The 57,671-nt window shown below is 46.3% G+C and carries 49 protein-coding genes, 1 tRNA gene and 1 riboswitch (1 of these 51 cut by a window edge); of the genes, 17 read left to right on the forward strand and 33 right to left on the reverse strand.

The features are described 5' to 3' along the window. Window positions 1–71: 71 nt before the first annotated feature. Window positions 72–725, reverse strand: coding sequence for a glycerol-3-phosphate 1-O-acyltransferase PlsY (gene plsY, locus F3I09_RS00520; protein ID WP_149693089.1), 654 nt, complete (start codon window positions 723–725; stop codon window positions 72–74). Window positions 726–855: 130 nt separating this feature from the next. Beyond that, complete coding sequence (gene prmA, locus F3I09_RS00525) at window positions 856–1,677, reverse strand: 50S ribosomal protein L11 methyltransferase (protein WP_149693090.1); 822 nt, start codon at window positions 1,675–1,677, stop codon at window positions 856–858. A 161-nt stretch (window positions 1,678–1,838) separates the two neighbouring features. Here prmA and F3I09_RS00530 point away from each other — a divergent pair, with 161 nt between their 5' ends. Then, a complete protein-coding gene (locus F3I09_RS00530; protein WP_149693091.1) occupies window positions 1,839–2,426 on the forward strand; it encodes a hypothetical protein in 588 nt (195 codons plus the stop codon). Between the two features lie 100 nt (window positions 2,427–2,526). Here the strand turns inward: F3I09_RS00530 and F3I09_RS00535 are convergent, their stop codons facing one another. The 4 genes from F3I09_RS00535 to F3I09_RS00550 all read right to left on the reverse strand — a co-directional run bounded on the left by F3I09_RS00535 (window position 2,527) and on the right by F3I09_RS00550 (window position 7,036). After that, a complete protein-coding gene (locus tag F3I09_RS00535) occupies window positions 2,527–3,339 on the reverse strand; it encodes an NIPSNAP family protein (protein WP_149693092.1) in 813 nt (270 codons plus the stop codon). Window positions 3,340–3,517: 178 nt separating this feature from the next. Then, window positions 3,518–5,887, reverse strand: coding sequence for a polyribonucleotide nucleotidyltransferase (locus F3I09_RS00540; protein ID WP_149693093.1), 2,370 nt, complete (start codon window positions 5,885–5,887; stop codon window positions 3,518–3,520). An 86-nt stretch (window positions 5,888–5,973) separates the two neighbouring features. Continuing rightward, entirely contained in the window at window positions 5,974–6,246 is a 273-nt protein-coding gene (gene rpsO, locus F3I09_RS00545) for a 30S ribosomal protein S15 (RefSeq protein WP_012794085.1), read from the reverse strand. A gap of 97 nt (window positions 6,247–6,343) precedes the next feature. Continuing rightward, window positions 6,344–7,036 (reverse strand): cell division ATP-binding protein FtsE, encoded by a 693-nt coding sequence (locus F3I09_RS00550; RefSeq protein WP_149693094.1) that lies wholly within the window; start codon window positions 7,034–7,036, stop codon window positions 6,344–6,346. A gap of 638 nt (window positions 7,037–7,674) precedes the next feature. Between F3I09_RS00550 and F3I09_RS00555 the strand changes: the two genes are divergently transcribed. Both F3I09_RS00555 and F3I09_RS00560 read left to right on the forward strand, forming a co-directional pair. Further along, on the forward strand, window positions 7,675–8,055 hold the full coding sequence (locus tag F3I09_RS00555; protein WP_149693095.1) for a BlaI/MecI/CopY family transcriptional regulator: 381 nt from the start codon (window positions 7,675–7,677) through the stop codon (window positions 8,053–8,055). Continuing rightward, window positions 8,052–9,302 (forward strand): M56 family metallopeptidase, encoded by a 1,251-nt coding sequence (locus F3I09_RS00560; RefSeq protein WP_149693096.1) that lies wholly within the window; start codon window positions 8,052–8,054, stop codon window positions 9,300–9,302. Before F3I09_RS00555 ends, F3I09_RS00560 begins: the two co-directional genes overlap by 4 nt. A gap of 76 nt (window positions 9,303–9,378) precedes the next feature. On the opposite strand, the gene F3I09_RS00565 is transcribed toward F3I09_RS00560, so the two are convergent. Then, on the reverse strand, window positions 9,379–10,557 hold the full coding sequence (locus tag F3I09_RS00565) for an AIR synthase related protein (RefSeq protein WP_149693097.1): 1,179 nt from the start codon (window positions 10,555–10,557) through the stop codon (window positions 9,379–9,381). Window positions 10,558–10,665: 108 nt separating this feature from the next. Here F3I09_RS00565 and F3I09_RS00570 point away from each other — a divergent pair, with 108 nt between their 5' ends. Further along, a complete protein-coding gene (locus F3I09_RS00570) occupies window positions 10,666–11,601 on the forward strand; it encodes a bifunctional riboflavin kinase/FAD synthetase (RefSeq protein WP_149693098.1) in 936 nt (311 codons plus the stop codon). Between the two features lie 41 nt (window positions 11,602–11,642). On the opposite strand, the gene holA is transcribed toward F3I09_RS00570, so the two are convergent. Both holA and F3I09_RS00580 read right to left on the reverse strand, forming a co-directional pair. Beyond that, window positions 11,643–12,638, reverse strand: a complete 996-nt coding sequence (gene holA / locus F3I09_RS00575) for a DNA polymerase III subunit delta (RefSeq protein ID WP_149693099.1) — start codon at window positions 12,636–12,638, stop codon at window positions 11,643–11,645. A 6-nt stretch (window positions 12,639–12,644) separates the two neighbouring features. Beyond that, window positions 12,645–13,370 carry a ribonuclease H-like domain-containing protein gene (locus tag F3I09_RS00580; protein ID WP_149693100.1) on the reverse strand — a complete coding sequence of 242 codons (726 nt, stop codon included), beginning with the start codon at window positions 13,368–13,370 and terminating at the stop codon, window positions 12,645–12,647. A gap of 105 nt (window positions 13,371–13,475) precedes the next feature. Between F3I09_RS00580 and F3I09_RS00585 the strand changes: the two genes are divergently transcribed. Both F3I09_RS00585 and F3I09_RS00590 read left to right on the forward strand, forming a co-directional pair. Then, a complete protein-coding gene (locus F3I09_RS00585) occupies window positions 13,476–14,438 on the forward strand; it encodes a DUF3450 domain-containing protein (RefSeq protein ID WP_149693101.1) in 963 nt (320 codons plus the stop codon). A gap of 290 nt (window positions 14,439–14,728) precedes the next feature. Further along, the gene (locus F3I09_RS00590) at window positions 14,729–15,124 is read left to right on the forward strand and encodes a response regulator (RefSeq protein ID WP_149693102.1); all 396 of its coding nucleotides are present in this window, start codon (window positions 14,729–14,731) and stop codon (window positions 15,122–15,124) included. A gap of 104 nt (window positions 15,125–15,228) precedes the next feature. Here F3I09_RS00590 and F3I09_RS00595 read toward each other — a convergent pair whose 3' ends face one another. Then, a complete protein-coding gene (locus F3I09_RS00595) occupies window positions 15,229–16,875 on the reverse strand; it encodes an ABC-F family ATP-binding cassette domain-containing protein (RefSeq protein WP_149693103.1) in 1,647 nt (548 codons plus the stop codon). A gap of 84 nt (window positions 16,876–16,959) precedes the next feature. Here F3I09_RS00595 and F3I09_RS00600 point away from each other — a divergent pair, with 84 nt between their 5' ends. The 3 genes from F3I09_RS00600 to murI all read left to right on the forward strand — a co-directional run bounded on the left by F3I09_RS00600 (window position 16,960) and on the right by murI (window position 19,236). Continuing rightward, window positions 16,960–17,679, forward strand: a complete 720-nt coding sequence (locus F3I09_RS00600) for an EcsC family protein (RefSeq protein ID WP_149693104.1) — start codon at window positions 16,960–16,962, stop codon at window positions 17,677–17,679. A 76-nt stretch (window positions 17,680–17,755) separates the two neighbouring features. Further along, a complete protein-coding gene (locus F3I09_RS00605; protein WP_149693105.1) occupies window positions 17,756–18,421 on the forward strand; it encodes a carbonic anhydrase in 666 nt (221 codons plus the stop codon). Beyond that, window positions 18,418–19,236: a glutamate racemase gene (gene murI, locus F3I09_RS00610; RefSeq protein WP_149693106.1), complete on the forward strand. Its 819-nt coding sequence runs from the start codon at window positions 18,418–18,420 to the stop codon at window positions 19,234–19,236. The genes F3I09_RS00605 and murI overlap by 4 nt, the downstream gene beginning before the upstream one ends. Window positions 19,237–19,378: 142 nt before the next feature. Here the strand turns inward: murI and F3I09_RS00615 are convergent, their stop codons facing one another. The 8 genes from F3I09_RS00615 to F3I09_RS00650 all read right to left on the reverse strand — a co-directional run bounded on the left by F3I09_RS00615 (window position 19,379) and on the right by F3I09_RS00650 (window position 29,081). Beyond that, window positions 19,379–21,511: a S9 family peptidase gene (locus F3I09_RS00615; RefSeq protein WP_149693107.1), complete on the reverse strand. Its 2,133-nt coding sequence runs from the start codon at window positions 21,509–21,511 to the stop codon at window positions 19,379–19,381. Between the two features lie 39 nt (window positions 21,512–21,550). Beyond that, window positions 21,551–22,933, reverse strand: coding sequence for a Gfo/Idh/MocA family protein (locus F3I09_RS00620; protein WP_149693108.1), 1,383 nt, complete (start codon window positions 22,931–22,933; stop codon window positions 21,551–21,553). Window positions 22,934–23,043: 110 nt separating this feature from the next. Further along, window positions 23,044–23,808, reverse strand: coding sequence for a succinate dehydrogenase/fumarate reductase iron-sulfur subunit (locus tag F3I09_RS00625; RefSeq protein WP_149693109.1), 765 nt, complete (start codon window positions 23,806–23,808; stop codon window positions 23,044–23,046). 28 nt (window positions 23,809–23,836) lie between these two features. Beyond that, entirely contained in the window at window positions 23,837–25,810 is a 1,974-nt protein-coding gene (locus tag F3I09_RS00630; protein WP_149693110.1) for a fumarate reductase/succinate dehydrogenase flavoprotein subunit, read from the reverse strand. A gap of 14 nt (window positions 25,811–25,824) precedes the next feature. Beyond that, a complete protein-coding gene (locus F3I09_RS00635) occupies window positions 25,825–26,508 on the reverse strand; it encodes a succinate dehydrogenase cytochrome b subunit (RefSeq protein WP_149693111.1) in 684 nt (227 codons plus the stop codon). A gap of 250 nt (window positions 26,509–26,758) precedes the next feature. Beyond that, window positions 26,759–27,322, reverse strand: coding sequence for a hypothetical protein (locus tag F3I09_RS00640; RefSeq protein WP_149693112.1), 564 nt, complete (start codon window positions 27,320–27,322; stop codon window positions 26,759–26,761). An 88-nt stretch (window positions 27,323–27,410) separates the two neighbouring features. Continuing rightward, on the reverse strand, window positions 27,411–28,223 hold the full coding sequence (murQ, locus tag F3I09_RS00645) for an N-acetylmuramic acid 6-phosphate etherase (protein ID WP_149693113.1): 813 nt from the start codon (window positions 28,221–28,223) through the stop codon (window positions 27,411–27,413). 15 nt (window positions 28,224–28,238) lie between these two features. Next, window positions 28,239–29,081 (reverse strand): N-acetylglucosamine kinase, encoded by an 843-nt coding sequence (locus F3I09_RS00650; protein WP_149693114.1) that lies wholly within the window; start codon window positions 29,079–29,081, stop codon window positions 28,239–28,241. Between the two features lie 104 nt (window positions 29,082–29,185). On the opposite strand from F3I09_RS00650, the gene F3I09_RS00655 reads away from it, so the two are divergent. Further along, window positions 29,186–30,787, forward strand: coding sequence for a S41 family peptidase (locus F3I09_RS00655; protein WP_223233091.1), 1,602 nt, complete (start codon window positions 29,186–29,188; stop codon window positions 30,785–30,787). Between the two features lie 265 nt (window positions 30,788–31,052). On the opposite strand, the gene F3I09_RS00660 is transcribed toward F3I09_RS00655, so the two are convergent. From F3I09_RS00660 to F3I09_RS00680, 5 genes are all read right to left on the reverse strand, one after another. Further along, window positions 31,053–31,271 (reverse strand): hypothetical protein, encoded by a 219-nt coding sequence (locus tag F3I09_RS00660; RefSeq protein WP_149693116.1) that lies wholly within the window; start codon window positions 31,269–31,271, stop codon window positions 31,053–31,055. A 79-nt stretch (window positions 31,272–31,350) separates the two neighbouring features. After that, window positions 31,351–32,676, reverse strand: coding sequence for a ribosome biogenesis GTPase Der (der, locus tag F3I09_RS00665; RefSeq protein ID WP_149693117.1), 1,326 nt, complete (start codon window positions 32,674–32,676; stop codon window positions 31,351–31,353). A 12-nt stretch (window positions 32,677–32,688) separates the two neighbouring features. Next, on the reverse strand, window positions 32,689–33,558 hold the full coding sequence (gene era / locus F3I09_RS00670; RefSeq protein ID WP_149693118.1) for a GTPase Era: 870 nt from the start codon (window positions 33,556–33,558) through the stop codon (window positions 32,689–32,691). A 72-nt stretch (window positions 33,559–33,630) separates the two neighbouring features. After that, window positions 33,631–33,702: transfer RNA gene (locus F3I09_RS00675), tRNA-Met, on the reverse strand. 406 nt (window positions 33,703–34,108) lie between these two features. After that, complete coding sequence (locus tag F3I09_RS00680; RefSeq protein ID WP_149693119.1) at window positions 34,109–34,501, reverse strand: single-stranded DNA-binding protein; 393 nt, start codon at window positions 34,499–34,501, stop codon at window positions 34,109–34,111. A 189-nt stretch (window positions 34,502–34,690) separates the two neighbouring features. After that, window positions 34,691–34,783, forward strand: a riboswitch (TPP riboswitch). Between the two features lie 62 nt (window positions 34,784–34,845). Between F3I09_RS00680 and F3I09_RS00685 the strand changes: the two genes are divergently transcribed. Together F3I09_RS00685 and F3I09_RS00690 are read left to right on the forward strand one after the other, a co-directional pair. Next, on the forward strand, window positions 34,846–37,221 hold the full coding sequence (locus F3I09_RS00685) for a TonB-dependent receptor (protein ID WP_149693120.1): 2,376 nt from the start codon (window positions 34,846–34,848) through the stop codon (window positions 37,219–37,221). 317 nt (window positions 37,222–37,538) lie between these two features. Next, the gene (locus F3I09_RS00690; RefSeq protein WP_149693121.1) at window positions 37,539–39,104 is read left to right on the forward strand and encodes a DUF6770 family protein; all 1,566 of its coding nucleotides are present in this window, start codon (window positions 37,539–37,541) and stop codon (window positions 39,102–39,104) included. A 78-nt stretch (window positions 39,105–39,182) separates the two neighbouring features. Here the strand turns inward: F3I09_RS00690 and argH are convergent, their stop codons facing one another. The 9 genes from argH to F3I09_RS00735 form a co-directional block, all read right to left on the reverse strand. Further along, window positions 39,183–40,514 carry an argininosuccinate lyase gene (gene argH, locus F3I09_RS00695; protein ID WP_149693122.1) on the reverse strand — a complete coding sequence of 444 codons (1,332 nt, stop codon included), beginning with the start codon at window positions 40,512–40,514 and terminating at the stop codon, window positions 39,183–39,185. Between the two features lie 2 nt (window positions 40,515–40,516). Beyond that, window positions 40,517–41,581 (reverse strand): M20 family metallo-hydrolase, encoded by a 1,065-nt coding sequence (locus tag F3I09_RS00700; protein WP_149693123.1) that lies wholly within the window; start codon window positions 41,579–41,581, stop codon window positions 40,517–40,519. A 4-nt stretch (window positions 41,582–41,585) separates the two neighbouring features. Beyond that, window positions 41,586–42,374 carry an acetylglutamate kinase gene (gene argB / locus F3I09_RS00705; RefSeq protein ID WP_149693124.1) on the reverse strand — a complete coding sequence of 263 codons (789 nt, stop codon included), beginning with the start codon at window positions 42,372–42,374 and terminating at the stop codon, window positions 41,586–41,588. A 5-nt stretch (window positions 42,375–42,379) separates the two neighbouring features. After that, window positions 42,380–43,330: an N-acetylornithine carbamoyltransferase gene (locus F3I09_RS00710; RefSeq protein ID WP_149693125.1), complete on the reverse strand. Its 951-nt coding sequence runs from the start codon at window positions 43,328–43,330 to the stop codon at window positions 42,380–42,382. Window positions 43,331–43,359: 29 nt separating this feature from the next. After that, on the reverse strand, window positions 43,360–44,490 hold the full coding sequence (locus tag F3I09_RS00715; RefSeq protein WP_149693126.1) for an aspartate aminotransferase family protein: 1,131 nt from the start codon (window positions 44,488–44,490) through the stop codon (window positions 43,360–43,362). Between the two features lie 66 nt (window positions 44,491–44,556). Then, window positions 44,557–45,540, reverse strand: a complete 984-nt coding sequence (gene argC, locus F3I09_RS00720) for an N-acetyl-gamma-glutamyl-phosphate reductase (RefSeq protein ID WP_149693127.1) — start codon at window positions 45,538–45,540, stop codon at window positions 44,557–44,559. Between the two features lie 23 nt (window positions 45,541–45,563). Further along, window positions 45,564–46,763: an argininosuccinate synthase gene (locus F3I09_RS00725; RefSeq protein ID WP_149693128.1), complete on the reverse strand. Its 1,200-nt coding sequence runs from the start codon at window positions 46,761–46,763 to the stop codon at window positions 45,564–45,566. A gap of 69 nt (window positions 46,764–46,832) precedes the next feature. Next, window positions 46,833–47,654 carry a GNAT family N-acetyltransferase gene (locus F3I09_RS00730; RefSeq protein ID WP_223233092.1) on the reverse strand — a complete coding sequence of 274 codons (822 nt, stop codon included), beginning with the start codon at window positions 47,652–47,654 and terminating at the stop codon, window positions 46,833–46,835. A 461-nt stretch (window positions 47,655–48,115) separates the two neighbouring features. Further along, a complete protein-coding gene (locus F3I09_RS00735; protein WP_223233093.1) occupies window positions 48,116–50,197 on the reverse strand; it encodes a discoidin domain-containing protein in 2,082 nt (693 codons plus the stop codon). Between the two features lie 387 nt (window positions 50,198–50,584). Between F3I09_RS00735 and F3I09_RS00740 the strand changes: the two genes are divergently transcribed. Next, window positions 50,585–51,979 (forward strand): Gfo/Idh/MocA family protein, encoded by a 1,395-nt coding sequence (locus F3I09_RS00740; protein ID WP_149693129.1) that lies wholly within the window; start codon window positions 50,585–50,587, stop codon window positions 51,977–51,979. A gap of 51 nt (window positions 51,980–52,030) precedes the next feature. Here F3I09_RS00740 and F3I09_RS00745 read toward each other — a convergent pair whose 3' ends face one another. After that, window positions 52,031–53,350, reverse strand: a complete 1,320-nt coding sequence (locus F3I09_RS00745) for a sugar MFS transporter (protein WP_149693130.1) — start codon at window positions 53,348–53,350, stop codon at window positions 52,031–52,033. Between the two features lie 333 nt (window positions 53,351–53,683). On the opposite strand from F3I09_RS00745, the gene F3I09_RS00750 reads away from it, so the two are divergent. The 4 genes in view from F3I09_RS00750 to F3I09_RS00765 are tightly spaced (at most 38 nt apart) and all read left to right on the forward strand, a layout consistent with a single transcriptional unit that may run on beyond the window. Then, window positions 53,684–55,354 carry a sugar MFS transporter gene (locus tag F3I09_RS00750; protein ID WP_149693131.1) on the forward strand — a complete coding sequence of 557 codons (1,671 nt, stop codon included), beginning with the start codon at window positions 53,684–53,686 and terminating at the stop codon, window positions 55,352–55,354. After that, window positions 55,326–56,291, forward strand: a complete 966-nt coding sequence (locus F3I09_RS00755) for an ROK family protein (protein ID WP_149693132.1) — start codon at window positions 55,326–55,328, stop codon at window positions 56,289–56,291. The genes F3I09_RS00750 and F3I09_RS00755 overlap by 29 nt, the downstream gene beginning before the upstream one ends. Before the next feature lie 38 nt (window positions 56,292–56,329). Continuing rightward, window positions 56,330–57,382: a N(4)-(beta-N-acetylglucosaminyl)-L-asparaginase gene (locus F3I09_RS00760; RefSeq protein ID WP_149693133.1), complete on the forward strand. Its 1,053-nt coding sequence runs from the start codon at window positions 56,330–56,332 to the stop codon at window positions 57,380–57,382. 8 nt (window positions 57,383–57,390) lie between these two features. Further along, a protein-coding gene (locus F3I09_RS00765; protein ID WP_149693134.1) for a copper homeostasis protein CutC crosses the window boundary here: on the forward strand, window positions 57,391–57,671 show its start. 481 nt of this gene lie beyond the right edge of the window; 281 of the gene's 762 nt are visible here — the first part of the coding sequence; its start codon is at window positions 57,391–57,393; its stop codon lies off the right edge, out of view.

Below are 57,671 nucleotides of genomic sequence, written 5' to 3' on the forward strand. Positions count from 1 at the left end.
GTTAAATATTAATATCATTTAGTACAAGAGATATGCCAGAATGGGAACGGCATACCAGGTAGCAGCGCAGATTATTTTTTGTCCCTCCTGTTTTTAAATAGGGGTACCTTGCTCTCATTACCGTTTATAAGACGGAAGATGTTCTTCTGGTGCGTGAGTACCACCATCAGTGCAACAGCAATGGCGAAAATGCGATAGAATACTTCAGGCTCATTGAAGATGTAGAGGATAAGGATCGGGAAAGCGATACTGGCGGAAATAGAGCTCAGCGATACATACCTGGTCAGTGAAAGGCTCAGCAGGAATACACCTACGCAGCAGATAGCCACTAATGGCTGGATGGCCAGCACCAGGCCGAACAAGGTAGCAATACCTTTACCGCCACGGAAATTTGCCCAAATAGGGAAAATGTGGCCTATTACAGCCGCCAGACCCAGACCGATCTGGAAATTCACCAGCTGTGTGGTTACTTCCTGCAGATGTTCAGGGTTCTGATAGTACCCCACCAGATAAGCCAGACGCACGGCTATTACTCCTTTGAGCATATCCACCAACATCACAAAAGAACCCGCCTTTGGACCTAATACACGGAAAGTGTTAGTTGCACCGGCATTACCGCTGCCATACTCCCGTATATCCATTCCAAAAACTCCTTTACTTACCCATACCGCAGTAGGCACGGAACCGATCAGATAAGCACAAAATAGTAACAATAATTCTGTCATACAACAAGTTAGGTTTTGCTAAGATAGTAAATTCGTTCGTTAAAATTAAGAAAACATTAAGATTTTCATTAACACAAAAATTGTATAATTCTCAGAGTAATATTAACTAAATTATCTAGAGCGGTCGCAGCTATCTTGCTAATAATTTCATAGCCAGCCAATTATCCCTCTCCAGTTGGGTTTCCAGCACCAGCGCATTCCTTCTGGCTGCTTCCAGGATCGCAGTCTCATCCTCTTTTAAAATTCCGCTCAGCAGTAAAATACCATCCCTGACGAGTATACGGCGCATATCTTCCATAAATTCAAGCAGAATATTACGGTTGATATTGGCCAGCACCACATTATAACTGTTCCGGATACTCTTCAGGCTGTCTGCCTGCCATACTTTTACAGCCTGCGCATTGTTATTGGCAATATTTTCCTTCGTATTTTCTACTGACCATGTGTCAATATCAATCGCATCTACGACGGCGGCTCCCATCTTATAAGCCAGAATGGCCAGTATACCCGTACCAGTGCCAAAGTCGAACACATTCTTTCCCACGAAATCAATTCCTTCCATTAGCTTGATAACAGAATAAGTGGTAGCATGATGCCCAGTTCCAAATGACATTTTTGGGGTAATCACTATCTCATGCTGTGGCGGAGGAACAAAAGGGGGATGAAAAGAAGCCCTGATGCCACAGAAATTATCTACAAGTACAGGTTGAAAGTTACTTTCCCATACCGCATTCCAGTTAGTCTGTTCAATACGTTCCTGCGTATACGTCATACCAAAACCAGCCGTCAGTTCATTCGTTTCTTCTTCATTAAAATCCTCTTCAGGAATGTAAGCAACGAGAATATTACCGGGTTGTTCTTCAAACCCCTCAAAACCTTTTTCTGACAACACTGCTACCAAAATGTCTTTTGTATCATCGGTACAGGTCAGGGTAATTGCTATATGTGCCATAGTGACAAAGATATAGAAACTAAATGCATGATATATAACGCGTACGTGTGAGACCTGCGCCCATACCTGTTATTGTAATGTTAATAACTAATGTGGCAACTGATAAATGCATAAAGTTATTTTATTATATTTGCAATATCTTTAATTGAAAACCATATTTTATGAGAACCTTGTTTTTAGCAGCGACTATGCTGGTAACAACCCTTGCCAGTCATGCCCAGGAGATCGTCAAATTGTACCCGGACGATACCATGAAAGATTCAATCATCTATAAGAATGGCACCAGCATCCTGGTTATCAATCGTGTAGACCTGGTAAACTACATGAAAGGAATGGACACCGTATTACAGAAAACCTGTTATAGTGATAACAGAGCTTTCCATAACGTACAGTTCAGCCACCTGACGGCACAGGAAATTGAATCTCACTTCACCTCTGCACTTGCTTTTCTTGGCGATTCCACACACACTAACCTGGAATACAGCACAGACAAATTTGTACAGTTCTGGACAGAAGATGAAAACATCCTCCTCCCCTATATAGAGGATATGTTATCCGGTTTGCTGACAGATGGAAGGATCAAAGTGATCGATAAAAGCACTCAAAAATCTGTACCACAATACACTATTTTCTGGGAAGATATCGCGGGTCAGCCGTTCAAGATCTATAAATTGCCTTCCGGTAAGATCATCTTCAAAGAAAGCAATCATTACATAGAGCAGTTCGCAGGAAGCGGCGCTGCCAGATAAAATCACATAGTAAATTCATCAACGGATAGATAGTCGATAGTCAACATAAAAGGCCAGCGCAATGCGCTGGCCTTTTATGTTATCATTACAGCTTCGCAGCTTATATCTCTGAATATTCAGCCGGTTGCAGGAATATAATCTCCGCTTTAGACACATTGTGACTATACTCCGGCTTTGCCAGCAGGGTTTTCCATTGTGCATCACTACTGAATGCTTTCCAGTGTTCATCACGGGAAGCACGGTTATCAAAAGTCGTCATGTACATAAGATTCGGCATGTGGCTGCCACTCAATACTTCAGCATAGAACACTGCATTGAAATCCAATCTTTTGAAGATACTGATCTCATCTCCCTTGTTGAACATATCTACCTTATTGCGGTATAGTTTATCTGTCGGGCTTTCATAACTGCGTAATTCGTATATACGTTCACTTTTAGGTCCTTTTAAACCTGGCAGTTCCATTTTAGTCATACCGGGAAATGCTTGAAGAATAATGGTTTCCTGGCGTGTATACGTTGGCTTGTCCCATGCAGCGTCAATGAAATCTTTTGCTGCATTCTGATAAGCAGTGTTCTGTAATAATGCTCCTGGCAATTGTAATAACTGTTCAGGTGAATTGCCGGGTATAAAAACATACACTCTGCGGTCTGCAGTGGTATCATTACCGACAGGTTTAAATACACCGACATGCGCAGCCCCGGCTTTGTGTAAAGCAGGTATCAGCGCATCCTTCAGATAGTTGTCCATACGCGTTTCCTGTTCAGCATCTTTCAGATGATAGATCAGGATACTATAAAATTCTTTCTTCTGAGGAGCATGATGGGCCGCTTGCAACAGACATGGCAGGAGGAACAGGATCATTCCCAATGCAAGACCTTGATATACGTTTAACGAAATGCGTTTTGTTTTCACAGATGTGGAAGTTTTAGTCATGAAATATACTATGAATTATCCGGCAGTAAGATACAATTTATAAGAACGGTCGGCCTCCGCAGTCCCTTTCTCATAAATAAAATAGCCCTGAAATAAAACAGCCGCCCTGTAGTACAGGACGGCTGCTGAGTATATTGATCTGAATGATCTTTCTGAATTATGATTCTTCATCAAACATAGGCTCCTGCGGCTGATCAGGCGGAGGTGTAGGACGGCCACGCTCTCCTCCTCTGTCACCACCATCACGAGGGCCACGACGGTCTCCGCGATCTCCACCACGGTCGCCACGGAAATCACCACGTCCGCCACGATCACCTCTGTCACCACGGCCACCACGGTCTCCTCTGTCACCGCGATCTCCACGATCACCTCTGTCGCCTCGCTCGCCACCTTCTGGTCTTTCTACATAACCTTCTGGCTTTGGCATCAGTACCCGGCGGCTCAGTTTGAACTTACCAGTCTTAGGATCTGTACCTACCAGTTTCACTTTCACCTTTTCACCTTCAGACAGTACACCGTCCATAGTTTCCAGGCGTTTCCATGAAACTTCGGAGATATGCAACAGTCCCTGTTTACCAGGCAGGAATTCTACGAATGCACCGTAAGGCATTACTGACTTAACGGTTGACTCATATACTTCGCCGATCTCAGGAACAGCAACGATACCTTTTATCCATTCGAGAGCCTTCATCAGGCCTTCTTTCTGTGCAGAGAAGATACTTACTTCACCGGTTTCACCAACTTCTTCGATGTTGATGTTTGTACCGGTTTCACGTTGGATCTCCTGTATCACTTTACCACCAGGTCCGATCACAGCACCGATGAATTCGCGGTCGATGATCAGTTTCTCCATACGTGGTGCATGTGGTTTTGGTTCAGGACGTGGAGCTTCCATACATGCATACATTGCATCAATGATATGCAGACGGCCTTTACGTGCCTGTTCCAGCGCTTTACGCATTACGTCCATGCTCAGGCCATCTACTTTGATATCCATCTGGATACCGCAGATACCATCGCGTGTACCGGTTACTTTAAAGTCCATATCACCCAGGTGGTCTTCATCTCCGAGGATGTCTGTGAGCACTGCCCACTTTCCGTCAGAAGCACGGGAGATCAATCCCATTGCCACACCGGAAACATGTTTAGGAAGAGGCACACCTGCATCCATCAGCGCCAGCGAACCGGCACATACGGTAGCCATAGAAGAGGAACCGTTGGATTCGAGGATATCGGATACTACACGCACAGTATAAGCGTATTCGCTGCCTGGCATCATCTGCCGCAGGGAGCGCATCGCCAGGTTACCATGACCTACTTCACGACGGCCGGGGCCACGCATAGGTTTCACTTCACCTGTAGAGAATGGAGGGAAGTTATAGTGCAGTATGAACTTTGAATATTTTGATGTAGCAGCGCTTTCGATCAGCAATTCGTCATCCGGAGTACCCAGGGTCACAGTAGTGAGGGACTGGGTTTCACCACGGGTGAACAGGGCAGAACCGTGCGGAGAAGGCAGGATATCCACTTCCATATTCAGCGGACGTACCTGATCCAGGCTACGGCCATCCAGACGAACGGATTCATCCAGGATCATGTTACGGATCACTTCCTTCTCGAGGTCGTGGAAGTATTTACCTACCAGTGGAGCATCCTCTTCGGGCAGCTCTCCCAGGGATTCTACCAGCTCTTCACTGATCTTGTCGAATGCATCGCCACGGTCGTGTTTCGCAGAAGCAGATTTTGCTACAGCGAGGATACGCTCTTTTGCAAATGCGGCTACTTTCGCTTTCAGTTCCTCATTTGCATAAGGCAGTTCAAATACACGTTTGCCGGTAACACCAGCTTTATCGCGTAATTCCTCCTGTGCTTTTACCTGTGCTTTGATAGCAGTATGGGCAAATTCGATTGCCTTGATGATATCTTCCTCGCTGCACTCCTTGCTCTCACCTTCCACCATCATGATGTTCTTGTCAGTAGCACCGATGATGAAGTCCATGTCAGCTTTCTCCAGCGGAGTGCGGTTTGGATTTATAACTAGTTGTCCTTCAATGCGGGACACTCTTACTTCGGAAATAATCTCCTGGATGGGCACGTCAGAAACGGCCAGTGCTGCAGAAGCGGCCAGACAAGCCAGTGCATCCGGCATCACTTCAGGATCTGAAGAGATGAGGGTCACCAGTACCTGTACTTCGCAGAAATAATCATCCGGGAAAAGGGGGCGCAAAGCGCGGTCGATCAAACGTGAAATTAAAACTTCATAGTCAGACAGCTTTCCTTCACGCTTAAAGAAGGAACCTGGGATACGGCCTGCAGAAGCAAATTTTTCCTGATAATCAACTGTAAGGGGGAAGAAAGATTGTCCGGGTTTTGGAGTTTTTGCTGCAACGACGGTAGCCAACAGGATACAATTGCCCAGACGAACCGTCACTGCACCATCTGCCTGGCGGGCTAACTTGCCAGTTTCAATGGTCACGATCCGGCCATCTCCTATATCGAAATTAACTGAGATAGGTGTCAGATTCATAAAAATGAGAAGATTAAAATGGTATACCTAAAAAAAAACTATTCCCAACCTTATAAGTTGGGAATAGCGCTATAAAAAAGTTCTTATTATTTTCTGAGACCTAATTTCTCAAGCAGGGCGCGGTAGCCTGTGAGGTTAGTTTTAGAAAGGTAGGAAAGCAAACGCTTTCTCTGGCCTACCATCTTCATCAAACCACGGTGTGTAGAAAAGTCCTTTTTGTTTTCTTTCAGGTGACTGGAAATGCTGTTGATACGCTCAGTCAGCAGTGCTATTTGCGCTTCCACAGAGCCGGTATTTTTTTCGCTTCCACCAAATTCTTTAAAAATATTGGCTTTCTTTTCAACAGTTAAGTAAGACATCTTGAATTAAATAATAAAATGATAAAGTTTATTTAGTCGCTATTTTTCCGGGGCAAAGGTAAATCAAATATTGTGAATTAACAATTTCACATAAATTTTACACAAAAGTCACGCTGGCGTGATCTGTTACCTTGCCATTTTCAGTCCTTAGCACCCTGGATGGGAATTTCTGTAATAATATATAATCGTGTGTAGCCATTACCACTGCGGCGCCCTCTTCCCGGCTGATCCTGAACAACAACTGCATGATACCGTCAGAGGTTTCAGGGTCCAGGTTACCGGTAGGCTCATCCGCCAGGATCAGTTTTGGGGAGTTCAGCATTGCCCGGGCAATATCCACACGCTGCTGCTCACCGCCACTCAGCTCATAGGGCATCTTGAACCCCTTGGTATTCAATCCCACTTTCTCCAAAACATCTTTGATCTTCTCGTCCATCTTCTTATTGTCCGTCCAGCCCGTCGCCTTCAGGGCAAATTTCAGGTTGTCATATACCGTCCTGTCCGTCAGCAGCTGAAAATCCTGGAATACTACCCCCAGGTTACGGCGCAGGTAAGGCACCTTCTTCCAGTCCATCTTCTTCAGATCAAATCCTACCACCTGACCGGCTCCTTCCTTCAGCCGCAGATCCCCGTAAAGGGTCTTCAGCAGGCTGGATTTACCGGTCCCGGTCCTGCCAATCAGGTATACAAATTCTCCTTTGTTCACCGTAATATTCACGTCAGCAAGGATCAGGGAAGTCCCCTGGTAGATATTCACATTGGATAATTGTATAATCGGTTGTTCTGTCATTTCTGCCGTATGGGTTTAATAATAACAAAAATAACTATTTATCAGCATAACCATTCGCCTGTGGCCGATGTATCCCAAATTTCTTTCAAATAGCCTTGAATCGGCCTTAAGACACATGTCTCCAGGTCCAACCTAAAGGCATGGATGCGTCAGGTATACGTCTGGTATAAAGCGTATATCAGGCATACCAGGTATACCACTCCGTCAGGAAGGAGGCCATGGATAATACATACTCCGGTTCGCGTTGAAAAGTATTAAACAAGGATTTGACAAGGTACAAGCTTCGTTTCTCCTATGTCCAACTTACGTTCATCCTACGTTCAAAGACCTAGGATGAACGTAAGATAGACATAGGAGAAACGAAGTTACATACAAGACAAAGCGAAGCCTGACCGGAATCTGAGCGAATCTAAACCGGATCAAAGCGCATTGATGCGCCTTAATTAACCCTGTGCAACGTGTTTGTAGCCCCGGGCACTCCCGGGGAGGGTATAACCCCGGACGAGTCCAACCCGGCGAAGGGACAAACAAGCAACCAGGAAGCGAAACCTCTTAATTTCTTTCTTATAATAACTAAAAAAATAGTTTGTAAACTAACTAATTAGTTATAACTTAGTCACAACATTAAATTTCACATTATGTCAGCAGTAAAAACATTGACCAAAGCGGAAGAACAGGTAATGCAGGCCTTGTGGAAAACGGGGCCGGCATTCGTTAAAGACCTGATAGATGTCCTTCCGGAGCCAAAACCACACTACAATACTGTATCGACTTTAATAAAAATCCTTCAGGATAAAGGTTTTGTAGACTACAAGGCTTACGGTAAATCCTATCAGTACTTTGCCCTGATCAGCAAAGATGAATACAGCCGGAACACCATGCAGAACTTCGTAAAAGGGTACTTCTCCGGCTCTTTCAAAGACATGGTATCCTTCTTCGTCAAGGAAAAAGAGATCAGTGTCAACGAACTGGAACAACTACTGGAACAAATTAAGGACTCCAAAAAAGAACAACCATGATTGCCTATTTTATCAAAATGCTGGTATGCTCAGGCGTGCTCTATGGCTATTATGCACTCGCACTGAAAAATAATCCATTTCACCGCTGGAACAGGGGTTACCTGCTGCTGGCTACTGTGACCTCCATACTACTTCCATTGCTGCAATTCTCACTTGTCAGTGCTGCGGCTCCTGCCTATACAGGGCCGCTGGTGACTGTATACGGCTATATGACAAATACAGTACAACAGGCTGGTACTTCCAGCATTGCATCCCGGGTCACGCCGGGGATCTACTCCCTGATAACTTTACTACTGATTGCCAATATGTTGCGGAACTGGCTAATGATCAAACGTCTGACAAGGCAGGGCGAACAAACCAATTTTAACAACTATCTGCTGATCAGACATCCGCAGATAAAATCTACCTTTTCTTTCTTTGGCAATATCTTCTGGGGAGAAGAGCTGACGCCCGACAGCGAGGAAGGCAAACAGGTACTCAGACATGAGCTGGAACATGTGCAGGGCCGGCACACGGCAGATAAACTATTGCTCCAGCTGGTCTGCGCTATTTTCTGGTTTAACCCCTTCTTCCATCTTTTTAAAAGGGAACTTGCCATGGTGCATGAATTCCTGGCGGATAAAGCTGCAGCAGCTGAAAACGCTCCCGACGAATATGCAAGGACACTATTACAGATGACCCTGCAGACCAAACGTATGCTCATAGCCAACAGCTTCACACAGGCGCCGGTTAAACGCCGCATCCTTATGCTGTTTACTCATAAGGCAAATTATACACTTCTAAAAAAGATCATCATATTCCCCGTTCTGGTACTTTTGGGCTTTATTATTGGCTGCCAGCAGGATCTGGACCTGCAATCGCCTGTTAAAAGTAGTGCAGCTTTACTCAATGCTTCAAAATCATCTGCAACAACATCTTCAGAAGAAGTATTCACTTTTGTAAGCGATCCTCCTGTATTTCCCGGCGGAGAAAAAGCACTGGCTAAGTTCCTGTCCCGTAATATCCGCTACCCGAAAACAGCGCAGGCAAACAACACTACCGGTACCGTATCTGTAAAATTTGTGGTGAACTCCAGCGGTAAGATCTCACAGATAAAAACTGAAGGTAAACTCCTCGGAAACGGCCTTGAAGAGGAATCTATGCGTGCGGTAGCCGCTATGCCCGATTGGATACCGGGCAAACACGAAGGTAGAAACGTGAGTGTAGAATTCCACCTGCCCATCCGTTACATGCTCAACTATCAATAAAAAAAATGCTCACTTAAAACAAAAGGGGTGCCTCAAGCATTTTTGAGACACCCCTTTTTTATAAATATGTTTGCTATCAATTATACACAAACTCACCCTGAGCGCTACGCACAGTCACCTGCTTAGCCGCCGCCGGTTCTACCCTACCCACGATCTGCGCATCGATATTAAAGCTTTTACTGATCTTAATAATATCCGCTGCAATCTCCTCAGGTACATACAGCTCCATACGATGGCCCATATTGAACACCTGGTACATTTCCTTCCAGCCCGTGCCTGACTGTTCCTGGATCAACTGGAACAATGGTGGAACGGGGAACAGGTTGTCCTTGATGACATGCAGGTTATCAATGAAGTGCAGCACTTTAGTTTGGGCGCCGCCACTGCAGTGCACCAGTCCGTGTATACGGGAACGGTAGGCTTCCAGGATCTGTTTGATCACCGGTGCATAGGTGCGGGTCGGTGACAGTACCAGTCTGCCTGCATCAATAGCACCGAAGCCCGGGATATCTATTTTATCGGTCAGTGCTTTCTTTCCGCTGAAGATCAATTCGTAAGGAATGCCCGGATCGTAACTTTCCGGATACTTTTCCGCCACCTGTTTGTTAAACACATCATGACGTGCAGATGTCAGTCCGTTGCTGCCCATACCTCCGTTGTAAAATTTCTCGTAAGATGCCTGTCCGTAAGAAGCCAGCCCTACGATCACATCTCCGGCCTGTATAGTATGATTGGAGATCACTTCAGATCTTTTCATGCGGCAGGTTACAGTGGAATCTACGATGATAGTTCTCACCAGGTCTCCCACATCTGCAGTTTCGCCACCGGTGGAGTAAATACTGATGCCATGACCACGCAACTCTTCCAGGATCTCTTCCGTGCCATTGATGATAGCCGCGATCACTTCACCTGGTATCAGCTGTTTATTACGGCCGATGGTGGATGACAGCAGGATATTTTCAGTAGCGCCCACGCAAAGCAGGTCGTCAATATTCATGATGATAGCATCCTGCGCAATGCCTCTCCACACATCGAGGTTACCCGTTTCCTTCCAATAAGTATATGCCAGTGAAGATTTGGTACCGGCGCCGTCTGCATGCATAATATTGCAATAATCGTCCTGCCCGCCCAGGATATCGGGCACTATTTTACAGAAAGCTTTCGGAAACAGTCCTTTGTCAATATGCTTAATAGCATTATGCACATCCTCTTTTCCGGCTGAAACGCCGCGCTGCGCGTAGATATTCTGATCCACCAGATAATTTTATTAATGAACAATCTGCTGCAAAAGTAACTGATTAGCCACTTATCTGATATCTAAATGTTGTAATTTGCATAGGATTTTGATCGTTTAAGGCAATTTATGCGGATACACAGGGACCTCACCCATTTGCCAGCTTTGAGGCGGGCTGTTATAACAATTGGAACTTTTGACGGTGTTCACAGCGGTCACCGTTATATTATACAGCAATTGCAGGAAACTGCTGCGGCCTGTGACGGGGAAACCGTGATCATTACTTTTGACCCGCATCCCCGGGAGGTCTTGCAGCCTGACGGCGCACCTGTCAAATTGCTCACCACCCTGGAGGAAAAGATCGAGCTACTGGCCAAACAGGGTATTGATCACCTGGTGATCGTTCCGTTTACCCAAGAGTTCTCAGAACTTTCCGCCCAGGCTTACCTGGAAGATTTTCTGATAGAAAAATTCAACCCACATACCATCATTATTGGCTATGACCACCGTTTTGGCCACAACCGTGAAGGTGGACTCGAACTGCTGGAGGCCGAACAGAACAGGTATGGTTTCCAGCTGGTAGAAATCCCCCAGCAGATAGTCCACGACCTGGCCGTAAGCTCTACCAAGATCCGCAAAAGCCTGCAGGAGGGTAATATTCAGCTAGCCAATGAGTTGCTTGGCTACCATTATTTCCTGGAAGGAACAGTGGTCCATGGCGATAAAATGGGCAGGCAGCTAGGCTACCCTACCGCCAACATTGAATTGCCGGACCCACGCAAACTGATCCCTGTACAGGGCATTTATGCTATAAAAGTTTACCTGGATAAACAGCCTTTACCTCTGAAAGGCGTAATGAGTATAGGCACCCGTCCTACTTTTAACGGTATTGACCTTCGCCTGGAGGCACATATCTTCGATTTCAGCCAGGAAATCTATGACCGGCTGCTGAGAGTGGAGATTATCAGTTATATCAGGGCTAACCTGAAATTTGACAATATTCAGGACCTGATCAAGCAGATGGACAAAGACAGCCTTGTAGCAAAAAATGTGCTGATGTCCTGATCACCAGAGGTGGAAACAACGGTCACAACAAGTGCCGCATATCAATACATCAGTTTATATACCAGTTCCTTCATTAGTTCCCCATCTTCTACACCACTGTCATTGATACCAATGCTGCGGAGGTTATACGCATGCAACAGCAAAATGGCCTTTTCTGTGCCCTCTACGCCATACTGACGGGCGGCATTGACATAATCCTTGACAAAGAAAGGATGTACGCCTAAAGCGGCTGCAATCTCCTTTTCTCCGCCTTTTACGCCGAAGACCATGTTCATTTTGCTGAAGAAGTTATACAATGCCGGCAGTACCATTTGGATAGGGCCTGCCTTAGGGTTAGCAGCAAAGTAACGGATGATACGCATCACTTTACCAATATCTTTCTGTCCGAGGGCATTCTGCAGTTCAAACACATTGTACTCCTTGCTGATCCCTACGTATTTCTCAATGTCATTCTCATCTATCTTTTTATCAGGAGGCAGGTTGACCAGCAGTTTATCTATTTCATTGGCCATCCTGGAAAGGTCATTGCCGATATGGTCTACCAGCAGGATGCCCGCCTTTTGCGAGATGGCCCTTCCCAGGCTGCCCACGTAAGCTTCTACCCATCCAGGCAACTGATTATCATACATCTTCTTGGTGCTCAGCAGCACTCCCTTCTCTTTGATCAGTTTAGCCAGTTTACTGCGTCCGTCTATCTTACCCTGTTTATGGGCCACCACGAAAATGGTGGACGCCAATGGATTATCAATATAAGTTTCCAGTTTCAGGATATCTTTCATAGACTGCGCCTCTTTCAGCACCACTACCTGCCTTTCGGCAAACATGGGATAACGGCGGCAGGCATTGATAACTGCGCTCCAATCCGTATCCTTTCCATAGAGAATGGTTAAATTAAAGCCTTTCTCCGCCTCATCCAGCAGGTGATCTTCGGCATAATTGCTGACCTGATCGATGAAAAAATCCTCCTCCCCTTCCAGCCAATATAAGGGCTTGTATTTCTTCTGCTTCCACTCTTTTATAATATCCTGATATTCCATGCTTTATTATTTTGAATACACCACGTCTTCTATTTCCAGTAAAGGAATGCCCTTAAAACGCATCAATAGCTGTCCAACTGCCACCACATCTTTCTGGCAATAATTAGCGATCCTTTCCAGATCCCGGTCCTGCCAGTAGACTTTTGCCACCATACTGCCATCAATATCATCTTTGGGAGTCGGAATGCCCATTACAGCCGTCATCAGTTTCAGGGAAGTATAGTTCTTAAAGTCCCCGAACCGCCATAACTGCATGGTATCCAACATAGGCAACTCCCAGGGTTTAAACCCATGGATCTGCAATGGCAGGGGCAAAGATAGCTGATGAATAACAGATCGCCTGCAAATAAAAGGAATATCAAATTCTTTGATGTTATGTCCGGCAAACTGGAAACGGGGAAATTTTATATGGAATTTATTTACTAATTCTAAAAAACTCGTTAATACAACTTTTTCATCGTCATTATAAAATGATTTTATACGTAGTTGATAACGACCACCTTCCGCATGAAAGAAGCCCACTGAAATACAGATTATTTTGCCGAATTCGGCATAGATCCCTGCCCGGTCTGCGTATGCATCTGTAGGGTTCCCCGTTTCTGGCAAAGTTTTTGCAATTTTGTCCAACCAGAGCGATTGCATATTGTCAGGTAAAAAATCGAACGCCGCAACAGCCGGAGTTGTTTCAATATCAAGTAGCAATAACTGATCTAAAGATATATTCGGTAACACTATACGTACGGTTTATATTTTTTTGTAATAAAGTAGTTTTAACAATTACATTTGCATAAGGAGTTTTAACCATATAACAATTAACTATAAAACACAAAAACGACTATGACTGAGAACACTTTTAACACGCCTGCGGCAGGATCTTCCGGACCTGAAAAGCCTAGAAGCCGTAATGGTCTGATATATGGTATATTGATTGCAGCATTGGCCGGTACCTGGATATACATGTTGTATGACAAAAATAAAACTACCGATCAAATTGCTCAACAGGCTACACAAATAGATTCCATCTCTACTTCAAGAGATGCTTTACAGCAGGAATACAATGCCGCAAATGCGCGTCTGGATGACCTGATCTCCCAGAACAGCCGCATGGATAGCCTGGTAAAAACAAAAGATAAGGAAATTGCTGATATGAAATCGAGGATCCAGGGTATCCTCTCCAATAAAAATGCTACCCAGAAAGAACTGGCTGAAGCCCGTCGTCTGATTGAAACACTGAAGGGTAACATTGAAAACTATACAGCAACTATCGAACGCCTGGAAGGTGAAAAGATCGTGTTGACAGGTGAGCGTGACAACGCCCGCAAAGAAAGAGATGAAGTAAGCACCCAGAGAGATAGCCTGAACAAGAAAGTAAACCTGGGTTCCGTATTACACGCATCCAACATTCATCTGCAGCCTATCAATGTAAAAAAGAATGGCAAGGAAGTAGAAACGACCAAGGCTAAACGCGCAGATATGATGCGTGTAAGCTTCGACCTGGATGAAAACAGAATCGCACCAACCGGCGATAAAGAACTGTACGTTGCAATCACTTCCCCTGATGGCTCTCCGCTGGCAGTAGAAGCACTGGGATCCGGCAGATTCACCCTGGAAGATGGTACTGAAAAATTATACACTGCCAAGAAAACAGTAAACTACGCTACTGGTCAGAAACAAACTGTAAGCATGGACTGGAAACAGAATTCAGATTTCAAACCAGGCGATTACGCTGTTGAGATCTACCATGATGGTTACAAGATCGGTTCAGGCAAAGTAACACTGAAAAAAGGCGGGCTGTTCTAATAGCCTTACCTGATTATAAAAAAATCCCGGATGTTCATTCGCCCTGGCGAATAAGACATCCGGGATTTTTTATTTCCGGAAGAATATAATAAGCAAACACAACCATATTTCCCTCATTCCCACATTTTGTTAACAATTAGTTATTGGGCAATCCTCATATATAAAAATATAATTAATTAGTGTTTATTTGTATTCGATTGTATCATGTGAAAACCGGGGATTACATCAGCTGTGTTTTGTGTTACCCCCCTCGAATACTAGGAAAGACTAAGTTGCTAAATCAGGTATATATGGTGGAAACCACTAAACAGGTGTATGTTGTTGACGACGATGAAATATTCCATTTCATCCTGAAAAAAATGTTGGAACAAGAAGGGGAAAAACTGGAAGTGACATCATTCCTTTGCGCGGAAGATGCATTGGAAGAATTGCAGCATTCCAAAGGACACCCCTTACCATCACTGATCATCCTGGACATGAACATGCAGCGGATGAATGGCTGGGACTTTATAGAGGCCTACCGTGGCATTAAATGTACCCTGACCCAACAGATCCCCATCATCATGTGCTCTTCCTCTATTGATATGCGCGATATACAGAAGGTGAAACGTACGCCAGAACTGAAGGCCTATATCACCAAACCCCTGGATTCTGAGAAAATGCAGCAGATCAAGGACTACCTCTAAAAAAAATCAGGAATCAGGAGTTAAGAACCGGGATATGATCCCATCCTTAATACCCAATTCCTAACTTATATAACTTACAGCTCGCTAAAGAGCCTTCCGATTGACTAGGAAATCGCCACTTTCTCTCCGTACATCTCTTCTCTCAGCGTTTTTACCCTTTCATCAGCCAGGTATTCATCGAAAGTAGTTAACCTGTCGATAACGCCCCTAGGTGTAATTTCGATAATACGGTTCGCTACAGACTGCATAAAGGCATGGTCATGCGTTGTGAACAGCACGATACCTTTAAAGTTTATCATACTTTCGTTGAAGGACTGGATAGATTCCAGGTCCAGGTGGTTGGTTGGCTCGTCCAGCACTACTACGTTGGGGTCCTGCAGCATCATACGGCTTACCATACAACGTACTTTCTCCCCTCCGCTCAATACGCTGGTCTTTTTCATGATCTCGTCACCACTGAACAGCATTTTACCCAGGAAGCCACGCAGGAATGGCTCATCCACATCGGTTACATGCGGCGGCACATACTGACGTAACCAGTCCATCAGGTTCAGGGATGGATCTGTAAAGTATTTGGCGTTATCATTGGGCAGATAGGCGGACGTTACTGTTGTTCCCCACTCGAATTTACCACCGTCAGCAGTTTGTTCACCGCTAATGATCTCAAAGAAAGTGGTCAGCGCCAGGTGTTCCTTGGCCAGGAAGGCGATCTTATCACCCTTATTTACGGTGAAGGATACATTCCTGAACAGGGTATTACCTTCGATGGATTTCTCCAGTTTTTCCACATTCAGGATCTGGTTACCTACTTCACGCTGTTGCTTGAAGATGATACCAGGATATTTACGGTTGGAAGGCTGGATATCTTCGATAACCAGTTTTTCCAGGGCTTTTTTACGGGAAGTAGCCTGTTTACTCTTGGAAGCGTTGGCACTGAAACGGGCAATGAAGTCCATCAGGTCCTTACGTTTATCTTCCATTTTCTTGTTCTTATCAGCTATCTGGCGGGCCATCAGCTGGGAAGATTCATACCAGAAACTATAGTTACCGGAGAAGATCTGGATCTTGGCACGGTCAACGTCTGCTACGTGTGTACAAACAGCATCCAGGAAGTGACGGTCGTGGGATACTACGATTACAATGTTCTCATAGTCAGCCAGGAAGTTTTCCAGCCAGCCGATCGTTTCCACGTCCAGGTGGTTGGTAGGCTCATCCAACAGCAGGATATCGGGAGTACCGAACAGGGCCTGCGCCAGGAGCACACGTACTTTCAGGTTACCACTCAGGTCCTTCATCTGCAAGCTGTGCAGGTCTTCCTTTACGCCCAGATCACCCAGCAGCACGCCGGCATCACTTTCTGCGGTATAACCGCCCATCTCTCCATACTCAGCTTCCAGTTCGCCCGCACGCATACCATCCTCTTCGGTAAAATCAGCTTTGGCATAGATCGCATCTCTCTCATGCGCTATTTCCCACAGCTTTTTATTTCCCATCAGTACGGTATTCAGTACAGTTACTTCGTCAAATTCGAAGTGGTTCTGCTTCAGAACACTCATACGCTCACCAGGGGTGATTTCAACTGTGCCCTTTGTAGGATCAATCTCACCTGATAATATTTTAAGGAAAGTGGATTTACCGGCACCGTTCGCACCGATTACACCATAACAGTTACCTTTGGTGAAATTGAGGTTAACTTCATCAAACAACACCCTTTTTCCGAAAGAAAGCGATACGTTTTTAACACTGATCATGCTGGCTAAAGAAATTTAAGGCGCGAAGTTACTAAATGTTCCTGGTTTTACCGTTTGTGGTTTATTCTTTGTAACAATCATCAAATGGACGCTTATTCCCAACAGGTTAATAAAGAGCTCGCCGCGTGGCAGAAGGCCATGGAGCGGGGCATTAGTTTTTCCGGAAGGCTAACCCGGGGGCTGCAGCGGAAAATTAACAGGGTCATTCCGGAAAAGGTGCATGCCGCCCTGACCGCCGCGGTTAAGCAGACAACCCGGGCGGTTATATCCGGGGCCGGTTTTACCAGCACTTCTCCCTTATTTGAGGAAGATCTGGTCGTACGGGAATCGAAAGTGAGGGAGCGGATCAACTTTTACAAGACCACCGCCGCCACTGAAGGCGCCCTGACAGGGGCTGCCGGCATCCTGCTTGGCCTGGCCGATTTTCCCTTGTTCCTGACCATCAAGATGAAAATGCTGTTTGACATTGCCGCCCTTTATGGCCGCAATGTAGACGACTACAAGGAACGCCTCTTCATCCTCCATATTTTCTTCATTACTTTCTCCACACAAGACTTCCGTAACAAGCTTTATCCTATTATTGCCGACTGGGAGAATTACAGCCGGGAGCTGCCTGAAGATATTCATGCCTTTGACTGGCGTAACTTCCAGCAGCAATACCGGGACTACCTCGACCTGGCCAAACTACTTCAGCTCATGCCTGTAATCGGGGCCGCAGTAGGTGCCTATGTCAATCACCGCCTGACGAACAAACTTGGCCAAAGCGCCATGAATGCCTACCGTTTACGACTAATGAAACAGTAATAGTCACCGTTACGTATCTTTACGCTCTATCCGGGTATGATATACGCTATCTAACTTTATTAAACGCCTTACCAGTATGACCAGGTACGATGAAATCTTCGAGAACAACAGGATGTGGATGGCTTCCAAAACAGCCTCAGACAAGGAATTCTTTGAAAAGCTAGCCGTGGAACAGAACCCCGACTACCTTTACATTGGCTGCAGCGACAGTCGTGTGCCCACCAATGAGATCATGGGATTGGATGCCGGCGAAGTCTTTGTACACCGTAACATTGCCAACCTGGTGAACAATGTTGACCTGAGCGTCATGGCCGTTATCAATTATGCCGTGCGACACCTTGGCGTAAAACACATCATCGTCTGCGGGCACTACAACTGTGGTGGCGTTAAAGCAGCCATGCAGCCCGCCGACCTCGGACTGCTAAATCCCTGGTTGCGTAACATCCGCGATGTATATCGTTTACACCGCCCGGAGCTGGATGCCATTGAAGATGATCATGCCCGTTATAACCGCCTCGTGGAACTGAACGTACAGGAACAATGCGTCAATGTCATCAAAACCGCTGCTGTACAGCAAGCATATGTTGAAAGAGGCTATCCTACCGTGCATGGCTGGGTATATGACCTCTACACCGGCAGGCTCATTGACCTGAAGATCGATTTTGAAGGCATCCTGCATAATATCCAGGAAATCTATGACCTGACCGGTAAAGGATTGATGAAAAAAAAGGATGAAAAATGACAGGACCTATTGGCGTGTTTGATTCCGGTTATGGTGGATTAACAGTACTGAAGGAGATCATTGCTGCACTTCCGCAATATGACTATATCTACTTTGGTGACAATGCCCGCGCTCCTTATGGTAACCGTGGTTTTGATACCATTCACACTTATACGCTTCAGTGCGTGCAGCACTTGTTCGATATGGGTTGTCCGCTTGTGATACTGGCCTGTAATACGGCTTCTGCACGGGCGCTCCGCACCATTCAGCAGAAAGACCTGCCGCATATTGCGCCGGACCGACGTGTGCTGGGCGTCATTCGTCCTACTACTGAAATGGTGGGAACGCTGACGCAAAGCGGAGAAGTAGGGATACTCGCTACCAAAGGTACCGTTGCATCCGAGTCATACCCTATAGAGATCAACAAGTTCTTCCCACATGTCAAGGTGCACCAGTTGGCCTGTCCGATGTGGGTGCCGATTGTTGAAAACGGTGAGGCAGATGGTGAAGGCGCTGATTACTTTGTCAAAAAATATCTTCATCAGATACTGACAGATGCGCCTGATATCGATACACTGGTATTGGCGTGTACCCACTACCCTATCCTGACTAAAAAAATTAAACAGTTCCTTCCGGGAGGTATTACATTGCTGTCTCAGGGCAAGATCGTTGCACATAGCCTGAAAGATTATTTGCAACGTCATCCGGAGATGGAAGTTCGTCTAAGTAAGAATGGGGGTAGGAAGTATTTTACAACGGATGATCCGCTGATATTTGAGAAGCAGACTGAGATATTTCTGGGAGAGACGGTGAAGACGGAGTTTATTAATCCGTAAGGGTATCAGCCGGTTTTATTGATGTCGATTTGATTTTTGCAAAGAATACGCCCTGGTAGACGCTACTATCAAAATCAATAGCAAGAAAAAAGCCCATAGATCATAAAAGACCTATGGGCTTTAAAAATATCAATATATCAAACTACTTCCCTTCCAATCCAAGCAGGAATGCATATTGCAAGGCAATATCCTCCAGGCTCTTGAAACGGCCGGAAGCACCGCCATGCCCTGCCTCCATATTTGTGTGAAGCAACAGCATGTGCTTATCTGTTTTTAATTCACGCAGCTTGGCCACCCATTTTGCGGGTTCCCAGTATTGTACCTGTGAGTCATGCAGGCCTGTTGTTACAAGCATATTAGGATATACCTGCGCTTTTACATTGTCATAAGGAGAATAAGCCTTCATGTAGTCGTAGTATTCCTTCTTCTTAGGATTACCCCATTCGTCAAACTCACCGGTAGTTAAAGGAATGCTTTCATCGAGCATCGTTGTCACTACATCTACAAACGGTACGGCGGCTATAACACCGTTCCAGAGCGTAGGACGCATATTAACAACTGCACCCATCAGCAAACCACCGGCGCTGCCGCCCATGGCATAGAGATGCGTACTATCAGTGTAGTGCGCTTTTACGAGATAGTCAGCACAATCGATGAAGTCAGTGAATGTATTCATCTTCTTGAACAGTTTACCATCTTCATACCATTGCCTGCCCATTTCCTCACCACCTCTGATATGCGCGATAGCATAAGCAAAACCTCTGTCCAGCAGGCTGAGACGGTTACTGCTGAAGGAAGGCTCTATACTATGACCATAAGAACCATAGCCATATAGTAACAGTGGCTTCCTGCCATTTTTCTCGAATCCTTTTTTGTACACGATAGATACCGGTACTTTCACACCATCCCTGGCAGTTACGTACAGACGTTCTGTAACATAATCCTTCGGATCATATCCTCCTAACACCTCCTGACGTTTACGCAGCTCACTCTTTTTATTATCCATGTCGTAGTCGTAAGTAGATACCGGCGTTGTCATGGAAGTATATGAATAGCGTAGCGTCTTTGTATCAAACTCGGGATTGGTGGAGATGGACGCAACATAGGCCGGTTCTTCAAATTTCAGGTAATGATCTTCCTTCGTACGGGAGTTGATCACACGCAATTGTGTAAGGCCATTCTTACGTTCGCTCAGCACCATATGATCACGGAACAGTTCAATGCCCTGCAACAGTACATCTGCACGATGAGGTATCACTTCTTTCCAGTTACTGCTGCCGGTTTTGTCCTGCGGACATTCCATGAGACGGAAGTTGACAGCCTCCCAGTTGGTAACAATGTAGAACTTGTCATCCTTGTGATCAATATCATAGAGATGATCGCGCCTGCGGGGCTCGAAAACATGGAATACACCATCAGGTTTTGAAGCGTCCAGTATACGGTATTCAGAAGATACCGTACTGTGGCTTTGTATCATGATGAACTTCCCAGATTTTGAGCGGGCTACATCAATGGAGAAGGTTTCGTCCTTCTCATTGAAAACCTCTTTATCCATGCGTACGTCCGTACCGGTTACATGGCGCAGGATACGTTCTTCCCTCAGTGTTACCGGATTCTTTACAGTATAGAAGAATGTCTTGTTATCGCTTGCCCAGGCTGCGCTGCCGGACGTTTCTTTGATCGCCTCAGGCAATACTTCTCCTGTCTGCAGGTTCTTGACATAGATGGTGTACTGACGGCGGCTTACTGTATCAACACCATAGGCCAGCCATTGTGCATCAGGGCTTACGGACAGGCCACCTACCTGGTAATAGTCATGTCCTGCTGCAAGAACGTTCACATCAAGTATTACTTCTTCTGTACTTTCCAGGCTGCCTTTTTTACGGCAGTATACCGGGTATTCCTTGCCTTGTGTGAAACGGGTATAATAGTAGTAACCATTCTTCAGGTAAGGTACGCTGGCGTCCGTTTCCATAATACGGCCCCTCATCTCTTCATACAGCTTCTTTCTCATACCGGCGGAAGATTCCATCATGGTATCCAGGTAGTCATTTTCTGCCTTGAGATAGGCAATAACTTTAGGATCATTCCGGTCATTCATCCAGTAGTATTTGTCTATCCTGGTATCACCGTGTATGGTCATTGCGGTATCTATCTGTTCCGCTACCGGCGGCTTTATTGTTTTTACTTCGGCTGACATACTTTTCTTATTTTCCTTACAGGCAAACAGGCCCATGCCTGACAACATTATGGTAAATGCAGCGGCTTTCCTCATAGGTGACAAATTGAGGCTACGAATGTAATACTTATCCTGTTACACAATCTTCATTTTTTGAGCGTCCCAGTGGATCACTTTTTTGCTGAAGTAACTTTCATTGGTAACCAATGCAGGACCTGCAGCACGGAGTCCGAAAGAGGCATCTTCCACAACAGGTTTACCTGTACGCATGGCCTCAAAAAAGTTGATAAAATGATCCAGGCGGGCGTCATATCCCCTCGGGGCAGCATACGCGCTTTCCGAACGCTCTGCTGGTTTGCGTGCGTCCTCGGGATATTTCGCGTTATACTGCTTTACATAAGCTTCCTGAGTAGCCTTTGGAAAGGTGTTATAGGTATCCCAGCCACCATAACCGGGCGCTGAGGAAAGTTTATGTTTCTTGATTTTGAAATCATCCCATCCCAGTTCCAATACTCCGTCTGTGCCGATAAAGCGGGTAAATTCACCACCACCGCCACCATCTGCGAAGTTTACACGTAATGTCACCTGGAAGGCAGCATGAGCCTTTGTTTCCGGATAATCAAAGATCGCGACAACAACGTCGGGCACATCACGTCCATCTTTCCATTGTACCAGGTTGCCGCTGGCGAAGATACGCTCAGGCCCCAGAGAACCGGTGATGTAGTGCAGCCCGGAGATAAGGTGTACGAACAGATCGCCAGGTACACCGGTACCATATGCCCGGTAGTTACGCCAGCGGAAGAAACGGGTAGGATCAAAAGGTACCTTGGCTGTATCCTTGAGGAAGGTGTCAAAGTCCATGGTAGCGGGAGAAGCATCTGGCGGAATGGAATACTGCCAGGCGCCCAGGGCATCGTGACGGTCTATCCTGGCCTCTACAATGTTCAGCTGTCCTATTTCCCCGGCCTCATAGCGCTTCTTGGCTTCTGCCAGGGCAATACTGCTTACGCGCTGGCTACCCACCTGAAAAACGGCTTTTGTGCGCTGCTGGGTGGCAATCACCTTATGCCCTTCTTCTATCTGCTGCACCATGGGTTTTTCACAGTATACAGCCTTGCCTTTCTCCATCGCGTCAATGGAAATAGTATCGTGCCAGTGGTCGGGTGTGGCTACGATCACAGCGTCTATGTCCTTCCTGTTCAGCAGCTCGCGGTAGTCACGGGTGGTAAAAATGTCTTTACCATACACCTCTTTGACTTTTGCAAGGTGGCCATCGTACAGGTCGGCAGCTGCTACGAATTCCACACCGGGTGCTTTCAGGGCGGTTTCTACGTCGCCGAAGCCCATGATGCCCATACCGATACAGCCGATACGGATCTTGTCGTTGGCAGAAATGCGGGTGTTGGGTTGGAGGATATGAACATGTTCCTTTCCTAAAGCGGCCAATGAACCGGCGCCCAGCATGGCGGCCGTGCCTCCGAGGTTACGGAGGAATTTTCTCCTGGAGTTGTCTGTCATAACGTAAAATTTGTGTGCAAACGGGTTTTAACTCAAACAATATACAAAAAAAATCCCCCTCGTTTTAGCGAAGGGGATCATGGTATTCACCAAATGCAACGTGACAAAGACTATTTTTCGTAGCTGAGACCAGCGGCAATGTATTCGCGGTTCAGACGTGCAATATTTGTCAGAGAAATTTCTTTCGGACATTCTGCCTCACAAGCACCGGTATTGGTACAGCTACCAAAACCTTCCTTATCCATCTGGGCGATCATATTCAATGCTCTGGACTTCTTTTCAGGCTGTCCCTGTGGCAGCAATGCCAGCTGGGATACTTTCGCTGAAACGAAGAGCATAGCAGAAGAGTTTTTACAAGCTGCTACGCAGGCGCCGCAACCGATACAAGCTGCTGCTGCAAATGCTGCATCTGCTTTATCTTTTGGCACCAGGATGTTGTTGGCATCCTGAGCGTTGCCTGTATTTACAGAAACGTAACCACCTGCTTCGATGATACGGTCAAACGCACCTCTGTCAACGGTCAGGTCTTTCACTACAGGGAAAGATCCTGCTCTCCATGGTTCCACAGTAACGGTATCACCATCTTTGAAAGCGCGCATGTGCAGCTGGCAAGTGGTAGTACCTGCCCAAGGACCGTGTGCACGGCCGTTGATATGCATGGAACATGCACCACAGATACCTTCACGGCAGTCATGGTCAAACGCTATCGGCTCTTTGCCTTCATTGATCAGGCGCTCATTCAGCACATCAAACATTTCCAGGAATGACATCTCAGAAGAAATGCCGCTTACCGGATAAGTTTCAAATTTTCCCTGTGCGTCTGTGTTTTTCTGCCTCCACACTTTAAGTGTGAGATTCATAGTATAATGTTCCATATCTATTGGACTATTATTATTGTGAAAATTATTTATAGCTACGCTGAGTTGGTTTACATTCTACAAACTCAAGAGCTTCTTTATGCAACTCGAACTGGCTTTCACCTTTATATTCCCATGCAGCCACATAGCTGAACTTTTCATCATCACGTTGTGCTTCCCCATCCGGTGTCTGTGATTCTTCACGGAAGTGACCACCACAGGATTCACGACGGTTCAGGGCGTCTAAGCACATCAGTTCTCCCAGCTCCAGGAAGTCGGCCACACGGCCTGCTTTTTCCAGTTCAGGATTGAATTCGTTGGCATCGCCAGGGATACGTACGTCGCTCCAGAACTCTTTACGTAATGCCTGGATCTCCACGATCGCTTCTTTCAGTCCCTGTTCATTACGGGCCATACCACATTTATCCCACATGATCTTACCCAGTTTCTTGTGGAAGTGGTCTACGGATTTGGTACCCTTAATGCTCATCAGCTTATCGATGGTAGACTGTACATTCTTTTCAGCCTCAATGAATGCCGGATGATCCAGTGAAATTGCCTTGGTCTTGATATCGTCAGCCAGGTAGTTACCCAGTGTATAAGGAATTACAAAATATCCATCAGCCAGCCCCTGCATCAGTGCGGAAGCACCCAGACGGTTTGCACCGTGATCGGAGAAGTTAGCTTCACCCAGTGCATACAGACCGGTAACGGTGGTCATCAGTTCGTAATCCACCCACAGGCCACCCATGGTGTAGTGTACTGCAGGGTAAATGCGCATTGGCACTTCATATGGATTCTCACCGGTGATCTTAGCGTACATATCGAAGAGGTTACCGTATTTCTCAGCTACCACTTCTTTACCCAGTTTACGGATCTCTTCAGGAGTAGGATTGGACAGCTGTCTTTTGCTAGCCTCAATTCTTCCGTAACGGTCCATGTTGTATGCGAAGTCCAGGTATACGGCCTGTTTGGAGCTACCAACACCATAACCGGCGTCACATCTTTCCTTAGCAGCACGGGATGCCACGTCACGTGGTACCAGGTTACCAAAGGCAGGATATCTTCTTTCCAGGTAGTAATCCCTTTCGTCTTCAGGAATATCAGAAGGTTTGCGGGTATCGTTCTGTTTTTTAGGTACCCATATACGACCATCGTTACGGAGGGACTCAGACATCAGCGTCAGCTTGGACTGATGGTCTCCGGAAACAGGGATACAGGTAGGGTGGATCTGCGTAAAGCAAGGGTTACCAAAGAAAGCGCCTTTACGGGTAGCTTTCCAGGCTGCTGTTACGTTAGAGCCCATTGCGTTTGTAGACAGGTAGAACACGTTACCGTAACCACCGCTTGCCAGCAGTACTGCGTGGCCGAAGTGACGTTCCAGTTTACCGGTGATGAGGTTACGGGCAATGATACCACGTGCTTTACCATCTATCACTACGATGTCCAGCATTTCATGACGGTTGTACATGGTCACGTTACCTAAAGCCACCTGGCGCTCCAATGCGGAGTATGCGCCTAGCAGCAGCTGCTGACCGGTCTGACCGGCAGCGTAGAAGGTACGCTGTACCTGTGTACCACCAAAAGAGCGATTGCTCAGCAATCCGCCATATTCGCGCGCAAAAGGAACACCCTGTGCCACACACTGGTCTATAATATTGCCACTCACTTCTGCCAGACGATGCACATTGGCTTCACGGGCACGGTAGTCGCCACCTTTTACAGTATCATAAAACAAACGGAACACAGAGTCGCCGTCGTTCTGGTAATTCTTTGCAGCATTAATACCACCCTGTGCAGCAATACTGTGTGCACGGCGTGGACTATCCTGGAAGCAGAAAGCTTTCACCTTATAACCTAACTCACCCAAAGCAGCAGCAGCCGATGCCCCTGCCAGGCCAGTACCCACGATGATCACTTCCATGTTGCGCTTGTTAGCCGGGTTTACCAGCTTACAATGCCCCTTATAATCTTCCCATTTCTTATCTAATGAACCGGCAGGAATTTTTGAGTTCAGCATATATCCTTACTTTACTAAATTGATTTGAAATATATAACCACGGGAATAATGGCAAAGCCAACAGGGATCAGGATCCCGAACAACCAAACACCTACGAAATTGATAAGGCCATTGTACTTAACGTGGTTCAGGCCAAATGTCTGGAAGGCGCTTTTAAACCCGTGTACCAGGTGGAAAGAAAGACCGATCATACCGATCACGTACAGCACCACCAGCCATAACTCTTTGAATGCCATATACACAGCAGAATAAAGGTTCTTGTACTCCTCACCGCCATATGTCACTGACTGTAAATCGCCATAGTGCATCAGATACCAGAAGTCTTTCAGGTGGATCAGGATGAAGATCAGCAGTATGCTACCCATGATAGCCATCTGACGGCTGAACCAGGATGAAGTCTGGTTACCGGGATTGATCGCATATTTTACCGGACGGGCAGCCCTGTTACGGAAGGTAAGCTGTAAAGCAAGAATAGCGTGGAGAACAATAATGATTTTCAAACCCCAGGCCAGGAACTGAACGAAAGGGTTGTGACTCATGAATGCGGCGTAGATGTTAAAAGCTTCGCCCCCATCGTCTTTGAGTAACGAGAGATTACCAGTCAGGTGCACGATAACAAAACTACACAGAAACAGACCGGTAGCACCCACTAATAATTTTTTACCGATAGAGGTATTAAAAAACTGTGACCACTTCATAAGTTAAATTCTAGCTTCCTTAAAAGATGATATGATAATATTTCGAATATATCGCGCAAATTTAGCGCAGGAAAAATTAAAAGCAAATGATATTTCTCAGTTTTTGGTTTGAAACTGAGCGCCAATCCATTGTTTTGGCCCCCTATATCGGGTTCACAAGGACCAGACACTACAAACCAGCCGATTAACGGGAAAACCGGCCCATACATTCACGGGAATAAACAAAGAAACGTGGACTTTGTTCCGGCCGCTACTCAAGGCGGCGCATCATAACGTTATCGACAAGGGAATAGAGGTGCTGCGGCTGGTAAGTACGCCACTTCTCATTATTAAGAAGATGTACGTAATTGTCCAGATGGGCTTTTTCAAATTCCTGCCGTGTCTGTTCCGGCATATTCAGGCTCACAATCCACCCTCCCTCATCACGGATATCATCCCACCATTCTTCATAGTAGCTGTCATCAGATGAGTGGAAATTCAGCACGTTCTCTGTGATAAGGATGAACTTATTGATCTTGCTGGCAATCATCACATCAATGACATCACGCTTCAATACCATGATATCATTTTCAAGACAGTCATTCCATTCTCCCAGCACTTCAATAATGGCATAGTTAAACTCGTAATCGGCAAAAAGTACTTTCAGATACAGATTACGGGAGCCAAATTCATCCCATTGAGGGTGTACATAATAATTATATACAGTATTAGTGAAAGTGAACTCGCTGTATTCCCGTCCATAGAAAGGGGATAGTTCATCATCCTCCGCAGTATATAAATGGCGCCAGTTATAAAAAGGTTCTATATCATGCATGTCACGCTAACTCTAAAATGTTCGTTTCTACAAATTTCGGAGGAAATTTCAAAAAATAGAAACGTTGCATTTCTGGAAAAATTCGTAACTATACATAGTCCTCAATCGCCTTTCTGACGCTGCCGGCTTTCAGTAATAACTCTTTTGCCTTTTCGTAATCCGTAAGGGATAATTTCTCCATCAGCATCTTCACACCCCTATCCACCAGTTTGTCATTACTCAGCTGCATGTTCACCATTTTATTGTCCTCTACCCTTCCCAGCTGGATCATAACGGCGGTAGAGATCATATTCAGCACCAGTTTCTGTGCTGTACCGCTTTTCATACGGGTACTACCGGTGATAAACTCCGGCCCCACCACCACTTCAATAGGGAAATCCGCTTCGGCCGACAAAGGTGCTCCGGGATTACAGCAGATGCTCCCTGTTACAATCCCCTCCTTCCGGCACTTATTCAGCGCGCCGATCACATATGGCGTAGTACCGCTGGCGGCGATGCCCACAACCACATCCTTTTCTGTAACATTGAATTCCTGCAGATCTTTCCAGCCTTGTTCCCGGTCATCTTCGGCAAATTCTACTGCTTTACGGATGGCGGCGTCCCCTCCGGCAATCAGGCCTATCACCAGTCCATGAGGCACGCCAAAAGTAGGCGGGCATTCAGAAGCATCAACAATGCCTAAACGTCCGCTGGTGCCTGCTCCCAGGTAAAATAACCTGCCGCCGGCCAGCATTTTGTCTGCGATGGCGGTTACCAGCTTTTCTATCTGCGGCAAAGCCCTGGCTACGGCCTGGGGTACGGTGGTATCTTCCTGATTAATGTTACTGAGAATCTCCTGCACACTCATTTTCTCCAGGTGGCGATAGTGTGACGTTTGCTCTGTTACTCTCTCAAAGGACATTTGTAGTGTATTTGTTTATTGATGATATGCCACCAGTCCATCCATAGGACTGCGCAATATCCGGCCCAGCTGCAGTTCATACAGTTCACATAACTCCTCCAGGATGTCCCTGAAATTCCAGGCAATACTTCCGGTAAAGTGCAGCGGGTGTGTCCAGCTTTGGCTGTATTTGTAAATATGGTTAAAGAAAAATTCGTTTAAACTGTCTTCCAGGATGTTCTCGATGATAAAATGGCCCCTGTTCTCGCCCAGAAACTTCGCAAAACCAGCCAGATAGCGGTTAGGGAAGGGTCTGCGGTATACGTTTTCCAGTATTTCCTCATGATTGGTCTTATACTGGGCGTCAAAACGGCTTTTCAGCTCTTCATCAAAGGAATTGTACAGGTAGTATTGCAGCAGTTTTTTACCAATGTAAGCGCCACTACCTTCATCTCCCAGCACATATCCCAGTCCCGGGTTGTTCTTTTGGATGGTGGTGCCGTCAAAAAAGCAGGAATTGGACCCTGTTCCCAGGATACTGGCTATTCCCGGCTCCTTTCCACATAGTCCCCGGGCAGCTCCCATCAGGTCGTGGTTCACCTCCAACGATGCCACGGGCCATACCGCCTGCAAGGCTGTTTCCACCAGCTCCACGCTCTTCCGCTGTAAACAGCCCGTTCCGTAATAATGGATCTCATCTATCTGGATATCCGGCGGCAATTGAGGTAACAACTCTTTCTCCAGCAATTCCTGTATCTGTTGTGCATTCAGGAAATAAGGACTGATCCCGGATGTCTGATAACGAGCGGCCTCCCCGGCGCCCAGCAGGCACCAGTCAGCCTTGGTGGATCCACTATCTGCAATTAGCTGTACTTTCATGACACATCCGTTGAAGGTTGAGGTTTAATATACTATTTTTGCCACAAGTTAAATAAATAGCGACAAGATACAAGCTACCTTGCAGCTGTTTTCAATACATCATTATGTCGAACAGGAAACTGAATGTTTTTTTACCTCTCTTATTTGCAATAGTGCTTGCTTTGGGGATGTATCTGGGTCATAAAATGCCAGGAGCTAACACGGGGGCGCAAACGTTACTATTCAGCCGTGCGGGTCGCGCACCATTGCAGGAAGTCATGGACCTGCTGAAAATAAAATACGTTGATACCTTACAGGTAGCCGATCTGCAACAGGAGGCCATTGAAGGCCTGCTCAACCACCTGGATCCTCACTCCATCTATATTCCACCGTCCAACCTGCAAACCGTGAATGAAGACCTGGAAGGCCACTTCTCCGGCATCGGCGTGGAGTTTAATATCATAGCAGATACCGTGAATATTGTTTCCGTAGTACCAGGCGGCCCTTCAGAGACTGCCGGTGTACAATCCGGCGACAAGATTATCAAGGTAAACGACTCTCTCGTGGCTGGCAATAACATCTCCGGCGACAAGATCCGCAAAATGCTGCGTGGTCCGAAAGAATCCAAGGTAGCTGTTACCATGTTACGTCAGCAACAACTGGTCCCTGTTCAGATCATCCGCGGCGATATCCCTCTTTATAGTATAGATGCCAGCTACATGGCGGCGCCCGGGATTGGCTACATCAAGATCAGCAAATTCTCCGGTACCACCTACCAGGAGTTCATGGACGCAATGCGCAAACTGACCCAGGCGGGTATGACCAAACTGGTGATCGACCTGCGTCAGAATCCAGGTGGCTATCTCGACGCAGCTACCCGTATTGCCGACGAACTGCTCGCCGATAACAAACTGATTGTATACACCAAAGGAAAAAGCTATCCCCGCTCAGACTACCGCTGTGAAAAGCCAGGTATATTCGAGAAAGGAGAACTGGCCATCCTCACTGACGAGGGCTCTGCCAGTGCCAGTGAGATACTTGCAGGTGCTGTACAGGAATGGGATCGTGGTACCATTATCGGCCGCCGTACCTTCGGTAAAGGCCTTGTGCAGGAACAGTTTGACCTCAGTAATGGCGGCGCCCTCCGTCTGACAGTGGCACGCTACTATCTCAATTCCGGCAGAAGTATTCAAAAATCCTACGCTAACGGCCGTGAAGCTTACGATGAGGATATTCTGAACCGTTTCAACCATGGTGAATTCGTTAACCGTGACAGCATCCACCCGCTGGATACCGTGCAGTTTAAAACTGCCAGTGGCCGCGTTGTCTATGGCGGTGGCGGTATCACTCCGGATGTCTTCATTCCTTTTGACACCAGCCGCTTCTCTAATGTGCTGACCAGCATGTATTCCAGGAGTACTTTCAGCAACTTTGCCTATCAGTACTATAACAGCCATAGAGATGAATTCAAGCAATATAAAGATGCTACTCAGTTCAGCAACCAATACCAGGTTAGTAATGAACTTTACAGCGCTTATAAAACCTTCGCTTCGAAAGACAGTGTACGGGGAGTGGAATCGATCAATGCTCATGATGAGACTGAGATTAAGACACGTCTGAAAGCGTTGCTGGCAAGACAGATGTGGAGTTATGCGGGGTTCTACGAGTCGCTGAATAAAGAGGATGATATGATGAAGAGGGCAGTTGAGGTGCTGAAGAAGAAATAAAAGAATTAATTGTTTTTATAAGCCATCTGGATGTACTCCGGATGGCTTTTTTAGTTTATATACTATTTACGCTAAGTAGCCCGGTTTCAGTATGGGATGGCGGTCGGCGCCTCTCTGAAAGGCTATTAAGCGTTGTCAATCGAATAGGATTTTGAATACCGGGAACTCAATAATTATCAGCAATGAAGGAACCGCACCCCGACAGACAGGCATAAAAAAAACCGCCTCGTTTACACGAGACGGCCAATAATTCTTACAAAACAGATTAGTGTTTTGCTTCTGCAGCAGGAGCAGCAGCAGTTGTATCAGCAGCTGGAGCAGCAGCAGAATCAGTAGTAACAGCAGCAGAATCAACAGCTGGAGTTGCAGCAACTGTATCAACAGCTGGAGTTGCAGTAGAATCTGCAGTTGTAGTAGAAGCACCACCGCCGCAAGCTACGAAGAACATGCTAGTAGCAACTGCGAAGAAGAATAATTTTTTCATGCTTTAGTTTGTTTTTAAAGATGCGCAAAGGTATAGTTATTTTTAAATATAGAACAACATCTATATCAAAATTTTACCTTTATTTCTTCCTGAAGAACAGTTTCAACGGCACTCCCTCAAAATCAAAGTTGCTACGGAGCTGATTTTCAAGGTAATTCCTGTATGGTTGCTTCACATCATCCGGCAGATTACAGAAGAATGCAAATGCTGGCGTAAACGTCGGAAGTTGAGTTACATACTTGATTTTGATAGGAATACCTCTCACTACCGGCGGATGGAAATTCTCTATCGCCTTCAGCATCACCTCATTCAACTTGGAAGTCTGCACTTTACGCTTACGGTTATCATATACACGCAGGGCCTCTTCTATCGCCTTGAAAATACGCTGTTTCTCTGTTACAGAGGTGAATATGATCGGTACATCAGAGAATGGCGCCAGACGACTTTTCAGGTCTTTTTCATAATCCCTTGCCGTATTGGTGCTTTTATCTTCGATCAGGTCCCATTTATTCACTAATACAACCAGGCCTTTTCCTTTACGGCCAGCCAGGCTGAAAATGCTCAGGTCCTGTGCAGTAACGCCTTTGGCGGCGTCGAGCAACAACAGGCAGACATCCGCTTCGTCCATCGCCTTGATAGCGCGGATTACGGAATAAAACTCCAGATCTTCCTGTACTTTGTTCTTACGGCGCAAACCGGCAGTATCGATCAGGATAAAGTCCTTCTGGAACATTTTATAGTGCGTGTGGATCGTATCGCGCGTAGTACCGGGAATGTCGGACACAATATTCCGCTCCTCTCCGATCAGTGCATTCAGCAGGGATGATTTACCCACATTCGGCTGACCGATAATTGCGATCTTCGGCAGTTCTGCCGCTTCCTGCGCCGCTTCCAGCGTTTCATCATCTTCGGGGATCTTGCTGGTTATCTCGTCCAGCAATTCACCACTGCCGCTACCACTCATGGAAGACATGAAAAATATGTTTTCAAACCCGAGGCTGTAGAACTCTGTTGCTTCCAGCTGACGGGTACTGTTGTCCACTTTATTTACCACCAGTATCACCGGTTTAGAAGAGCGCCGTAATATATTCGCCATATCCTCATCCAGGTCGGTAATACCCGTAGCCACATCACACATGAACAGCAGGAGGTTAGCCTCCTCCATTGCTATTTGTACCTGTTTGCGTATCTCACGCTCGAAAATATCTTCACTTCTGGATACAAAACCACCGGTATCAATCACGTTGAACGATTTTCCGTTCCAGTCCGCAACACCATATTGCCTGTCACGCGTAACACCGCTCACGTCATCGACGATGGCTTTACGCTGCTCCAGCAAACGGTTGAACAGGGTAGATTTACCCACATTTGGACGACCGACGATTGCTACTGTAAATCCTGCCATAACTAAATAAAATTAATAACCGTATTCCCTTAAATAAATATCATTATCCCGCCACTTGCTGCGCACTTTCACAAATAGTTCAAGGAACACTTTCTGACCCACAAATTTCTCGATATCCTGGCGGGCCAGCGTACCGATCTTTTTAATGGAAGCCCCTTTGTCTCCCAGGATGATCGCTTTCTGCGTCTCACGCGTCACAATGATCTCTGCTGAGATCTTGATCAGTGTGTTCTTCTCCTGGTACTGCGTAACAATTACCGCAGTATGATAAGGGATCTCTTCGTCAAACAGGTGAAATATCTTTTCCCGGACGATCTCGGCTACAAAGAAACGTGTAGACTTATCGGTTAACGTATCTTCCGGATAGAAGGGGTCGCTTTCGGGGAGCAGGGATACCACAGTTTCCAGCAATGCCGGGATACCTTTTCCCTGCATGGCGGAGATCACTACCACTTTTTCTGCCTTCCCCCACTCTTCGCATTTTTTTACCAATGCTTCCAGCTCATCTTTCATCAGGAGATCCGACTTGTTGATCACCAGAATGCTGCGGGCTTTTAGTTTCAGCGATCCGAACAGCTCCAGGTTCTCCTCCAGGTTCTCCTTGGCATCCATGAGCAACATGGCTACGTCGGCATCTTCCAGCGCTGACTTAACAGCTCCCATCATTTTTTCGTGCAGCCGGTAACGGGGATCGATAATACCCGGCGTATCAGAGAATACGATCTGATATTCCGGTGTGGTCACTATTCCCGTAATGCGGTGCCTGGTTGTCTGTACCTTCGGAGATACAATGGCGAGCTTTTCGCCCACCAGCGCGTTCATCAGGGTACTTTTCCCTGCATTGGCCTTACCGAAGATATTTACGAAACCAGCTTTATGCATGCACAACGAATTTCCTTAACTTCCTGAAATAAAAAAAGCCGAATCACTTCGGCCTTTTTGTTTTGTTTTTAGTAGCGAGGAGAGGATTCGAACCCCTGACCTTCGGGTTATGAGCCCGACGAGCTACCTCTGCTCTACCTCGCAATGAGGGTGCAAAGATAGGATTAAAATCATTCTCGCCAAATCTTTTTCGGAAAAATCAGAAAAAGATTGAAAAAAAAGCGCCCGCGCTCCCTTTTAAAATTCACATAAAATGCTTTACAGCAAACAATTTCAACATCCTTAGGCGGCTACGTTCGCTAGTCCCAAAAAATATTGCCCGTTACCGGTTGGTTTAAACCGGTAAACATTTCAACACCTCCGGCTGCCACGTCCGCTACTACCACAAGCATGTTGCAGGTCATTAGCCTGGACAGAAAATGCTCCCCTTTCGCCAATGTCAGCTGCCACCATCAACATGTTGAACATTTCCTGTTGACTTAAATAGAAAACATTCAGGAGCCCTGGTCTGTACGTCTGTCCAACTGCCCCGCCAGCATCGGCACATTACCTAAAAGGGCAAATCGTCAGAAACATCGCCATCATCGCTTACAGCCTCCTCTCCATCCATTTCCCTCCTGCCACTTCCACGAGGGCTGGAAAGTAACTGTAAAGTGCCTACCCGCAACCGAAGCGTCGATACCTGTTCTCCCTGACTATTCACGTACACCTCCGCAGATGGAGTTCCATCCACATATACGCGTGTACCTTTCGTAAGATAAGGCCCCACTTTTTCCCGCTCCCAATAGGAGCAGTCTACCCAGATGGTCTTTTCCTGCATTACGCCTTCCTTATTTGTGTAACGCTCCGTGTGCGCGATACGAAAGCTGAGTACGCTTTTGCTACTCACATGCCGCTGAACTGCATCATGTCCCAGATGCCCGATTAATTGTAGTCTGATCATTACAGATTCAATTTGGTTAACGATAAAAAAAGTTCAGGGAGGATTCAATTTGTGAGAGATGTATAATGAATGGAAATTATACATTTTCTTTCATTGTGAAAAATATTTTCTCTTTTTAATCAAAGCAGCTATAACTTTGTTCCCGGAAACAGGAGTGCGTACTGGCGCAAATTAATATTCAAAACTCCCGGTTTCACCTCGGGGTGCCTTACTATCAGGCTGAGATCAGACCCGTTGAACCTGACCAGGTAATGCTGTTTAGGAAAGGTAAGCGAACAATCTCTTCCTTACCCGCATATTGAAAGAAAGCTACAGATTGTAAGCTATTAAATCGTCATAGTCCCATGAGACAACTTTTATTTCTTTTGCTGCTTTGCAGCTTAAGTACTGTGCACGCGCAAACTGTGCTGACAGGAACAGTTACCGACAAGAACAGTGGTAAACCGCTGCAGGGCGTGTCTGTAAGTATCCCTTCCACTAATAATGGCGTTCATACCGATGCCAGCGGTCAATACCGTTTTACTATTTCTTCAAAAGGACAATACACCTTACAGGCCACTTATCTCGGTTTTAAAACATTTACGACAACTATCAGCGCCAACGGCAGCAGCATTCAGACAGACATCTCCCTGGAAGAAACAGGGCTGTTTGTGAAACCCGTTGAGATCACCAGCCTGCGTGCAGGTGAACACTCTCCCTTCACACAGTCCACAGTGACTGCTGAGGACATCAAAAAGCAAAACCTCGGACAGGACCTTCCACTGCTGCTCAATCAACAACCAGGCGTAGTAACAAATTCCGATGCCGGAACAGGTATCGGTTATACCGGTATCCGTGTGAGAGGTTCTGATATTACACGTATCAATGTCACTGCAAACGGTATCCCTATCAATGATGCCGAATCACAGGGTACTTTCTTCGTAAACATGCCTGACTTCGCATCTTCTGTCAGCAGTATACAACTGCAACGTGGTGTAGGTACTTCCACCAACGGGGCCGGCGCTTTCGGCGCTTCTCTCAATCTCAGCACCAACGATTTCAGGGATAAAGCCTATGGTGAAATCAGCAACAGTTACGGTTCTTTCAATTCCTGGAAACATACGGTGAAAGCAGGTTCCGGCTTGATCAATGACCACTTCACCATCGATGCCAGACTGTCCAAGATCTCTTCAGATGGCTATATAGACCGCGCATCGTCTGATCTGCGCTCCTTCTATACTTCTGCTGCCTATATTTCCAAAAACACCGCTATCCGCCTCAATGTATTTTCCGGTAAAGAAAAGACCTACCAGGCATGGAACGGCGTACCGTTTGATTCACTGAAAACACATCGTACATACAACTCTGCCGGACAACGTTCTGACGGTTCTTACTACGATAATGAAACAGATAACTATCAGCAGGACCATTACCAGCTGTTCCTGAACCAATCCCTCAGCCCAAGACTCGATTTTAACGTTGCGGCACACTATACCCGCGGCAGGGGGTATTATGAACAGTATAGGGAAGCAGAAGCATTTGCTGACTATGGTATCGCTGATCCTGTTATCAACGGCGCACCTGTAACAAAAACAGATCTTATCAGACAACTCTGGCTGGATAATAATTTCTACGGTGGCATCTTCTCTGTCAACTATAAAGGCGATAAACTGAACTGGAGTCTGGGAGGCGGATGGAACCGCTATGAGGGCAGCCATTTCGGCAAGATCATCTGGGCGCAATATGCCATAGATAAAGATCACAGGTATTACGACAACGACGCTTTCAAACGCGATCTGAACATATACTGGAAAGGCGAATACAAACTCACGACAGCTCTCCGCCTGTTTGCTGATCTGCAATACCGCACGGTGAAATACAATATCGATGGGTTTGACGATAATCCTCACCTCATACAACACAACGACTATAACTTCTTCAATCCGAAAGCAGGTATCTCCTATACGCTGGATGCCCGCCAGGAAGTATATGCTTCCTTCGCTGTGGGTAATAAAGAGCCCAACCGTGACGACTTTGAAGCTGGTGTGAACAATACACCCAAACACGAAACACTGCGTGATGTGGAAGCAGGATATTCTTATCACGGCAGTAACCTGGTATTACAGGCTAATGCGTACTACATGAACTACAAAAACCAGCTGGTGCAAACCGGTCAGCTGAATGATGTAGGCGCCTATACCCGTACCAATATTCCCAAGAGCTACCGCGCAGGTGTAGAGCTACAGGCCAGTACAAGACTGGGACATCTCTTCACACTCTCAGCCAATGCTGCCCTGAGCCGTAACAAAGTAAAAGACTTCAGGAATTTCGTTGACAACTGGAATACCGGCCTGCAGGATACTGTTTCTTTCAACAACAGCAATATTGCTTTCTCCCCTTCTTTTGTAGGCGGTTATACTTTAACCGCAAAGCCAGTCAGGAACCTGGAAATAAGCCTCCTGGGCAAGTATGTAAGCAGACAGTACCTGGATAATACCAGCACAAAAGAACGCAGCCTGGACGGCTATTATACGAACGATCTCCGCATTAACTATGTAATACCGCAACCGCTGTTTAAAGAGCTCGGTTTACAGTTCATGCTAAACAATATCTGGAATAAGAAGTACTCACCCAACGGTTGGACCTACGCATATAAAGAAGACGGGACCGAAAAATCGACGAACGGATATTATCCGATGGCTGGTACCAATTTCTTCGCTGGCATCAATATAGCCTTCTAAAATAGCTTTAAAATAGAAAAGGGCTGGCTCATGGGCTGGCCCTTTTTGTTTCCATCGTCCATGACCCAGAAAATGAATTTACCTATATAGTACTATTTTTTCTTATATTGCCTGAAAATCACACCTATACCTTCGAGGGGACATTGCATGAGACTTATACCTGGTTATCCATGACCATAACTGTTCACACGATCTGGCAGTGCATTCAAACATAATGCCCTGCAATTCATAGCAAATCACCTTTCAGACCGGTACAGGTCCTGTACGTCACAAATTTCAAACCTACACCTCGTAGTTGCACTTTTAAACACTTACAAATGAAAACACGATTCCTGGTATTCCTGTACGCCTTATTTATTGTTTCTAATGTCAATGCCCAGTCCAGGGTATTTAAACAGGTAGGTAATGGTGTTTCCACCTCCCTGCACAGCATTATGCAGGATGGAAGCCTCGTAGGCTATTTGACATTTACAGAACTGGAAAAAGCCAGCAAAGACTCTTTTAACTACGAGATCACTATCATGGATGAAAATCTGAACGATATCGGAAAGGTGAAGTTCCGTCAGCAGAAACTGAGCCTACGCGATGTAGCCTTCGAGCAGGATATCCTCTGTCTGGCCTATATCAAAAGTGATGTATTAGGTACAACCGCAAAACATAAGATCTCTTATAAAATAGCAGCAAAGAAAGGATACGTATCCTTCTTTGCACAGTTCATCAACCTGCAGGGTGAGATTACGAAAACCTTCGAAAAGAAAGCAGACGTCGATATCTATGTAGCACTGAGAGAATATGAAGCAGGTATACGTCCGTTCAAACAGGACATCCAGCTGAAAAACATTAGCGGCGTAGGTTTTGCTGCCTTCTACGGTGACAAGACTAAAAGGTCTTTGCTCACTTTCAATACTGCCGGCGAAAAAATCGGTGAAAGACAGGTGAAAGAGATCGCCGTCAGTTATTATTTGCATACTGCAGGCAATGATATCTACCTGCTGACACGAGGAGCAGAGGAATATGGCAACGGCAGTGGTTATACCCTGTACGGATATAGCGGTAACGCCGCCTCCCCTACACTGAAACTGCTGCTGCGAGATAAAAAAGGACGTTCGCTGGATATCCTCGGCTTTGGGAATGACCCTGCCACCGGTAAATTATTCATCTCCGGCATCATTGCCCGCCAATTCTGGGATAACAGTATGAACGATATATATGAGATCTACACTGGAGCATTCCGGGGAGTTTTCAAAATGGATATAAATGGCGCTCACAAAGAAGATGTGAAAACTGCTTATTTCTGCTGGGCTGACAGTACCAGTAACCATAATATTACCAACGAAGGATATATAAGCAGCGTTCAGGGGCATATTGTGCCACGCCCTTCTTTCCGGGACTTTGACGGCAATACCTATTTCCTGGGAACCCGCCTTACTGCAAAGAGGAACAGGGGCGCTATCATCGCCGGTTCGATCATGTCTCCATTATTAATCCCTAGCTGTATCATGTTAGCAACAGGTGCGTTCGGCTCCTATTCTTTCGATGATGTACTGTTAATGCAAATGGATAAAAATGGTAAGCTCAGCTATGTTGATAGTATCGGCACTGAATTATACAAACGAAAGAATGCTGCGCCTATATTCAAAATGGCTGATAACTGCAGTTTTTATTCTTTAACCAACCCAGATACCAAAACTTCTTTCCTGATTGTTAAAGGTGAAAAAGACATTACTATCTATAATGTCCATGAGAAAAAGATCGTGCGGAAAATAGCCAGGAACAATAACGAGGTAAAAACAAACATCTACCCTGCAAAGGATGGCCACATCATCGTTTCCGAGTATGATGAAAAGGAGAAATCCACGAGGTTATCCATCGAGGCTATTTAGTAAATACGTTATAAAAGAAACGGCCTGAAAGTATGATACTTTCAGGCCGTTTCTTTTATAACGTATATCTCGCTTCGTTTAACTCAATAGCTTCTCTACCGCTGCTGCTACCTTTCCGAAAGGAAAACCTTTGATCACTTCATCCATCATCCTGTTCACTTCTTCATTCCCCGGATTACCAATACTTCCTTCATGCGTATGTTGCACGGTCTTATCAGGCGTGAAGTTGCCCTTCTCAATATCCAGTCCTACCTGCTTATAGGCTTCACGGAAAGGCACCCCTTCCAGTACAAGCTTGTTCACCACTTCCACGCTGAACAGGTAACGGTATTTCTCATCATCGAGTATGTTTTCTTTGATGCGGATGTTCTCCAGCATTAATCCCGCCATCCGCAGGCAATCTTTCAGCACGCCAAATGCAGGGAACAGATTTTCCTTCAGCAGCTGCAGGTCACGGTGATAACCGCTGGGCAGGTTCGTGATCATCATGGTGATCTCATTCGGCAATGCCTGCAGTTTGTTACCATGTGAGCGGATCAGTTCCCACACATCAGGATTCTTCTTGTGAGGCATGATGCTGGACCCCGTAGTTAGTTCATCAGGGAAACTGATGAAACCAAAGTTCTGGTTCATGAACAGACAAGCGTCCATAGCCATTTTCGCCACTGTAGAAGCAATCCCCGCCAGTGCAAAAGCAACGATCTTTTCCGTTTTGCCACGGCCCATCTGTGCATACACCACATTGTAGTTCAGGTCATCAAAACCCAGTAGCTGTGTAGTCATGGTACGGTTCAACGGGAAAGAAGAACCATATCCTGCTGCGGAACCCAGTGGGTTTTTATTCACTACTTTATAAGCACCCTGCAAAACAGTGAGGTCATCTACCAGGCTTTCCGCATAAGCACCAAACCATAATCCGAAGGAAGATGGCATCGCTATCTGCAAATGCGTATAACCAGGTATCAGGTGATCTTTGTATTGAATACTTTTCTGCTGCAGCAGGTCGAATAAAGTCTTTACCTCGCCTACCAGCACTTCCAGTTCATGACGGAGGAACAGCTTCAGGTCCACCAGTACCTGGTCGTTACGGGAACGGCCACTGTGGATCTTCTTACCTACTTCTCCCAGTCTGCGGGTGAGTAATAATTCCACCTGTGAATGGATATCTTCCACTCCATCTTCCAGCGTAAAATTACCCTCTTGTATCTCTTTGTATATCTGTTTTAATTCTTTCTGCAGGATGACCAGTTCATCTGCTGTTAACAGCCCGATGCTTTCCAGCATGGTCGTATGCGCCAGAGAGCCCAGCACATCGAATGGCGCCAGATAAGCATCCATTTCACGGTCTTTACCAACGGTAAACCGGTCTACTTCTGCCAGCGCAGCTTTATCCTTTTGCCAGATTTTCATATCTACAAGATTTCTTCCAGTAATTTAATGTAACTATCAATCCCCTGACGGATCTCGTCCAGGTAAATGTATTCATCCGCCGTATGCGAACGGGCGGAATCGCCAGGCCCCATCTTGATGGACGTAGCCGGTATCAGCGCCTGATCTGATGTAGTGGGCGAGCCATAGGTCGTTTTGCCATGACGTAAGCCTCCCTGTACAAACGGATGATCGATCGGGATACCCGATGGACGCATACGCAGAGAACGGGGTTTCACCTCACACTTCACATTCGCACGGATGATGTCCAGCACCTCTTCCAGGGTATACTGTTCCGTTACCCGCACATCGACTACAAAAGTACAATCTGCCGGTACCACATTGTGTGCTTTATTGGAGGTGTTGATCACCGTTACACTCATCTTCACGGGTCCCAGTGTGTCAGACACTTTCGGAAAGCGATAGGTCCTGAACCATTCTATATCCGGCAATGCCTTGTACAATGCATTTTCTCCCTCGTCACGTGCGGCATGTCCTGCTTTACCCTGTACGGTACAATCCAACACCATCAGGCCTTTTTCTGCTGTAGCCAGTTGTGTTTGAGTAGGCTCTCCCACTATAGCAAAATCAATAGCGGGCAATTGTGACAGGATGCTTTCAATACCGTTTATACCACTGATCTCTTCTTCTGCCGTGGCAGTAAGAATGATGTTGTAAGCCATATCGCTGCGATCATAAAAATGCAGAAAGGTAGCGATAAGACTGACCAGGCATCCGCCTGCGTCGTTACTGCCAAGACCGAATAGTTTACCGTCTTCGACATCGGGAGAAAAAGGGTCGCGTGTGTATTGCGGGTTAGGTTTTACAGTATCGTGGTGAGAATTAAAGACAATTACAGGCTTTGCAGGATCAAAATGTTTGTTCTTTGCCCATATATTATTCAGATGCTGCTGATAAGGAATATTTCGCTCCTTCAGGAAATCAGCGATCAGTTGGGCAGTCCCCTGTTCCTCCCTGCTCAGTGAAGGAGTGGAGATCAGCCCTTTTAGTAAAGTTACTGCATCATCATACAGCTGTTGGTTCCACATAGGTTTAGCGTATTAAAGTACCCGCTACTGTATCTGTGGTGTTGCTCTGTACGTCATCAGCATGACCAATCAGTACTTCCGCCACACCACTTTCTATAGCTGCGAAAGCATTTTCCAGTTTAGGCAGGATACCGTCCGACAGCACGTTATCAGCCTTAAGTTCCTCATAGATCATACGATCTATCAGCGTAATAACAGAATTATCATCGTCAGGGCTGTGCAGCACACCTTTCTTCTCGAAGCAATAGATCAGTCGCACCGCATAAAATTTCGACAAAGCTATCGCCAGGGAAGAAGCAATGGTATCTGCATTTGTATTTAGCATCTGCCCCTTACCATCATGTGTCAGCGGTGCAAATACAGGTATCAGGTCAGCCTCCAGCAATGCTTTCAGGGAATTACCCTGTACATCTGCAGTGCTGATATCTCCTACAAATCCGTAATCGATCTCTTTCACAGGACGTTTGGTAGCAGGAATGATATTAGCGTCAGCACCTGTCATACCGATAGCATTACAGCCATTGGCCTGTAATTTAGCTACCAGCTGTTTATTTACCAGCCCACCGTATACCATTGTCACCACATCGATCGTCGCAGCATCAGTAATACGGCGGCCATCGACATAATTTGATTTGATACCCAGCTGATCTCCAATGCGGGTGGCTATTTTGCCACCCCCATGGATCAGTATTTTCTTTCCTTTGATGGCTGCAAACTTTTTAAGGAATGCGTCCAGCAATGCAGGATTATCGATGACGTTACCGCCGACTTTTATTACAAAGAGATCGATCATACAAATTAACCTTTTAAGATCTGGCTTAATACCGCCTGCGCCGCCCATACACGGTTTGCCGCTTCAGGGATGACGATGGAATTAGGTCCATCCAGCACTTCATCTGCAATCACCACATTCCTTCTTACCGGCAGGCAGTGCATCACTTTCGCCTGGTTGGTTCCCTTCAGCTTGTCGTTGGTCACCATCCAGTTGCTGTCTGTGCAGGTGATCTTGCCATAATCTTTATAAGAAGACCAGTTCTTTACATACACGAAATCCGCACCTTCCAGGGCTTTGTCCTGGTTGTATTCTATCTGCGCACTGCCGGTGAATTTCGGATCCAGCTCATATCCTTCCGGATGTGTGATCACGAAATCTGCTTCACCCCAGGCATTGATCCACTGCGCGAAAGAGTTTGGAACAGCCTGTGGCAGTGGCTTTACGTGCGGCGCCCACGTCATTACCACCTTCGGTCTGCGTGGCTGCTGCCACTGTTCCTTAATGGTGATAACATCCGTTAAACTCTGCAAAGGATGCAGGGTCGCACTTTCCAGACTCAATACAGGCACGCCTGCGTATTTGATGAACTGATTGATATATTTTTCCTTATAGTCAGACTCTTTATCCTTCAGTCCCGGAAATGTACGGATCGCCATTATATCGAAGTACTGTCCCATTACGGCAGCTGCTTCTTTTACGTGCTCCGAAGTATTTCCGTTCATTATAGCGCCATCATTCATTTCCAGCTGCCAGCCTTCCTTATCGATATTGAATACCACTACTTCCATTCCCAGGTTCTTCGCCGCCACCTGCGTACTCAATCGTGTTCGCAGACTGGGGTTCAGAAATATCATTCCCAGCGTCTTGTTCTGTCCTAATGCTCTGTCTTTGAAAGGCTGTTTTTTGTACTCCAGTGCGATCTCCACTAAACGCGGGACACTTGGCACATCATCTACGGAAATAAATTGTTTCATTTTCTGTATGGCTCTGTAATGATGATTGTTTAGTTTTTCTCTACTTCCTGTTTGAATGCAGTCAGGAACTGGTCTGCGTGTTCCATGGTCAGTGCCAGGGATGGCAGCAGTCTTATCACGTTTGGTTTTGCTTCACCTGTGAAGATCTTATGCTTGAACAACAGTTCCTTCCTTACATGAGTCAGTGATTCAGGCAGCTCTATACCGATCATTAATCCTCTGCCTCTTACTTCTTTTACCTGCGGGAATGTTTTCAGTTGTTCGATCAGGTAACCGCCTACTTTTGCAGCATTGGCAATCAGGTTATCCCTTTCTATCACTTCCAGTACTGCCAGTGCAGCTGCGCAGGCCAGGTGATTACCACCGAAAGTGGTACCCAGCAGGCCATAGGAAGGTTTAATATGCGGAGCAATGATGATGCCACCGATAGGGAAACCATTACCCATTCCTTTTGCCATTGTGTAAATGTCTGCATTCACACCAGCAAAATCGTGAGAATAGAATTTACCACTTCTGCCATAACCGCACTGTACGCTATCTGCAATAAACACGGCATTATGTGCATCACAAAGACTTCTGATCTTTTTCAGGAAAGACTCGCCGGCTACCTGGATACCGCCTACGCCCTGAATGCCTTCGATGATAACAGAAGATACTTCATATTGTTTAAAAGCCGCTTCCAGAGCTGCCTCATCCTGCCATGGCAGGAATACCACGTTGTCAGTTTCATTCACCGGCGCTACGATCTTCGGATTATCAGTAGCGGCTACTGCCAGTGAAGTTCTGCCATGGAAAGACTTTTTAAATGCGATTATTTTCTTCTTTCCATTGTGGAAAGATGCCAGTTTCAGCGCATTCTCATTGGCTTCAGCGCCAGAGTTACAGAGGAACAACTGATAATCTTCCTTACCGGAAATTTTACCCAGTTTCTCTGCCAGCTGTTGCTGCAACGGTATTTTGATAGAGTTGGAATAGAATCCAACTTTCTGTAACTGATCTGTTAAACGCTGAACGTAGTGAGGATGTGTATGACCAATAGAAATTACAGCATGACCGCCATACAGGTCAAGATATTTATTGCCCTGCTCATCCCATACGTTGGAACCCGCAGCTTTCTCTATAGTGATGTCATTAATGGGATATACGTCAAATAATTGCATTGTAGCTCAGATTGTTCCCGTTTTATACGGAAGATTGTAAAAAATTGGCACCAGGTTGGGCATAGTTTAAAATACAATAGACTTCAGCCTTAATCCCGCAGTTTCATCCAGCCCGAACATGAGGTTCATATTCTGCACTGCCTGTCCGGATGCACCTTTCAGCAGATTGTCTTCTATAGAGTGGATCACCAGCTTGTTACCTACCTTCTCCAGCTGGATCAGGCATTTGTTGGTGTTCACGATCTGCTTCAGGTCTATCTGTTTATCACTCACATGTGTAAACGGATGTCCTGCGTAGTAGGCTTTATACAGCTGCTGCGCTTCTTCAAGCGACAAATCGCTCTGCAGGTAAGAGGTTACCCAGATACCTCTTGGAAAATCCCCACGTACCGGTACGAAATTCACGTCGCCGGTAAAGGACGGCTGCAACAGCTGTAAACTTCGTCGTATTTCTTTTAAATGCTGATGGGTCAGTACTTTGTAAGTAGAGATATTGTTGGCCCTCCATGTGAAATGAGAGGTAGCCTGTAAACTCTGTCCGGCACCAGTGGATCCTGTGATACCGGTGGTATGTACTTCCTGCAGCAAACCCGCTTTGGCCAATGGCAACAATCCTAACTGGATACCAGTTGCAAAACAACCGGGGTTGGCAATATTATTGGCAGTAACAATCTTTTCCCGCTGCATTTCAGGTAGTCCGTATACGAACTCTCTTCCTTTCACCGTCTCTCCCAGCCTGAAGTCCTGGCTGAGGTCAATCACTTTTACAGCAGGAGCGATCTCCGTTTCTTCCAGGAATTTCTTTGCTTCGCCGTGTCCGAGACACAGGAACAATACATCTATATCACTGCTGACTTCACCTGTGAAAGTGAGCTCAGTTTCCCCCAGCAGGTCGGCATGTACTGCGTACAGGGGATTACCGGCATTACTCCGGCTATTTACATAAGAGATCTCTACGTTGGGATGATTTAATAAAAGACGGATCATTTCACCGCCGCCATATCCTGCTCCACCAATGATCCCTGCCTTTATTTTCTTGTCGTTTGCCATTTTCTTGTGTTTTGCGCCTCCGGCTATTTGTCCTTGACACTTTCTGCAATCTGATGCCAGATCATTGTCTGGTTACCGAATATTTTGCTGAAACCTCTCACATCTTCGCCGGTCCAGCCACTGTTCATTTCACCGTATTTACCAAACTTGCTGCTCATCAGGTCATATTCGGATTTGATACCTGTTACCTGGAAGCGGTAAGGCTGCAGGGTAACATATACTTCGCCGGTTACATGCTCCTGGCTGTGCTGCAGGAAGGCTTCGATGTCGCGCATTACAGGGTCCATTACCTGTCCCTCATGCAGCCAGTTACCGTAGAACTGCGCCAGCTGGTCTTTCCAGCTCAGCTGCCATTTGGTCAATACGTGTTTTTCCAGTGCATGGTGCGCTTTGATGATGATTACAGGCGCAGCAGCTTCAAAACCCACACGGCCTTTGATACCGATGATGGTATCGCCCACATGGATATCGCGGCCGATAGCAAACGGGCCCGCTATTGCCTGCAGGTGCTGGATAGCTTCTGACGGATGACTGAACGTCTTACCGTTCACACCGGTCAGCTCACCTTTTACGAACTGCAGGGATACCTTTTCAACATCCTGTTTGGACAGCTGGGTAGGCCATGCTTCTTCCGGCAGAAATCCGTCTGATGTCAGCGTCTCCTTGCCACCTACGGATGTTCCCCAGATGCCTTTATTAATAGAATAAGCTGCTTTCTCAAAGTTCATCTGTACGCCCTTACCTTTCAGGTAAGCAATTTCCTCTTCACGGCTCAGTCGCATATCACGGATCGGTGTGATGATCTCAACACCCGGGATCATGATATGGAAGATCATGTCGAAACGTACCTGGTCGTTACCAGCGCCGGTACTACCGTGCGCTACCGCGTCAGCGCCCAGTTCTTTCACATGCTGTGCAATCACCAGCGCCTGTGTAACACGCTCTGCACTTACGCTGAGCGGATAAGTATTATTCTTCAGCACATTACCAAATACCAGGTATTTGATAGCACTATCATAATAAGAACGTACCGCATCTACCGTCTTATGACTCTTTACCCCCAGGCTATATGCACGCTTCTCAATTTCCTGCAGTTCTTCCGTTGAAAAACCACCGGTATTGACAATTACTGAATGCACTTCATACCCTTTATCATCTGTCAGGTATTTTACGCAATAGGAAGTATCAAGCCCTCCGCTAAATCCAAGTACTACTTTTTTCATTTATGATAAGATTGTGCTCCTTCTCCACACTACTGTATGGGTGATGCGTTATAATAATAAAATGATCTCTTAAAATAAGTTGAACAGGAAGAAGAATTTCTTCTTACTGGCCGGTGCACTGCCACCACTGATGCCATCCTTTCCGCCCTTCAGCAGCACATATCTTTTAAACCTCAGCCATCTTTCGAACAGCTTGAAGTTCTCTTTGAACTTCCTGGCTTTCTTGTTGTGTTTCATCTCTCCGGTAGCAGCTACCAGCACCTGCGGCTGAGGCTGTGCTCCCGTATCTGTTCTGATGCTCAGCGTCGCCTTCTTCATCTGTTCCTTCTTCTCAGCCTCTTCCTTTGCTTTCTCAACAGGGTCGTACAGCATAGCTGTACACAGACAGTTCTTACGGTTCTTGCTCATCAGCACCTCAAAGTTCACACAACTGCGGCATCCCTTCCAGAACTCGTCATCATCTGTGAGCTCTGAATAAGTTACCGGTTCGTAACCCAGTTCTGAGTTGATCTTCATCACTGCAAGCCCTGTAGTCAGACCAAATATTTTAGCGTCAGGGTATTTCTCTCTTGACAATTCAAACACACGATGTTTGATAGCCTTCGCCACACCGTGTCCCCTGAAGGCAGGATTCACGATAAGCCCCGAGTTGGCCACAAATTTTTCATGTCCCCAGGCTTCTATATAGCAAAAGCCTACCCATTCGCCTTTATCTGTTACTGCTATAACGGCTTTTCCTTCCTCCATCTTAAGTTGGACATACTCAGGAGAACGCTTGGCAATACCTGTTCCACGTGCTTTGGCGGATGATTCCATCTCGTCAGTGATGGTTTTGCCATAATGCTTATCGTCAGCGGTAGCGACCCTGACAATGATATTTGGATTTTCCAATTTTGTCAATTGAAAACGTAATCAATAAAATTAATAATCTGGAATCCATTGCTGGATAAAAAAACACCTTTTTTGTGTGACTGAGTTATATCACGGTGTTGCGATAGCGTGCATGATGTGAGCGGACGCTATCAAATACGAGGTCGTCGGGAAAGATATCTAAAGACATTGAACCCAATAGAGTACTCTCCTTCCATCAGAGAAGGATGATATGCAGAAAGGTTATGGGCCGCAAAGTTTTCCAACTTCAGTTCAGCATTAAATTGTTAAAAACTGTCTTTAATAAAATCAAACGCAAAGTTATACTATTATTTTTTTTCGCGGTCAAAAAAATTAAAGACGGTAAGTTAAATTATCAGATAGGTAGTTGCAAATTACGGGCCAACATAGATTTTAAAAATACATATAAACAAAAACTCCCCGTCAGTTTGACGGGGAGTTGCTGAAAATCAATTATTTAATCATTTCGTGATCACGCCCAGCTCTGCCACACTGGCCCATTGCTCCTTTTCATTGGCGGGAGCAACTGCCACCAGTTTGACGAAACGTCCCTTCGCCGCTTTGCTAAATCTGACCGTTTGTGTCACAGGATTGTTTGCTATGTTGGCAAAGTTTCCTTGTGCTACCGGCTCTCCCCAGTTCTTTCCGTCCTCACTTACATAGAAAGCATAGGTATAAATGGTACCTGACTTTTGTACCAGGTGCCGTGGCGTATAAGTAAAGCCCTTGAGTGTCAGCTCCTCTCCCAGGTCTACCTGGATCTCATGAGGATATTTCGCTACCTCCGGCTGGATAACGGAAGCCCAGAAGGACTCAGGATTACCATCTATCGCTTTCTCCGGATCAGCTCCTTTCGCCTGTCCGTCAGTAAAGGTCACCTTCCATTTTGCCGGCGCTATATCGTAAACAGCTGTTACCGTTGCGCTGGCTTTCTTTCCTTTTTCTAGGAATGCTTTTGCCTTCACTACACCTCCTGCTGGCAGGGAAATAGCGTCTATATATTTAGGAGAGCTGTATACCGGCTCCTTACCATCTAATGTATAATGCAGTTCCGGATCAGGGGAAGAACAGGTAATGCTCACTTCTCCCTGTTTATTACGTTGGATAACAGGGACTGCCAGTAATCCCGGCGCTTTGTACAGCTGTACTTCACTGATTACCGGACAAGCCAGTGCGTCCTGTATATTGATACGCACCTGTGTAGTGGTTACATCAGGGAAGGACAGGATGCGTTTATGACCAATAGTAGTAGCAGTCACTATTTCCTTAAAGGTCCCCTTCTCCAGGATTTCCACAGAGAAAGCCTTTACACGCTGGCCAAGGGCAACATATTCCTGCAGTACCAGCCTGTTGAAGGAAGCAGGCTTTGCAAAGGTCAGGGTAATAGTACCTTTCAGCACACCATCCGGCGTAGCCCAGTAGGTGCCGGTATTACCATCTATAAGGTTAGCCGCTTTCACCTTGCTGTTGTGCTGACGGGTTTCGGTAGCTGTCACCTTCGCTTTCAGCGCCAGGTTTGTTTTAAAGCTGACATCCCGGAAGCGCTTGAATTCCATCAGGCGGATAGAGTCTGCGGAATAGATCAGCCCTCTCCTGTCTACCGGTACATTCAGCAGCATGTTACTGTTGCGTCCTACAGAACCATAATAGATATCCAGCAGGTGCTGCACGCTCTTTACCTTATCGTTGGTAGAGGCACTGTAGAACCATCCCGGACGGATAGATACGTCGCATTCTGCCGGTACCCATTTCTCACCGTTTATATTCCCTTCATTCAGCACAGACTGAGCAGGTGCACCCTTACCAGGCGTAAAACCTTTCACGTTCAGGGTTGCCCAGTTGGTAGTACCGGCAATGCCGTCTTCATTACCTACCCAACGGCAACCAGGACCTACGTCACTGAAGATGACAGCATTGGGCTGATTTTTATATACGGTATTGTGGAAGAGATCCCAGTCATATATAGGCTTTTTACCATTCGGGCCTTCTCCGTTGGCGCCATCGAACCATTGCTCGAATACCGGGCCATAGCTGCTGAGCACTTCGTTGAGCGTATTGGAGAATACCTGGTTGTACTCAGGAGTGCCATAGGCCGGGTGGTTACGGTCCCATGGGGAAAGGTACACACCGAACTTCAGGCCGTATTCCTTACAGGCGGCAGACAGTTCTTTCAGCACATCGCCTTTCCCATTTTTCCAGGCGCTTTCCCTTACGGTATGGGTGCTGAACTTACTGGGCCAGAGGCAGAAACCATCATGGTGTTTGGCGGTGATAATGATCGCCTTCATCCCTGCCAGTTTCGCGGTACGCGCCCACTGGCGGGCATCAAGCTGGGTGGGATTGAACACCTTCGGATCTTCATCCCCATGTCCCCATTCATTGTCAGTAAAGGTATTCGGACCCAGGTGGATGAACATGTAATATTCCATGTCCTGCCACGCTAACTGGGCTTTGGAAGGCAGTGCACCATAAGGGGCGATTTCCTGCGCATGAGCAGTGGCCAGGGTACTGCAAAGCCCCGCCATTAATAAAAATTTTCTCATCTCTGATGTTTGTCTTTCGTGGAACCGGAATTGCTTCCGGCGCAATCAGTAGTGATACGACCTGTTTTGTTTATTCCGATACATGCTGTATCAAAAGCATACGTCTAAAAATAATGCTTAATAAGACGTTAAATGTACAACAGGAGAAAATTGATGCAGGGAAAGCTAAAATACAGGAGAACCGGTTTCGCGGAAGTGCTTTCCTCAGCCGGGACATCAGCCACCCAAAGGACTGACAGGGAATAACAGCTGCCACCTGTCTTGCGATAATAAACTATTTTACAAAGGCTATAGCAACTATAACACATTTTCTATACTTTTAGACATCAACTACATACATACACCAGCAGTCTCGATCTTTTAGCAAGGGCTAAAACCAAACAACGCATGAAAAAGCAGCACTTTCACAGGAGAAACTTTCTCAAAACCACTGTGGCAGCAGGTGTAGGATTGACCCTTCTCAATACGCCCGCCCGCCTCTTTGCAAACACCAAAAAAGAAAAAGTAAGAGTAGGATTGATCGGAGTCGGCGCCCGCGGACAAGGGCACCTGGAACTATGCCTTCACCGGGAGGATGTAGACGTTATTGCCATCTGCGACCCCGATACCCAATGGGCTGTTCCCAGGTCGCGCGAATTGATCAACAAAGCCTACGGCGGTAAGAAAAAAGTGGCCGAATACAGCAACGGCCCTGAAGATTTTTACAACATGCTGAAACGTGACGACATCGATGCCGTGATTATTGCCACTCCCTGGGAATGGCATTCCATACAGGCCATCGCTGCCATGAAAGCAGGTAAAACGCCGGCTGTAGAAGTATGCGGCGCATCAGATATCCAGGAATGCTGGAACCTGGTCAATGCGAGTGAAGACACCGGTGTTCCGCTGTTCGGCATGGAGAACGTATGCTACCGCCGGGATGTTATGGCGGTATTGAACATGGTGCGGCAGGGCCTTTTCGGCGAACTGACGCATCTCCAGGGAGGCTATCAGCATGACCTGCGCAAAGTAAAATTCAATAATGGCAAACAATTGTATGGCGGAGGCGTTGAATTTGGCGAGAATGCCATGTCTGAAGCCAAATGGCGCACAAATCACAGTGTACACCGCAATGGTGACCTGTACCCCACACATGGCCTGGGACCTGTTGCCAATATGATCAACATCAACAGAGGCAACCGCCTGCTGTCACTCACTTCTGTAGCTACCAAATCCAGGGGCCTGCATAAGTACGTCGTGGACAACGGGGGTGAGAACCATCCAAACGCTAAAGTAGAATTTAAGCTGGGCGATATCGTCACCACATTGATCCGCACCAACAACGGTGAGACCATCATGTTGTCGCATGATACCAACTCACCCCGCCCCTACTCTCTCAACTTCCGCGTACAGGGCACCAATGGCCTCTGGATGGATGATTTCGATTCGATCTATGTAGAAGGCAAAAGCCCTTATGATGAATGGGAGAAAGCAGGCACAGAAAAGGATGCCGGCAGTTATATGGCCAGGTATGATCACCCTTTATGGAAGCGTTACACCAACAGTGCCGCCGGCGCGGGCCATGGCGGTATGGACTGGTACGTGATCAATTCTTTCATAGAAAGTGTAAAACGGGGCGCACCTTATGCCCTGGACGTATACGATCTGGCTACCTGGTATGCCATCACACCACTGAGCGAGCAATCAGTATCGGAAGGCGGGAATGTACAGTACATCCCCGATTTCACACGGGGAAGATGGATGAACAGGAAACCGATCTTTGCACTGGATGACCAATATTAAAATGAAAAGGCCTTCCGTCTCCGGAAGGCCTTTTTTTATAAGCTTGTCAGATTATCTTTTACCTACTTTGTGTCCCACCACTGCATAATAGAGAATGTAGATGTATCCTGGCACCATACAGTACAGGAATGCATGTCTGAAGTCCATTCCCTGCACATAAATGAAACTCTCCGGGTTATACAGGCGGGAGAATATCTGCGGCAGTACACCACCACCAACGATCCCCATTACCAGAAAAGCGGAACCCAGCTTCGTAAAGCCACCCAGCTTTTCAATGGCAAGCGGAAATATGGCAGGCCACATCAATGAATTGGCCAGTCCAAGTAACGCAATGAAGGTAACTGCGGTATAGCCACTGGTCATAAATGCACAAACGGTAAACAGTATACCCAGAATAGCGCAAATACGTAAGCTCTTGTCCTGAGACAGGTATTTCGGAATGGTAATAATCCCCGTTACATATCCAACCAGCATGGCAGCCAGCGTAAATGTGGTGAAATATTTCGTTTTATCGAGGCTCATGCCCAGTTCTCTGCCATAAGTGCCTATTACGTCACCGGCCATTACCTCTACGCCAACATACATGAAGATACATAGCGCGCCCAGCAACAAATATGGATACTGGAAAATGCTGGTTCTGCTGTCTGTCACTGTTTTTCCTTCCGCATTCACTGATTTGCTCTCAGTTTCAATTTCCGGCAGGGAAGAACGGCTGATGGCAACTGCAAGTAATACCAGGAAAACCGCAAGAACAATATAGGGAAGGATCACCCTGGAAGCCAGGCTGTCCAGCAATGCGCTTTTCTCAACCAGATCTGTTGCAGCCTTGATTTTCACTTCCAGCTCATTAGCATTTTTCAAAATGATGGAAGCAAGAATAAGCGGACTTATAGTACCGGCAATCTTATTACAAATACCCATCATGCTTATGCGTTTAGCAGCACTTTCGATAGGGCCAATAATACTCACATAAGGATTGGAAGCGGTCTGTAGCAGGGACATACCCGCACCCTGTATAAAAAGACCTGTCAGGAAAAGACCGAAGCTACGTGTATTGGCGGCGGGAATAAATACCAGACAGCCTGCAGCCATTATGACAAGGCTATATGCCATCCCGTTCTTGAACCCGGTCTTCTTGATGATAAAAGAAGATGGAATTGCCAGGAAAAAGTAACCCAGGTAAGAAGCAAAAGTCACCAGCAGTGCTTCAGCTATGGAAAGCTGACAGGATATTTGCAGAAATGGGATCAGCGTAGCATTCACCCACGTGATAAAACCCAGCATAAAATAAAGTACCCCCAGAATTATGAGCGATTGCACATAGCTGGCCTGCTTTGGTGGTGCAGCAAGCGTTGTTGCGGTGTTTGGCATTATTTCCCCTATTTACAAATTACTAAATGATTTTGATTGATCTTTGCGAACTTAGCTAACAAATTCTGCATTTCATAGTTATTTGCCATTAAATGTGCTTTTCTGATAGAAAGAAGTTAAATTCCCATCTTAAATAGCTCAAAAAGTACGCTTTTTTACGCTCAATCCGGAATTTTAATCAGTCTATATCTAATTTAAATAGAAATTTTATAACATATTAGCTAAAACGTTTTTGCCTCAGGAAAATAGGCACATTTATTTTGAAAATTTAGGAATTCTCGAAAAATAATTTATACATTTATCGCGCAAAAATTACAGTAATTTAACACGTTTATGGCTCAACAAACAAAGCAAAGTACACATCCATCTTTCTTTGTACTGATACTTGTATTTTTTTTCTGGGGATTTGTTGCTGCATCGAACAGCATCTTCATTCCCTTCTGTAAGGCCCACTTTCATCTGGGACAACTGGAATCACAATTGATAGATTTCTCGTTCTACGGCGCTTACTTTATCGGCTCGTTACTGCTGTACCTCTTTTCAGCATTGCGGGGCGTAGATATTTTAAACAAGATCGGCTACCAGAAAGGGATTATTTATGGCCTTCTTATTTCCGTAGTAGGTGCAGTAGCGTTGATCGCTGCAGTGAATATCGGCAATAAAATGGCCGATGCCACTATGGCCTTCTATCTTATTCTCGGTGCGTTCTTTATTGTTGCTTTGGGCTTCTCTCTGCAGCAGACCGCAGCTAATCCCTTCGCCATCTTACTGGGAGATCCGGCTAAAGGTACCCACCGTCTGAACCTGGCGGGAGGTGTGAACTCCTTTGGTACTACCATCGGACCATTAGTTGTAAGTATCCTGCTGTTTGGCTCTGCCAAGGATGCTGCTGCTTCTGCAGATACGGACATCAGCAAGATCAATACACTCTACATCCTGCTGATCATATTGTTCCTGGTTGCCGCAGTTATCTTCTGGTTCTCCAAAATGCCTAAAGAAACTTCTGACGAACCATTTGAACAATCAGCCAGGGCCAGTCGTTCATTAAGCGGTATCACTGCTATGTTCATCCTGATCCTTGTTGGTATTATACTGAATGCCATTAAAACTAACATCGGCTTCTCAGCAACCGCTGAGGTGGGACTTCCGTTCTTCCTGGTAGGTATCATCGGCATCTTCGGTATCCTGTTCAATGCAAGACGCTCTGCACAGAAAGACGGCAATGGCTGGGGTGCTATGAAATATCCGCAACTGATCCTCGGTATGATCGCCATCTTTGTGTATGTAGGCGTGGAAGTAACCATCGCCAGCAACATGGGCGCCCTGCTGAAACATCCTGGTTTCTTCACGCTGGAAGGCCTGAATGAATCACAGATAGACCCTTACGTATCCCTCTTCTGGGGTAGCATGATGGTGGGCCGCTGGACAGGTGCTATTACTGTATTCAACCTTTCTGACCGTTCCCGTAAAATACTTTCCGTAATTGTTCCTTTCATCGCTTATGGTGTGGTGCTCGGCGCCAATCACCTGAAAGGTACAGACGTGAGCGTATTATATCCTTATGCCGGTGTACTGGTAGTACAGATCATCGGTTTCTTCGCAGGACAGGAAAAACCAGCTAAAACGCTGATGATATTTGCCCTGCTCGGTATCCTTGCGATGATCATCGGCTTGTGCACTACCGGTTCAATAGCTATTTTCGCCTTCATCAGCGGTGGCCTGTTCTGTTCTGTAATGTGGTCCTGCATCTTCGCACTATCTATCGCAGGCCTGGGTAAATATACCAGCCAGGGTTCATCTTTCCTGATCCTGATGATCCTGGGCGGATCCCTGATCCCTCCGGTACAGGGTGGTCTGGCAGACATTCCTTCCATAGGTATTCATTATTCTTACATTATACCGGTGATATGCTTCGCATACCTGGCTTTCTTTGCATTCAGAGTTAAAAACATATTAAAATCACAGGGAATAGATTATGAGTCAGCAATTAGCGGTGGGCATTGATATTGGCGGAACCAATACAAAGTTTGGCATAGTAGATCGCAGAGGTAATATTCTGTGTGATGGTCGTATGCTTACAAACCAACACGAGGACGTTCATGGCTTCCTGGATGAGCTGCATGAACATCTCTCCGTACTGATAGCACAGGTTGGTGGTATCGAAAATATCAGAGGTATTGGTGTAGGTGCACCAAACGGTAACTTTTATACAGGAAACATCGAGTATGCTCCTAACCTTCGCTGGAAAGGCGTAGTTCCTTTGGCTAAACTGCTGGGTGAGAAGTTCGGCGTACCGGCTATCCTCACCAACGACGCTAACGCTGCTGCACTGGGCGAATTCCAGTACGGCGCGGCCAGAAGTATGAGGGACTTTATCGTTATTACCCTGGGTACAGGCGTAGGTAGCGGTATCGTTGCCAACGGTCAGCTGATATATGGTCATGACGGCTTTGCCGGCGAGCTGGGTCACTGTATCGTAATACCAGGCGGCAGATTTCACCCCGGTACCGGTGCACACGGTTCCCTGGAAGCATATGCTTCCGCTACCGGTGTAACCAATACAGCACTGGAATTCCTGGCTAACCGCCCGGAGACCCAAAGCATCCTGCGCGATCATTCAAAAGAAGAGATCAATTCCAAGCTCATATATGAAGCAGCTATGAAGGGCGACCCGCTGGCTGTGGAAGTATACCAGTTCACCGGTAAAATACTTGGTGAAGCTTTAGCTAACTTCGTGATGTTCTCCAGCCCTGAAGCCATCGTTCTCTTCGGTGGTCTGACAAAGGCAGGCGACATGATCATGAAACCTGTACGCGAGCATATGGAGAAAAACCTGCTGCCTATCTTCCAGAACAAAGTTAAGCTGGTATTCTCCGAGCTGAAAGAAAGTGATGCAGCGATATTAGGCGCCAGCGCACTGGCTTGGGAAATGAAAGATTAAACTTTCAGCCGGGCATCCGGTATCATAAATAAAGCATTATGCAAGATCGCAGACATTTTCTGAAAGCAGCGGCACTAAGTGCCGCTGCTTTATCTTTGGATGGTATTACATCTAAACCGGCACACGCAGCCCCTTTTGTGAAAGGAACAAAGGCTAAACCAATTGTATTATCCACCTGGGACTTTGGCCGTGCGGCCAATGAAGCTGCCTGGGAAGTACTGAAAACAGGCGGCCGTGCACTCGATGCAGTGGAAGCCGGTGTAAAAATACCAGAAGCAGACCCTAACAACCATACCGTAGGATACAGCGGATATCCCGACCGTGACGGCCGTGTAACCCTGGATGCCTGTATTATGGATGAACTGGGTAACTGTGGATCCGTAGCCGCCATGGAACACATTGTACACGCCATTTCCGTAGCACGCGCCGTGATGGAAAAAACACCACACGTGATGCTCGTAGGCGATGGCGCATTACAGTTTGCACTGGCCAACGGATTTAAAAAAGAGAACCTGCTTACACCTGAATCAGAGAAGGCATGGCGTGAATGGCTGAAAAAGTCCGAATACAAGCCTATTATGAACATAGAGAATACTTCCTATGGTCCCGAGAAGGAATCGGCTTTTAACCCGCTTAAACTGCCGGGAAACGTATATAACCATGATACCATCGGTATGATCGCCATGGATGCCAACGGCAACCTCTCCGGCGCCTGCACCACCAGTGGTATGGCCTTTAAACTGCATGGCCGTGTAGGCGACTCCCCTATCATCGGCGCCGGTCTGTATGTAGACAATGAAGTAGGCGCTGCCACTTCTACCGGCGTAGGTGAAGAAGTGATCCGCGTAGTAGGCAGCTTCCTGGTGGTAGAACTCATGCGCCAGGGCTATTCCCCGGAAGCAGCTTGTAAGGAAGCTGTAACACGTATCGTAAAGAAGAATAAAGAAAGAGCCAAGGGCTTACAGGTAGGTTTCCTTGCCATCAATAAAAAAGGTGAGCATGGCGCATACTGCCTGCAGAAAGGATTTAACTATGCAGTAAAGTCTGAAAAGGACAACAATATCCTGATAGACGGTAAGCATTATTTCTAAAAGAAAGAATGGACAAGAAGATCACACTTGAAATCTGTGCTGCTTCCGTAGCTTCCTGCATCGCTGCAGAAGAAGGAGGCGCACAGCGGATAGAATTATGCGATAACCTGCTGGAAGGCGGTACCACTCCCAGCTACGCTACCATTGCCGTAGCGCGTGAAAAGGTGAATATAGACCTCTACCCTATCATCCGCCCCCGTGGTGGTGATTTTTTGTATGATGATCTGGAATTTGCCATCATGCAGAAAGACATCAAACTGTGTAAGACACTGGGATGTAATGGCGTGGT

Origin of the sequence: Chitinophaga sp. CF418, from assembly GCF_900142925.1 — a bacterium.
Classification (GTDB): Bacteria; Bacteroidota; Bacteroidia; order Chitinophagales; family Chitinophagaceae; genus Chitinophaga.

Excerpts from the sequence above, each read along its gene's own strand:
- F3I09_RS00680 (WP_149693119.1), bottom strand. The coding sequence starts at position 34,501 with ATGATCAGACTACAATTAATCGGGCATCTGGGACATGATGCAGTTCAG.
- F3I09_RS00600 (WP_149693104.1), top strand. The coding sequence starts at position 16,960 with ATGGACGCTTATTCCCAACAGGTTAATAAAGAGCTCGCCGCGTGGCAG.
- argB (WP_149693124.1), bottom strand. The coding sequence starts at position 42,374 with ATGATCGATCTCTTTGTAATAAAAGTCGGCGGTAACGTCATCGATAAT.
- F3I09_RS00570 (WP_149693098.1), top strand. The coding sequence starts at position 10,666 with ATGCGGATACACAGGGACCTCACCCATTTGCCAGCTTTGAGGCGGGCT.
- prmA (WP_149693090.1), bottom strand. The coding sequence starts at position 1,677 with ATGGCACATATAGCAATTACCCTGACCTGTACCGATGATACAAAAGAC.
- F3I09_RS00595 (WP_149693103.1), bottom strand. The coding sequence starts at position 16,875 with ATGATCAGTGTTAAAAACGTATCGCTTTCTTTCGGAAAAAGGGTGTTG.
- F3I09_RS00750 (WP_149693131.1), top strand. The coding sequence starts at position 53,684 with ATGGCTCAACAAACAAAGCAAAGTACACATCCATCTTTCTTTGTACTG.
- F3I09_RS00755 (WP_149693132.1), top strand. The coding sequence starts at position 55,326 with ATGAGTCAGCAATTAGCGGTGGGCATTGATATTGGCGGAACCAATACA.
- F3I09_RS00735 (WP_223233093.1), bottom strand. The coding sequence starts at position 50,197 with ATGAGAAAATTTTTATTAATGGCGGGGCTTTGCAGTACCCTGGCCACT.
- murQ (WP_149693113.1), bottom strand. The coding sequence starts at position 28,223 with ATGTCCTTTGAGAGAGTAACAGAGCAAACGTCACACTATCGCCACCTG.
- F3I09_RS00725 (WP_149693128.1), bottom strand. The coding sequence starts at position 46,763 with ATGAAAAAAGTAGTACTTGGATTTAGCGGAGGGCTTGATACTTCCTAT.
- F3I09_RS00760 (WP_149693133.1), top strand. The coding sequence starts at position 56,330 with ATGCAAGATCGCAGACATTTTCTGAAAGCAGCGGCACTAAGTGCCGCT.
- F3I09_RS00630 (WP_149693110.1), bottom strand. The coding sequence starts at position 25,810 with ATGCTGAACTCAAAAATTCCTGCCGGTTCATTAGATAAGAAATGGGAA.
- F3I09_RS00605 (WP_149693105.1), top strand. The coding sequence starts at position 17,756 with ATGACCAGGTACGATGAAATCTTCGAGAACAACAGGATGTGGATGGCT.
- F3I09_RS00745 (WP_149693130.1), bottom strand. The coding sequence starts at position 53,350 with ATGCCAAACACCGCAACAACGCTTGCTGCACCACCAAAGCAGGCCAGC.
- F3I09_RS00585 (WP_149693101.1), top strand. The coding sequence starts at position 13,476 with ATGACTGAGAACACTTTTAACACGCCTGCGGCAGGATCTTCCGGACCT.
- murI (WP_149693106.1), top strand. The coding sequence starts at position 18,418 with ATGACAGGACCTATTGGCGTGTTTGATTCCGGTTATGGTGGATTAACA.
- era (WP_149693118.1), bottom strand. The coding sequence starts at position 33,558 with ATGCATAAAGCTGGTTTCGTAAATATCTTCGGTAAGGCCAATGCAGGG.
- F3I09_RS00530 (WP_149693091.1), top strand. The coding sequence starts at position 1,839 with ATGAGAACCTTGTTTTTAGCAGCGACTATGCTGGTAACAACCCTTGCC.
- F3I09_RS00615 (WP_149693107.1), bottom strand. The coding sequence starts at position 21,511 with ATGAGGAAAGCCGCTGCATTTACCATAATGTTGTCAGGCATGGGCCTG.
- F3I09_RS00590 (WP_149693102.1), top strand. The coding sequence starts at position 14,729 with ATGGTGGAAACCACTAAACAGGTGTATGTTGTTGACGACGATGAAATA.
- F3I09_RS00560 (WP_149693096.1), top strand. The coding sequence starts at position 8,052 with ATGATTGCCTATTTTATCAAAATGCTGGTATGCTCAGGCGTGCTCTAT.
- argC (WP_149693127.1), bottom strand. The coding sequence starts at position 45,540 with ATGGCAAACGACAAGAAAATAAAGGCAGGGATCATTGGTGGAGCAGGA.
- der (WP_149693117.1), bottom strand. The coding sequence starts at position 32,676 with ATGGCAGGATTTACAGTAGCAATCGTCGGTCGTCCAAATGTGGGTAAA.
- plsY (WP_149693089.1), bottom strand. The coding sequence starts at position 725 with ATGACAGAATTATTGTTACTATTTTGTGCTTATCTGATCGGTTCCGTG.
- F3I09_RS00550 (WP_149693094.1), bottom strand. The coding sequence starts at position 7,036 with ATGACAGAACAACCGATTATACAATTATCCAATGTGAATATCTACCAG.
- F3I09_RS00685 (WP_149693120.1), top strand. The coding sequence starts at position 34,846 with ATGAGACAACTTTTATTTCTTTTGCTGCTTTGCAGCTTAAGTACTGTG.
- F3I09_RS00620 (WP_149693108.1), bottom strand. The coding sequence starts at position 22,933 with ATGACAGACAACTCCAGGAGAAAATTCCTCCGTAACCTCGGAGGCACG.
- rpsO (WP_012794085.1), bottom strand. The coding sequence starts at position 6,246 with ATGTCTTACTTAACTGTTGAAAAGAAAGCCAATATTTTTAAAGAATTT.
- F3I09_RS00625 (WP_149693109.1), bottom strand. The coding sequence starts at position 23,808 with ATGGAACATTATACTATGAATCTCACACTTAAAGTGTGGAGGCAGAAA.
- F3I09_RS00555 (WP_149693095.1), top strand. The coding sequence starts at position 7,675 with ATGTCAGCAGTAAAAACATTGACCAAAGCGGAAGAACAGGTAATGCAG.
- argH (WP_149693122.1), bottom strand. The coding sequence starts at position 40,514 with ATGAAAATCTGGCAAAAGGATAAAGCTGCGCTGGCAGAAGTAGACCGG.
- F3I09_RS00660 (WP_149693116.1), bottom strand. The coding sequence starts at position 31,271 with ATGAAAAAATTATTCTTCTTCGCAGTTGCTACTAGCATGTTCTTCGTA.
- F3I09_RS00700 (WP_149693123.1), bottom strand. The coding sequence starts at position 41,581 with ATGTGGAACCAACAGCTGTATGATGATGCAGTAACTTTACTAAAAGGG.
- F3I09_RS00740 (WP_149693129.1), top strand. The coding sequence starts at position 50,585 with ATGAAAAAGCAGCACTTTCACAGGAGAAACTTTCTCAAAACCACTGTG.
- F3I09_RS00655 (WP_223233091.1), top strand. The coding sequence starts at position 29,186 with ATGTCGAACAGGAAACTGAATGTTTTTTTACCTCTCTTATTTGCAATA.
- F3I09_RS00650 (WP_149693114.1), bottom strand. The coding sequence starts at position 29,081 with ATGAAAGTACAGCTAATTGCAGATAGTGGATCCACCAAGGCTGACTGG.
- F3I09_RS00635 (WP_149693111.1), bottom strand. The coding sequence starts at position 26,508 with ATGAAGTGGTCACAGTTTTTTAATACCTCTATCGGTAAAAAATTATTA.
- F3I09_RS00540 (WP_149693093.1), bottom strand. The coding sequence starts at position 5,887 with ATGAATCTGACACCTATCTCAGTTAATTTCGATATAGGAGATGGCCGG.
- F3I09_RS00710 (WP_149693125.1), bottom strand. The coding sequence starts at position 43,330 with ATGAAACAATTTATTTCCGTAGATGATGTGCCAAGTGTCCCGCGTTTA.
- F3I09_RS00715 (WP_149693126.1), bottom strand. The coding sequence starts at position 44,490 with ATGCAATTATTTGACGTATATCCCATTAATGACATCACTATAGAGAAA.
- F3I09_RS00690 (WP_149693121.1), top strand. The coding sequence starts at position 37,539 with ATGAAAACACGATTCCTGGTATTCCTGTACGCCTTATTTATTGTTTCT.
- F3I09_RS00640 (WP_149693112.1), bottom strand. The coding sequence starts at position 27,322 with ATGCATGATATAGAACCTTTTTATAACTGGCGCCATTTATATACTGCG.
- holA (WP_149693099.1), bottom strand. The coding sequence starts at position 12,638 with ATGGAATATCAGGATATTATAAAAGAGTGGAAGCAGAAGAAATACAAG.